The organism is Streptomyces gardneri, assembly GCF_006539185.1.
Taxonomy (GTDB): domain Bacteria; phylum Actinomycetota; class Actinomycetes; order Streptomycetales; family Streptomycetaceae; genus Streptomyces; species Streptomyces gardneri.
Window position 1 is genome coordinate 113,098 of record NZ_BJMN01000022.1, and the last position, 57,671, is coordinate 170,768.

42 protein-coding genes, 7 pseudogenes and 1 riboswitch (2 of these 50 only partly in view) are annotated in these 57,671 nt (G+C 71.0%); of the genes and pseudogenes, 20 read left to right on the forward strand and 29 right to left on the reverse strand.

The features are described 5' to 3' along the window. Positions 1-1,120, reverse strand: the 5' portion of a protein-coding gene (locus SGA01_RS17985; protein WP_141297499.1) for an AMP-binding protein. Its footprint begins 482 nt before the window's first position; the window shows 1,120 of its 1,602 coding nt (coding positions 1-1,120); it begins with the start codon at positions 1,118-1,120; the stop codon falls past the left edge of the window. Then, positions 1,117-2,802 (reverse strand): AMP-binding protein, encoded by a 1,686-nt coding sequence (locus SGA01_RS17990; protein WP_141297500.1) that lies wholly within the window; start codon positions 2,800-2,802, stop codon positions 1,117-1,119. The genes SGA01_RS17985 and SGA01_RS17990 overlap by 4 nt, the downstream gene beginning before the upstream one ends. Before the next feature lie 116 nt (positions 2,803-2,918). Here SGA01_RS17990 and SGA01_RS17995 point away from each other — a divergent pair, with 116 nt between their 5' ends. Next, positions 2,919-3,752, forward strand: a complete 834-nt coding sequence (locus SGA01_RS17995; protein ID WP_141297501.1) for a helix-turn-helix transcriptional regulator — start codon at positions 2,919-2,921, stop codon at positions 3,750-3,752. Between the two features lie 15 nt (positions 3,753-3,767). Here SGA01_RS17995 and SGA01_RS18000 read toward each other — a convergent pair whose 3' ends face one another. Both SGA01_RS18000 and SGA01_RS18005 read right to left on the reverse strand, forming a co-directional pair. Further along, the gene (locus SGA01_RS18000) at positions 3,768-4,241 is read right to left on the reverse strand and encodes an SUKH-3 domain-containing protein (protein ID WP_229917872.1); all 474 of its coding nucleotides are present in this window, start codon (positions 4,239-4,241) and stop codon (positions 3,768-3,770) included. Beyond that, entirely contained in the window at positions 4,238-5,410 is a 1,173-nt protein-coding gene (locus SGA01_RS18005; protein WP_141297502.1) for a winged helix DNA-binding domain-containing protein, read from the reverse strand. The genes SGA01_RS18000 and SGA01_RS18005 overlap by 4 nt, the downstream gene beginning before the upstream one ends. Before the next feature lie 124 nt (positions 5,411-5,534). On the opposite strand from SGA01_RS18005, the gene SGA01_RS18010 reads away from it, so the two are divergent. After that, positions 5,535-6,692: a magnesium and cobalt transport protein CorA gene (locus SGA01_RS18010; RefSeq protein ID WP_371866050.1), complete on the forward strand. Its 1,158-nt coding sequence runs from the start codon at positions 5,535-5,537 to the stop codon at positions 6,690-6,692. Between the two features lie 494 nt (positions 6,693-7,186). Here SGA01_RS18010 and SGA01_RS18015 read toward each other — a convergent pair whose 3' ends face one another. The 6 genes from SGA01_RS18015 to SGA01_RS18040 form a co-directional block, all read right to left on the reverse strand. After that, positions 7,187-8,584, reverse strand: coding sequence for an aminotransferase class III-fold pyridoxal phosphate-dependent enzyme (locus SGA01_RS18015; protein ID WP_141297504.1), 1,398 nt, complete (start codon positions 8,582-8,584; stop codon positions 7,187-7,189). A gap of 231 nt (positions 8,585-8,815) precedes the next feature. After that, positions 8,816-9,721 carry a carbon-nitrogen hydrolase family protein gene (locus tag SGA01_RS18020; RefSeq protein ID WP_141297505.1) on the reverse strand — a complete coding sequence of 302 codons (906 nt, stop codon included), beginning with the start codon at positions 9,719-9,721 and terminating at the stop codon, positions 8,816-8,818. Then, positions 9,718-10,512: an ABC transporter ATP-binding protein gene (locus SGA01_RS18025; RefSeq protein WP_229917873.1), complete on the reverse strand. Its 795-nt coding sequence runs from the start codon at positions 10,510-10,512 to the stop codon at positions 9,718-9,720. Before SGA01_RS18025 ends, SGA01_RS18020 begins: the two co-directional genes overlap by 4 nt. Further along, complete coding sequence (locus tag SGA01_RS18030) at positions 10,509-12,485, reverse strand: dipeptide/oligopeptide/nickel ABC transporter permease/ATP-binding protein (protein ID WP_141297507.1); 1,977 nt, start codon at positions 12,483-12,485, stop codon at positions 10,509-10,511. The genes SGA01_RS18025 and SGA01_RS18030 overlap by 4 nt, the downstream gene beginning before the upstream one ends. Continuing rightward, positions 12,482-13,498: an ABC transporter permease gene (locus SGA01_RS18035; RefSeq protein ID WP_024758431.1), complete on the reverse strand. Its 1,017-nt coding sequence runs from the start codon at positions 13,496-13,498 to the stop codon at positions 12,482-12,484. Before SGA01_RS18035 ends, SGA01_RS18030 begins: the two co-directional genes overlap by 4 nt. Beyond that, positions 13,498-15,081, reverse strand: coding sequence for an ABC transporter substrate-binding protein (locus tag SGA01_RS18040; protein ID WP_024758432.1), 1,584 nt, complete (start codon positions 15,079-15,081; stop codon positions 13,498-13,500). The genes SGA01_RS18035 and SGA01_RS18040 overlap by 1 nt, the downstream gene beginning before the upstream one ends. Before the next feature lie 113 nt (positions 15,082-15,194). On the opposite strand from SGA01_RS18040, the gene SGA01_RS18045 reads away from it, so the two are divergent. Beyond that, the gene (locus tag SGA01_RS18045; RefSeq protein ID WP_229917876.1) at positions 15,195-16,106 is read left to right on the forward strand and encodes a LysR family transcriptional regulator; all 912 of its coding nucleotides are present in this window, start codon (positions 15,195-15,197) and stop codon (positions 16,104-16,106) included. 799 nt (positions 16,107-16,905) lie between these two features. Then, positions 16,906-18,750, forward strand: a complete 1,845-nt coding sequence (locus SGA01_RS18055; protein ID WP_141297508.1) for a serine hydrolase domain-containing protein — start codon at positions 16,906-16,908, stop codon at positions 18,748-18,750. A 71-nt stretch (positions 18,751-18,821) separates the two neighbouring features. Here the strand turns inward: SGA01_RS18055 and SGA01_RS18060 are convergent. The 3 genes and pseudogenes from SGA01_RS18060 to SGA01_RS18070 form a co-directional block, all read right to left on the reverse strand. Beyond that, positions 18,822-19,231 (reverse strand): annotated as a pseudogene (locus SGA01_RS18060) (hypothetical protein); the annotation flags it as partial. A gap of 23 nt (positions 19,232-19,254) precedes the next feature. After that, positions 19,255-19,482: pseudogene (locus SGA01_RS18065) on the reverse strand (hypothetical protein); the annotation flags it as partial. A gap of 341 nt (positions 19,483-19,823) precedes the next feature. Beyond that, entirely contained in the window at positions 19,824-20,399 is a 576-nt protein-coding gene (locus SGA01_RS18070; protein ID WP_174867362.1) for a helix-turn-helix domain-containing protein, read from the reverse strand. Positions 20,400-20,521: 122 nt separating this feature from the next. Here SGA01_RS18070 and SGA01_RS18075 point away from each other — a divergent pair, with 122 nt between their 5' ends. From SGA01_RS18075 to SGA01_RS18085, 3 genes and pseudogenes are all read left to right on the forward strand, one after another. Next, positions 20,522-21,358 (forward strand): DMT family transporter, encoded by an 837-nt coding sequence (locus SGA01_RS18075; RefSeq protein ID WP_141297509.1) that lies wholly within the window; start codon positions 20,522-20,524, stop codon positions 21,356-21,358. A gap of 28 nt (positions 21,359-21,386) precedes the next feature. Continuing rightward, a pseudogene (locus SGA01_RS18080) lies at positions 21,387-22,035 on the forward strand (FMN-binding negative transcriptional regulator). A 39-nt stretch (positions 22,036-22,074) separates the two neighbouring features. Further along, on the forward strand, positions 22,075-22,782 hold the full coding sequence (locus tag SGA01_RS18085) for a B3/B4 domain-containing protein (RefSeq protein WP_141297510.1): 708 nt from the start codon (positions 22,075-22,077) through the stop codon (positions 22,780-22,782). Between the two features lie 63 nt (positions 22,783-22,845). Here the strand turns inward: SGA01_RS18085 and SGA01_RS18090 are convergent. Beyond that, positions 22,846-23,397: pseudogene (locus SGA01_RS18090) on the reverse strand (Tn3 family transposase); the annotation flags it as partial. Between the two features lie 4 nt (positions 23,398-23,401). Between SGA01_RS18090 and SGA01_RS18095 the strand changes: the two are divergent. Further along, a pseudogene (locus SGA01_RS18095) lies at positions 23,402-24,268 on the forward strand (IS701 family transposase); the annotation flags it as partial. Between the two features lie 620 nt (positions 24,269-24,888). Here SGA01_RS18095 and SGA01_RS18105 read toward each other — a convergent pair. The 3 genes from SGA01_RS18105 to SGA01_RS18115 are packed head-to-tail and all read right to left on the reverse strand — an operon-like array spanning position 24,889 to position 27,616. Beyond that, entirely contained in the window at positions 24,889-25,347 is a 459-nt protein-coding gene (locus SGA01_RS18105) for an ATP-binding protein (RefSeq protein WP_024758438.1), read from the reverse strand. 26 nt (positions 25,348-25,373) lie between these two features. Continuing rightward, entirely contained in the window at positions 25,374-26,744 is a 1,371-nt protein-coding gene (locus tag SGA01_RS18110) for an APC family permease (RefSeq protein ID WP_141297511.1), read from the reverse strand. After that, on the reverse strand, positions 26,741-27,616 hold the full coding sequence (locus SGA01_RS18115) for a carbon-nitrogen hydrolase family protein (RefSeq protein WP_141297512.1): 876 nt from the start codon (positions 27,614-27,616) through the stop codon (positions 26,741-26,743). Before SGA01_RS18115 ends, SGA01_RS18110 begins: the two co-directional genes overlap by 4 nt. Positions 27,617-28,375: 759 nt before the next feature. On the opposite strand from SGA01_RS18115, the gene SGA01_RS18120 reads away from it, so the two are divergent. Then, positions 28,376-29,200, forward strand: a complete 825-nt coding sequence (locus SGA01_RS18120) for a tetratricopeptide repeat protein (protein ID WP_229917878.1) — start codon at positions 28,376-28,378, stop codon at positions 29,198-29,200. Between the two features lie 546 nt (positions 29,201-29,746). On the opposite strand, the gene SGA01_RS18130 is transcribed toward SGA01_RS18120, so the two are convergent. Together SGA01_RS18130 and SGA01_RS42120 are read right to left on the reverse strand one after the other, a co-directional pair. Next, positions 29,747-31,435: a hypothetical protein gene (locus tag SGA01_RS18130; RefSeq protein WP_141297514.1), complete on the reverse strand. Its 1,689-nt coding sequence runs from the start codon at positions 31,433-31,435 to the stop codon at positions 29,747-29,749. 546 nt (positions 31,436-31,981) lie between these two features. Next, positions 31,982-32,053 (reverse strand): annotated as a pseudogene (locus tag SGA01_RS42120) (flavoprotein); the annotation flags it as partial. Between the two features lie 554 nt (positions 32,054-32,607). On the opposite strand from SGA01_RS42120, the pseudogene SGA01_RS18140 reads away from it, so the two are divergent. After that, positions 32,608-32,793, forward strand: a pseudogene (locus tag SGA01_RS18140) (CorA family divalent cation transporter); the annotation flags it as partial. Positions 32,794-32,799: 6 nt separating this feature from the next. Here SGA01_RS18140 and SGA01_RS18145 read toward each other — a convergent pair. Further along, entirely contained in the window at positions 32,800-33,477 is a 678-nt protein-coding gene (locus SGA01_RS18145) for a hypothetical protein (RefSeq protein ID WP_141297516.1), read from the reverse strand. Between the two features lie 63 nt (positions 33,478-33,540). On the opposite strand from SGA01_RS18145, the gene SGA01_RS18150 reads away from it, so the two are divergent. Both SGA01_RS18150 and SGA01_RS18155 read left to right on the forward strand, forming a co-directional pair. Continuing rightward, positions 33,541-34,305 carry a polysaccharide pyruvyl transferase family protein gene (locus tag SGA01_RS18150; protein WP_141297517.1) on the forward strand — a complete coding sequence of 255 codons (765 nt, stop codon included), beginning with the start codon at positions 33,541-33,543 and terminating at the stop codon, positions 34,303-34,305. Continuing rightward, positions 34,302-35,102 (forward strand): aspartyl/asparaginyl beta-hydroxylase domain-containing protein, encoded by an 801-nt coding sequence (locus SGA01_RS18155; RefSeq protein ID WP_141297518.1) that lies wholly within the window; start codon positions 34,302-34,304, stop codon positions 35,100-35,102. Before SGA01_RS18150 ends, SGA01_RS18155 begins: the two co-directional genes overlap by 4 nt. Before the next feature lie 5 nt (positions 35,103-35,107). Here the strand turns inward: SGA01_RS18155 and SGA01_RS41090 are convergent, their stop codons facing one another. Next, positions 35,108-37,288 (reverse strand): sulfotransferase family protein, encoded by a 2,181-nt coding sequence (locus tag SGA01_RS41090; RefSeq protein WP_167534125.1) that lies wholly within the window; start codon positions 37,286-37,288, stop codon positions 35,108-35,110. Positions 37,289-37,398: 110 nt separating this feature from the next. Then, a complete protein-coding gene (locus SGA01_RS18165) occupies positions 37,399-38,760 on the reverse strand; it encodes a 2OG-Fe(II) oxygenase (protein ID WP_141297519.1) in 1,362 nt (453 codons plus the stop codon). Positions 38,761-38,824: 64 nt separating this feature from the next. On the opposite strand from SGA01_RS18165, the gene SGA01_RS18170 reads away from it, so the two are divergent. Continuing rightward, positions 38,825-39,766: a glycosyltransferase family protein gene (locus SGA01_RS18170; protein ID WP_141297520.1), complete on the forward strand. Its 942-nt coding sequence runs from the start codon at positions 38,825-38,827 to the stop codon at positions 39,764-39,766. Here SGA01_RS18170 and SGA01_RS18175 read toward each other — a convergent pair. Next, positions 39,702-40,520, reverse strand: a complete 819-nt coding sequence (locus SGA01_RS18175; protein ID WP_167534126.1) for a DUF1826 domain-containing protein — start codon at positions 40,518-40,520, stop codon at positions 39,702-39,704. The genes SGA01_RS18170 and SGA01_RS18175 overlap by 65 nt on opposite strands. Before the next feature lie 111 nt (positions 40,521-40,631). Then, positions 40,632-40,835, forward strand: a riboswitch (cobalamin riboswitch). 67 nt (positions 40,836-40,902) lie between these two features. On the opposite strand from SGA01_RS18175, the gene SGA01_RS18180 reads away from it, so the two are divergent. The 3 genes from SGA01_RS18180 to SGA01_RS18190 are packed head-to-tail and all read left to right on the forward strand — an operon-like array spanning position 40,903 to position 43,915. Then, positions 40,903-41,946, forward strand: coding sequence for an ABC transporter substrate-binding protein (locus tag SGA01_RS18180; RefSeq protein WP_141297521.1), 1,044 nt, complete (start codon positions 40,903-40,905; stop codon positions 41,944-41,946). Next, positions 41,943-43,040, forward strand: coding sequence for a FecCD family ABC transporter permease (locus SGA01_RS18185; RefSeq protein ID WP_141297522.1), 1,098 nt, complete (start codon positions 41,943-41,945; stop codon positions 43,038-43,040). The genes SGA01_RS18180 and SGA01_RS18185 overlap by 4 nt, the downstream gene beginning before the upstream one ends. Next, the gene (locus tag SGA01_RS18190; protein WP_141297523.1) at positions 43,037-43,915 is read left to right on the forward strand and encodes an ABC transporter ATP-binding protein; all 879 of its coding nucleotides are present in this window, start codon (positions 43,037-43,039) and stop codon (positions 43,913-43,915) included. The genes SGA01_RS18185 and SGA01_RS18190 overlap by 4 nt, the downstream gene beginning before the upstream one ends. A gap of 3 nt (positions 43,916-43,918) precedes the next feature. Here SGA01_RS18190 and SGA01_RS18195 read toward each other — a convergent pair whose 3' ends face one another. Continuing rightward, complete coding sequence (locus SGA01_RS18195) at positions 43,919-44,920, reverse strand: LacI family DNA-binding transcriptional regulator (protein ID WP_141297524.1); 1,002 nt, start codon at positions 44,918-44,920, stop codon at positions 43,919-43,921. A 155-nt stretch (positions 44,921-45,075) separates the two neighbouring features. On the opposite strand from SGA01_RS18195, the gene SGA01_RS18200 reads away from it, so the two are divergent. From SGA01_RS18200 to meaB, 4 genes are all read left to right on the forward strand, one after another. Further along, on the forward strand, positions 45,076-46,029 hold the full coding sequence (locus SGA01_RS18200; RefSeq protein WP_141297525.1) for a nitrilase-related carbon-nitrogen hydrolase: 954 nt from the start codon (positions 45,076-45,078) through the stop codon (positions 46,027-46,029). A 117-nt stretch (positions 46,030-46,146) separates the two neighbouring features. After that, positions 46,147-47,967 carry a methylmalonyl-CoA mutase subunit beta gene (locus SGA01_RS18205; protein WP_141297526.1) on the forward strand — a complete coding sequence of 607 codons (1,821 nt, stop codon included), beginning with the start codon at positions 46,147-46,149 and terminating at the stop codon, positions 47,965-47,967. An 8-nt stretch (positions 47,968-47,975) separates the two neighbouring features. Beyond that, positions 47,976-50,150, forward strand: coding sequence for a methylmalonyl-CoA mutase (scpA, locus tag SGA01_RS18210; protein WP_141297551.1), 2,175 nt, complete (start codon positions 47,976-47,978; stop codon positions 50,148-50,150). A 4-nt stretch (positions 50,151-50,154) separates the two neighbouring features. After that, positions 50,155-51,141, forward strand: coding sequence for a methylmalonyl Co-A mutase-associated GTPase MeaB (meaB, locus tag SGA01_RS18215; protein ID WP_141297527.1), 987 nt, complete (start codon positions 50,155-50,157; stop codon positions 51,139-51,141). A gap of 54 nt (positions 51,142-51,195) precedes the next feature. Here meaB and SGA01_RS18220 read toward each other — a convergent pair whose 3' ends face one another. From SGA01_RS18220 to SGA01_RS18240, 5 genes are all read right to left on the reverse strand, one after another. Then, the gene (locus tag SGA01_RS18220) at positions 51,196-51,987 is read right to left on the reverse strand and encodes a bestrophin-like domain (RefSeq protein WP_141297528.1); all 792 of its coding nucleotides are present in this window, start codon (positions 51,985-51,987) and stop codon (positions 51,196-51,198) included. 202 nt (positions 51,988-52,189) lie between these two features. Continuing rightward, a complete protein-coding gene (locus SGA01_RS18225; protein WP_141297529.1) occupies positions 52,190-53,437 on the reverse strand; it encodes an NAD(P)/FAD-dependent oxidoreductase in 1,248 nt (415 codons plus the stop codon). 137 nt (positions 53,438-53,574) lie between these two features. Further along, entirely contained in the window at positions 53,575-55,830 is a 2,256-nt protein-coding gene (locus tag SGA01_RS18230) for an RICIN domain-containing protein (protein ID WP_141297530.1), read from the reverse strand. A 159-nt stretch (positions 55,831-55,989) separates the two neighbouring features. Continuing rightward, positions 55,990-56,571 carry a TetR/AcrR family transcriptional regulator gene (locus SGA01_RS18235; protein ID WP_141297531.1) on the reverse strand — a complete coding sequence of 194 codons (582 nt, stop codon included), beginning with the start codon at positions 56,569-56,571 and terminating at the stop codon, positions 55,990-55,992. Between the two features lie 91 nt (positions 56,572-56,662). Continuing rightward, positions 56,663-57,671, reverse strand: the 3' portion of a protein-coding gene (locus tag SGA01_RS18240; RefSeq protein WP_141297532.1) for a serine/threonine-protein kinase. The gene runs 563 nt beyond the window's last position; only the last 1,009 of its 1,572 coding nucleotides appear in the window; its start codon lies beyond the right edge, outside the window — the gene reads right to left on this strand; it ends in the stop codon at positions 56,663-56,665.

The following is a 57,671-nucleotide window of genomic DNA, read 5'->3' on the forward strand; positions in this document are numbered from 1 at the left end:
CCACGGTCAGTCCGGTCGCCGGGTCGACGATCCTGACCTCGACGTGCGGCAGGACCCGGCCGACGGTGCCGGTGCGGCGCTCCAGATCGTCGTCGCGCCGGGTCTGGGTGGAGACGGGCGAGGTCTCGGTCATGCCGTAACAGATCGACACCTCCGCCATGTTCATCTCGGCGACGACCCGCTTCATCACCTCCACCGGGCACGGCGAACCGGCCATGATCCCGGTGCGGAGGGAGGAGAGGTCGTACGTCGCGAAGTCGGGGAGGCCCAGCTCGGCGATGAACATCGTCGGCACCCCGTACAGCGAGGTGCAGCGCTCCTCCTGCACGGCCCTGAGGGTGGCCGCGGGCTCGAAGGACGGCGCGGGGATCACCATGCAGGCGCCGTGTGAAGTGGCGGCCAGATTGGCCATCACCATGCCGAAACAGTGATAAAAGGGGACAGGGATGCAGATCCGGTCCTGCTCGGTGTAGGCGATCATCTCCCCGACGAAATAACCGTTGTTGAGGATGTTGTGGTGGGAGAGGGTGGCGCCCTTCGGGAAGCCCGTGGTCCCCGAGGTGTACTGGATGTTGACGGGCTCGTCGCAGGAGAGCGGTTCGGGGCGCAGCTCTCCCGCCGTACGGGCGAGGAAGACGTCCCAGCCCGGATCACCGAAGTGCACGACCTCCCTCAACTCCGCGCAATCCGCCCGTACTTCCTCGACCATCGCCCGGTAGTCGCTGGTCTTGTGGCTGAGCGAGGCGAAGAGCAGGGAGATGCCCGCCTGGTTGAGCACGTACGCCAACTCGTGTGAGCGGTAAGCGGGGTTGATGGTGACCATGACCGCGCCGATACGGGCGGTGGCGTACTGGACGAGGACCCACTCGGCGCAGTTCACCGCCCAGATCCCCACGCGGTCGCCCTTCCGGACGCCGCTGCCGAGGAGGGCTCCGGCCAACCGGTCGACGTCGGCGCCGAATTGGGCGTAGGTCCAGCGTCGGCCGCTGGGGACGTCGACGAGCGCCTCCCGGTCGGGCCAGGTGGCGACGGCCCGGTCGAGGTTGGCGCCGACGGTGTCGCCGAGGAGGGCGGTGCCGGACACCCCGTGGGCGTAGGAGAGTTCTGCCGTCGACGTCATCCGAGGTCCCCTTCCGCGTACTCCTTGGCGCCGCCCTCGGCGGTCAGCCGGCGCAGTTCGACCCGCCGGATCTTGCCGGAGACGGTCTTGGGCAGCTCGGCGAACTCGATGCGCCGGATCCGCTTGTACGGGGCGAGGACCGCGCGCGAGTGGGCGAAGAGGGCCCGCGCCGTCTCCTCGTCCGGCTCCCAGCCGGCCGCGAGGACGACGTACGCCTTGGGCACCGCGAGCCGCAGCGGGTCGGGGGCGGGGACGACGGCCGCCTCGGCGACGGCCTCGTGCTCCAGGAGCGCGCTCTCCAGCTCGAAGGGGCTGATCTTGTAGTCGGAGGCCTTGAAGACGTCGTCCGCGCGCCCGATGTACGTGATGTACCCGTCCGCGTCGCGCGAGCCGATGTCGCCGGTGCGGTAGTAGCCGCCCGCCATCGCCTCGGCCGTACGCTCCGGATCGCCGTGGTAGCCGGTCATCAGCCCCACCGGGTTGACGGACAGGTCGAGACAGATCTCGCCCTCCTCCACGTCCGCCCGGCCGGTCACCGGGTCGACGAGGGTGACGCGGAAGCCGGGGCTCGGGCGGCCCATGGAGCCCTCCTTGAGCCGCTGGCCGGGGCTGTTGGAGACCTGGACGGCGGTCTCCGTCTGGCCGAAGCCGTCCCGGATGGTGACGCCCCAGGCGCGCCGCACCGACTCGATGACCTCGGGGTTGAGGGGCTCGCCGGCGGCGACGACCTCGCGCGGCGGGGTCTTCAGCTGCGCGAGGTCGGCCTGGATCAGCATCCGCCAGACGGTCGGCGGGGCGCAGAAGCTGGTGACTCCGTGCCGGTCCATCTCGCTCATCAGCCGGGCCGGGTCGAAGCGCGTGTAGTTGTGGATGAAGACGGTCGCCTCCGCGTTCCACGGCGCGAAGAGGTTGGACCAGGCGTGCTTGGCCCAGCCGGGCGAGGAGATGTTGAGGTGCACGTCCCCGGGCTTGAGGCCGATCCAGTACATCGTCGAGAGGTGGCCGACCGGGTACGAGATGTGGGTCTGCTCGACGAGCTTCGGCCGGGCCGTCGTACCGGAGGTGAAGTACAGCATCAGCGTGTCCTCGGCGAGGGTCACGCCGTCGGGCTCGAAGTCGGCGGACTCCTGGTCGGCGTGCTCGTAACCGAGCCAGGTCACCCCGTCGCCGCCGATCGCGATGCGGGTGTAGTCGCCGGGTACGCCGTCGAACTTGGCGGTGTCCTCGGCGCGGACGATGACGTGGCGGGCGCGGCCACGCTCGACGCGGTCGCGGAGGTCGGCGGGGCCGAGGAGGGGGGTGGCGGGGATGACGACGGCGCGCAGCTTCATCGCGGCGAGCATGGTCTCCCACAGCTCGGCCTGGTTGCCGAGCATGACGATGATCCGGTCTCCCGCACGGACGCCCTGGGCGCGCAGCCAGTTCGCGACGCGGTTCGAGCGGGCGGACATCTCGGCGAAGCTCAGCTTCGTCTCGGAGCCGTCCTCCTCGACGATGTGCAGGGCGGTTCTGTCGTTGCCGGCGGCGATGACGTCGAACCATTCGAGCGCCCAGTTGAAACGGTCGGGCCGGGGCCAGGCGAAGCCCTCGTACGCCGTCTCGTAGTCCTCGCGATGGTGGAGCAGGAAGTCCCGGGCGGCCCGGAACCTCTCCGTCGCGCTGGTCGCGCTCGCTTCCGTCATGTGTCCTCCTCGTTGCGGGACCGGTCCCGGACATCGTGTAATCGGTGGCCCAGGTCTCACTACCCCCGTTCGGGGGTGAACCAGCCGACCTACCGACGGACATCGGGGAGAGAACGGTGCGCGAGCACGTCGAATCGGTGGAGCTGCGCGGCGCGCTGCTGCGGCTGCGCCGCGCCACCGGTCTCCCGGTGGTGTTCGGGGGGCTGCTCCAGGACGGCCGCGCGCTGCGGATCGCCGAGCTGAGCGGGGCGGTTACCCCGGCGCTGCGCGGGCTCGCGATCTCGGCCGGCTCGGGGCTCGGGGGCAAGTGCCTGGCCCTGTCGCGGCCGTGCGCGGTGACCGACTATCCGTCGGCCCGGCACATCACGCACGAGTACGACGTGCCGGTCTCCGCGGAGGGGCTGCGGTCGGTGATCGCCGTGCCGGTCGTGGTCCGCCGGAAGGTGCGCGGGGTGCTGTACGGGGCGCTGCGCGACGCGCTGCCGATCGGTGAGCGGGTCTTCGACGCGGCGGTGGCGGCGGCGCGGGACGTGGAGCAGGCGCTCGCGGTCCGGGACGAGGTCCAGCGGCTGCTGGCCCCGCCGCCCTCGGCGCCGTCCTGGGAGGAGGTGCGGCAGGCGTACGGGGAGCTGCGCGCGCTGGCTCCCCGGGTGGCCGACGCGGAGCTGCGGGAGCGGCTGCTCGCGGTGTGCGGTCGCCTGGAGTCGGCCTCCGGCGCGGTGACGGCGCCGGCTTCGGGGCAGCCCGTGCCGGCGGTGTCGCTGACCCCGCGCGAGACGGACGTCCTGGCGGCGGTGGCCTCGGGGGCGACGAACGCGGTGGCGGCGGAACGTCTGGGGCTGCGGCCGGAGACGGTGAAGGGCTACCTGCGCTCGGCGATGCGGAAGCTCGGGGCGCACACCCGCCTGGAGGCGGTGGTGGCGGCGCGCCGGGCGGGGGCGCTGCCGTGAGCCACGGGGGCCGGATCAGCGGAAGTGGTCCCGGGCCTCCTGCTGCGGCCCGCGCAGCAGGCAGCTGACGGCCTCGTACGCGCTCTCCCCCAGGAAGTAGGGGCCGGTGTGGTGCAGGAGGAAGAAGCGCCCGGTCTCGTCGACGAGGAGCATGGCCCCGTCGAAGGTCTCGTACCCGACGGGGAAGAGCCTCTGCCCGAGGTTCCCGGCGAGTTCGGCGACGTCCTCGGCACTTTCCTCGTAGATCCAGTGCGGGGTGAGGCCGATGGCGTCCGGGGGCGTACCGGGGATCTCCAGGCGCAGCCCGCCGAACTCCCGGACGAAGTCCAGGGCGGCGGGGAACGGCTCGACCGGATGGCCCTCCTCGGCGAACCGGTCGGTCACGCACCGCAGGAGCACGGGCAGCCGGTCGCCGATGTCCCGGCCCGGGGCCCAGCCGGCCCCGGCGAGGACGGCCTCGACCTCCCGCGCGCTCATACGGGACGTCACGCCGCCTGCTCGCTCGGGTCCTTGTGGACGATGTCGTACGAGGTGCCGGGCGGCGTCATGATCCGCAGGGTCCGCTCGGCCTCGGCGGCGAGCTCGGCGCGCTCGGCGCGGGTCACGGGCGCGAAGGGCTCGATGGTGAGGGTGGTGCGATCCTTGGCCTCGTCGAGGTGCCAGAGCCCGGCGAGGAGGCCGTCGAGCAGGAAGACGGAGAAGGCGCGGTTGCCCTGCCAGGTGCGGGAGCGGATCTCGGGGGTGACGACCCGGGTGCGGTCGGCGTGCGACAGGAGCAGGTTGTCGAACTCGGGCAGGAAGCGGGGCGGGGCGGGGGTGTCCTCGTCCGGGCGGGGGGCGTCGGGGAGGTCGAAGAGCTCGGTGCCGCGCTCGTTGTGGAAGACGAGGAGCTGGGGCCGGAGACGCTCGAAGGCCTCGGCGAGGCGGGTCAGACCGCACCAGGTCTGCATGTCCTTGACGGATGCGGGCCCGAAGGCGCGGAGATAACGCAGCACGGTCCGGTCACTCTCCGCACTCTCCTCCCCCTCCCCGCTCTTCTCCCCACTCCTCTCCGCACTCTCGACGCCGTCCCCGAACCACGCGTCGGTGGTGGTGAGGGCGACCTGCCCGCCGCGGCCCCACAGGCCGCGCGGAGTGACCTGGACGAGGGGGAGGAGGCAGCGGGCGGCGAGGGAGAGGGACTGCGGGTCGGCGTGGGGCCACTCCTTGAGGAGCTCCTCGCGGAGCTGCTTGGGGGTGCGGGGCCGTTCCTCGACGAGCTCGCGGGACAGCACGGCGAGCCGCTCCAGGTCGACACCGTCGAGGCCCTTGCGGGCGACGAAGATGGCGAGCTCCCGGTCGATGGCCCCGGGCTGCACGAGCCTGCGCAGGGCGACGGCGTCCTGGGCCGTGTGGGTGTGGACGGTGGAGCGCATGGTGACGATGCGGGCGACGGCGCGGGACTCCATGAGGTCGGACAGCTGCTCGGGCCGGAAGCCTTCGAGGCGGGCGGCGAGCGCGTAGTACGGGGGCTTGGTGTTCTGCGCCTGGAGGCCGAGGAGATGGGCCACGGCCTCCTCGACACCGAGCGGGGCGCGGCGAAGGAGGAGCTGACGGTCGAGGGTGGCGCGGTTCAGGGCGCGGCGGCTGAGGACCGGGTGCTTCGTCGTGGAGGCCATACGAGGACGCTACTGGCCCTTGCGGACAGATTCGGTCCGCAAAGACGGGAAGCCGACAGAAAAGCGCCACGAGCCCCGTCACCAACCGCCGGATACCATACTCAAAGCCCCATACTCAAAGCCCATGCTCACGCCCCACACTCCACTCCCGCCCCCACCCGAGAGGCGAAGGCCGGTGCCCGATCGTCGTCCCCGCGCGGCCTGGCGCCGCCATCCGGAACCGCAGCCCGAGCGCGCGTCGACGCCGGACCCCACCGACCGGCCGAGCGTGGTGCAGGCGAGCCTCTACCGCGACGGCCGACAGGTCTCCTCCCCTGCCACGCTCGCGGACACGTTCCGCCAGCTGCGCGAGCACCCCGACGGCATGGCGTGGATCGGTCTGCAACGCCCGACGGAGGCGGAACTCCACTCCCTGGCTGCGGAGTTCGACCTGCACGAACTGGCGGTGGAGGACGCGCTGGAGGCCCACCAGCGGCCCAAGCTTGAGCGGTACGGCGACACCCTCTTCGTGGTCCTGCGGGCCGCCCGCTACCTCGACGCCCAGGAGGAGGTCGAGTTCGGCGAGCTCCACATCTTCGTGGGCCCGGACTTCCTCATCACGGTCCGCCACGGCGCGGCCCCGGACCTCTCCACGGTCCGCCACCGCATGGAGGAGGACCCGGACCTCCTCGCCCTCGGCCCGGAAGCGGTCCTGTACGCGATCCTCGACGCGGTGGTCGACGGCTACGCCCCGGTGGTGGCGGGCGTCCAGAACGACATCGACGAGATCGAGACGGAGGTCTTCGGCGGCGACCCGGCGGTCTCCCGCCGGATCTACGAACTCTCCCGGGAAATGGTCGAGTTCCAACGCGCCACCCGCCCCCTGGTGGGCATGCTCCACGGCCTGATGGCGGGCTTCGCCAAGTACGGCACGGACGAGGAACTCCAGCGCTACCTCCGCGACGTCGCCGACCACGTCACCCACACCAGCGAACGCGTGGACGGCTTCCGCCAGGCCCTCGCGGACATCCTCACGGTCAACGCGACCCTGGTCACCCAACAACAGAACGCCGAGATGCGCGCGCTGGCGGAAGCCGGCTTCGAACAGAACGAGGAGATCAAGAAGATCTCCGCCTGGGCGGCCATTTTGTTTGCACCCACACTCGTCGGAACCATTTACGGGATGAACTTCGACAGCATGCCGGAGCTGCACTGGACGGGCGGATACCCGTTCGCGATCGGCTTGATGGGGGTTGTATGCACTGGTTTGTACGTGATTTTCAAGCGTCGAGACTGGCTCTAGGGGTCGCCCGACTCCACTCACGCAGCACGACCGGTTTGCTTCTGCACCTCTCGCAGGAACCACCCATTTCGGGCGCTGGGGAGTCCCTGGGGAGAAGTGATGCGGGTGATCTCGCCTACCTGCCTCCAGCAACGCCCTGACCAGGACTTTTACCCTCCTGCAGGCCGTTGGGGAGAATCCGGGGAGAATCGACTGCCGACACAGCTCCTGCGTCTGTGACTTCCCCCCATCCTCATCCAGGCTCGGCATCTCGCCGGTCGCCCTTGCCGCCCCCCTAGCAGATCACGGACAGTGACCTTGGCCTCTGAGCGGAGCCATACGCCTGCCCTCTCTGCGCGGCCTCCTGATGGCGGCGACAAGCCGTGTTCTGGTCAGCTCGGCGTCTGCGCCCTGCGGAAACGGATCTGCACCGCCCGACGATGCCGATCCTCTACCGGAAAAGGGGAGGCGTCTGGCTTGAAGCTGTTCCACACGAGCGGCGTGAGTGCTGATGGTCAGCGGGCGTGGAGGAAATAGCGGTCCGCATCAGTGAGGGCCTGCCCCAGCAGATCGACGATGTGGTCGAGTTCGTCGCGGGTGGCGATGAGGGGTGGTGCGATCTGCACGACCGGGTCGCCGCGGCCGTCCGCGCGGGCCAGGAGTCCGAGGCCGCGCATGCGTGCGGGAAGGAACTGCTTGACGAGTTCGTCCTGGCGCTCAGGGGTGAAGCGTCGGCCGTCCGCTCCGGCGACGAGTTCGAGGGCCCAGAAGAAGCCGTCGCCGCGTACATCGCCCACGATGCTGAGATCGGTCAGTTCAGCGAGCCGCTTGTGGAGGTGGCCGGTCAGGCCGCGGACGTTGTCCAGGACGCCGTCTCGTTCGAAGATGTCGAGGTTGGTCAGGGCGGTGGCGGCGGCGACCGGATGCCCGGCGAAGGTCAGCCCGTGCAGAAGGGTCACGCCGTCGTTGAAGAAGGGCGCGGAGACCTTGTCGGACACCAGGACGGCGCCGAGCGCGGCGTAGGACGAGGCGAGGCCCTTGGCTGTGGTGATCATGTCGGGGATCGCGCCGTACTTGCTCACGGCGAAGTATTCGCCGATGCGGCCGAAACCGGTGATGACCTCGTCGGCGACCAGGAGGAATCCGTATCGGTCTGCCATCGCCCGTAGCCCCGCCCAGTAGCCTGCCGGAGGCGTGAAGCAGCCTCCGGAGTTCTGCACGGGCTCGGCGATGAGCATGGCCACGTTCTCCGGGCCGGCCTCCAGTACCGCCGCTTCGGTCTCGGTCAGGATCCGCCGGGTGAAGGCATTCTCGTCTGTGTCGGTGGTGCGGTAGTGGTTGGTGTTGGGTGCGTGGATGACCTCGAAGGCCGGCGCGCCGAACGGCTCCTTGAGTGCCGGGATCCCCGTGAGCGCGAGGGCGCCCATGGTCACGCCGTGGTAGGCGGTGCGGCGGGCGATGGCCTTGGTGCGCTGAGACTGGCCTTGGGCGACGTGGTACATGCGGGCGAGCTTCCACGCGGACTCAACGGACTCCGAGCCGCCGGAGGTGAAGAACACGCGGTTGATGCCGTCAGGTGCCAGAGCGGCAAGCCGCTCGGCCAGCTCGATGGCGGCGGGGTGTGCGGTGTTCCACAGAGTGCTGAACGGCAGGCGGTTGAGCTGCTGTTCGGCCGTCTTGGCGAACTCGGGGCCGTAGGAGTAGCCGAGCTGTGCGCAGAACAGGGCGGACAGGCCGTCGATATAGCGGGTTCCGGTCGCGTCGTAGACGTAGACGCCGTCGGCCCGGTCGGGCAGGAACATTCCCTGACCGTTGCGCAGGCTCGCGTGTTGGCCGAAGTGCAGGAGCAGGTGTTTGCCGGCTGCTTCGCGCAGCCGGTCGGCCTGGTGTGTAGTGGCGAGGTGGTCGGGCATGGTGTTCTCCGGGGAGGTCGGCGGGCACATGAGGGGCAGACGGCAGGCCCGGCGGAGCGACTGGGCGGACCCAGGCGCAATGGGCGGCAGCTTTTTGTGAGCAGCTGCCGACCGCTGGAGCGGTATCTGAACGGCGGCTTTGAGAGGGCTCGGCGGCGACTCGGCGCCCGCTGCGGAGCCAGGGCGTCAGGCGCCTGGCTGTCGGTCGCGACCGCGGGACCTCTGGGTGTCTCAGGCTCCTGTCGATCCGGCCCGGGCGGGATGCAGCGGGCCGAGACCGGTCATGATCTGACCCTTGTCGTAGCCCTCGGTGGCGGGCGGGAAGGGGGGCGGGGCGTCGCGCAGTTGCTTCCACAGCGGGTTCAGGCCGAGGGTGCCGCGTTCACGGGTGGTGGCCACGAGGTCGAGGTCGAGGTGGAAGGTGAGGAACTCCTCGCCTGCTCCGCCCTGGGCCAGTACGCGACCTTCGGGGTCGGTGGCGATGCTGCGGCCGGTGCCGAAGAGGCCGCCGATGTTCGGGTTGAGGACGTACACCTGGTTGGTGATGGCGTTGGCGCGGGCGAGGACCAGTTCCTGTTCGCGGTCGGAGGTGCGGGTGTAGGTGGGCTGGATGATGACCTCGGCGCCCATCCAGGCGAGGGTGCGGGAGATCTCCGGTACCCAGCCGTCGTAGCAGATCGCCAGGCCGAAGCGGCCTACCTGGGGGATGTCGAAGGTGACGTAGGTGTCGCCGGGCACGGAGGTCTCGTACGGCATCCAGGGGAAGATCTTGCGGTACGAGGCCACCACTTCGCCCTGCGGGGAGATGGCGACGGCCGTGTTGTGGACGCCCTTGGCCGATCGCTCCGGGATGCTGCCGGGGACGATCCACAGCCCGGTGTCGGCCGCGAGCCGGCATACCGCGTCGGTGGTGGGGCCCGGGATCGGTTCGGCGAGGCGGTCGAGGTAGCCGACCGGGTGGCGGGCGTCGAAGCTGCCGAAGGCACTCAGGTACAGCTCGGGGAAGACCACCAGGTCGATGGACGGGGAGAGGGCTTTGAGGGAGCGCACCTCGCGGCTGAACTTCGCGAATGTGGCCTGGGGGTCGCCGGTTACGGGTGCGACCTGGGCGAGGGCGACGCCGAGGATTCGGCTCACTGGAGAGCTCCTTGTGCGGTGGCGGCTGCGGGTGTGCTCGGCGGGGTGTCGTCCGGTGGGCGGAGCCCGGGGACGGCGTCGAGCAGCCTGCGGGTGTAGGGGTGCTGGGGGGAGTCCAGGACCTGGGCGGTGGGCCCGGTCTCGACGAGTTCGCCGTGCAGCATGACGCTGACCCGGTCCGCGATGTGCCGGACCACGCCCAGGTCGTGGGTGATGAGGAGGAAAGCGAGGTCGCTGTGCTCGCGCAGGTCGAGCAGCAGGTTGAGGATCTGGGCCTGGACGGAGACGTCGAGGGCGGAGGTGGGTTCGTCCAGCACCAGCAGCGAGGGCCCGACGGCGAGGGCGCGGGCGATGGCGACGCGCTGGCACTGGCCGCCGGAGAGCTGGTGGGGATAGCGGGTGAGGACAGTGGCGGGCAGGCCGACGCGCTCGAGTTCCGCAGTGACGTCGGTGACAGGCCGGCCGGCTTCGCGCAGTGGCTCGGCGATGAGTTGCCGGACGGTCATCCGGGGGTTGAGGGCGGCGTAGGGGTTCTGGAAGACGATCTGTACCTGGTGGCGCAGCCGCCGCAACTCCTTGCGGCGCAGCCCGGCGAGCGGGCGGCCCGCGATGTGCACGGTGCCGGAGGTGGGCGGGATCAGGCCCAGCACGCAGCGCGCGAGGGTGGTCTTGCCCGAGCCCGACTCACCTACCAGCGCGTGTACTTCTCCTGCGGTGATGTTGAGGTCGACGCCGGCGACAGCGGTGTGCGAGCCGAAGGTCTTGACGAGCTGCTGTACGTCGAGGATCACGCGGGGACTCCCTTCGGCTGGGTAAGGTGGCAGGCGCTTGCCCGCGCTCCGGCGGCGTTGAGAGGCGGCGGGGTGGCGCATACCTCCGTGGTGTGGGCACAGCGGTCGGCGAAGGGGCAGCCGGTGAGGAGGTCGGGGCGGTCAGGCACGCTGCCGGGGATGGAGGGCAGCGCTTTGCCGGGGGCGGCCCGGTCGGGGAGGGCGGCGAGCAGGGCGCGGGTGTAGGGGTGATCCGGGGTGTCCAGTACGTCAGCCACCGGGCCTGATTCGACGACCTGACCGGCGTAGAGCACGTACATCCGGCTGCACAGTTCGCGGACCTCGCCCAGGTTGTGGGTGATGTACAGGACTCCGAAGCCGTGCTCGGCCTGCAGGCGGCGCAGCAGGGAGCGGAACTCCTTGGCCACGGTGACGTCCAGGGCGGTGGTCGGTTCGTCGGCGATGAGCAGATCGGGCCGGCACAGCAAAGCGGCGGCGATCATGACGCGCTGCAGCATGCCGCCGGAGAGCTGGTGGGGGTAGGAGCGTGTGACGCGCTCGGCGTCCAGGCCCACTTCCGTCAGTGCGGTGCTCACCTGCTGGGCCGCTTCGCTCCGGGTGCCGCCCTGGTGGAGGCGTACCAGGCGGTCGAGTTGGCGGCCGAGCGGGGTGACGGGGTCGAATGAGGCGGCGGGGTTCTGGAAGACCATGGCCACCTTCCGGCCGCGGATCGTGTGGAAGCCGGCGGCCCGCAGGTCCTGGCCCTGGAGCCGGATGCCGCCGGAGGTTTCGGCTCCGGCGGGGAGCATGCCGAGGACACTGAGGGCGGTCAGGGACTTGCCGCAGCCGCTCTCGCCGACCACCCCCACGACCTCGCCCGCGCGCACGCGGAGGGAGACGTCGCGTACGACGGCAGCGTCGCCGATGGTGACGCGCAGCCGGGAGATCTCCAGCAAGGGTGCCGCCTGACCGTCTGCGCGCTGCTTGCCCGGGCCGGGCGCGGTCTCGTCCTCAGTGGCGGGCAGGGGGCTCGCCGCGTCGGTGTCCTTCCCCTCCGGCCGGCGCCGCAACAGAGCGGCGGCCTGCCCGGCCAGTGTGCGCAGGCCACGGTGCGCGGCGGCGGAGCGGGCTTCCGTGCGTGGGTCGAACACGTCACGCAGAGCGTCGCCGAAGAGGTTGAAGGCCAACACGGTGAGGAGGATCGCCAGGCCCGGGAAGAGCGCCGCCCACCAGTGGGTCTGGAGGTCGCCGCGGGCCTCGGCGACCATCAGGCCCCAGTCCGCCTGCGGCGGGCGGGTGCCCAGGCCGAGGAAGGCCAGTGATCCGGCGGCCAGGATCACGGTGCCGATGTCGACGGTGGCCTGCACCAGAATCGGTGAGACGGCGTTGCGCAGAATGTGCCGGACCATGACGACTCGGTCCTTGAGCCCCAGGGCGCGCGCTCCCTCGACGAAGGGCCGCTCACGCATGGATGCGGTGATGCCCTGGACCAGCCGGGTGTACCAGGGCCACCAGGCGATGGCCAGCGCGAGGGCGGCGTGCTCCAGGCCGGGGCCGAGGGTGGCCACGATGGCCATGGCGAGCAGCAGGGGCGGGAAGGCCAGGAACATGTCGCACAGCCGCATGATCGCCTCGCCCACGCGCCCGCCGCGGAAGCCTGCGATCAGCCCCAGCGGTACGCCCACCAGCACGGCGAGCCCGACCACGAGGAGCGGTACGGTCAGCGCCGGCCGGGCACCGTAGATGATGCGGCTGAGCACGTCGCGGCCGAGGTTGTCGGTGCCGAGCAGGTGGCCGGCGCCGGGTGGCAGGTGGCGGGCGGCGACCTCGGCGGCTCCGGCGCCCTGATCAGGGTGCGGGGCGAGCCAGGGGCTGAGCAGGGCGGCGGCGACCAGGGCCGCGAGCAGCACCAGGCCGAGGACGGCGAGCGGGTCGCGGAGCAGGGCGGTGAAGCGGGCGATGCGCGGCGGGATGGTCTGCGGGCTGTGGCTCATGCCGGCCTCACTCGCGGGTCGAGGCGCGCGTGGACGAGGTCCACCGCGAGGTTGACGAGGACGTAGGCGACGGCGCCGATAAGGGTGACGCCCATGACCGCCGGGTAGTCCAGGCTCAGCAGGCCGGAGGAGGCGTACTGGCCGAGGCCCGGCCAGTCGAAGACCACTTCGACGAAGAAGGCGCCGGTCAGGGCGTAGGCGGCGGTCAGGCCGAGCACCGTGACGGTGGGTGGGAGGGCGTTGCGCAGGGCGACGCGCCAGACGAGGGTGCGTTCGGGGACGCCGTAGGCGCGGCCGACGCGGATGTGGTCTTGCTGGAGCGCCTCCAGCATGCTGGTGCGGGTCATGCGGGCCACGACGCCGAGCGGGTAGGCGGCCAGTGTGAGGGCCGGCAGGATCAGGTGCGCCGAGGCGCTCGCCAGCGCCGCCCCGTTGCCGGTGAGCAGCGCGTCCACCGTGTTCAGTCCGGTGATCGAGTGGATCGGCGCGGTGAACTCCAGATCGCTGTCGATGCGTCCGGTGGGCGGCAGCAGTCCCAGGCGGCCGAAGACCAGCAGCTGGAGCAGCAGCCCGAGCCAGAAGGCGGGCACCGATACGCCCGCGATGGACAGCAGCCGCACCGCCTGGTCGATCAGCCTGCCGGGCCGCACCGCGGCTATGCAGCCGAGCGTGACGCCCAGCACCAGCGCGACCGCCATGGCGGCGCCGACTAGTTCGAGGGTGGCGGGCAGCCGGTCGCCGAGCTCGCCGAGGACCGGCTGCTTGGTGGCGATGGAGGTGCCCCAGTCCCCGGTCAGCACATTGCGCAGATACGACAGGTACTGCACCGGCAGCGGCTGGTCGAGGCCGAGGGCGTGTGTCACCCGTTCTACTTCCTCGGGCGTCGCCTTGGCGCCGACGTAGGTGAGGGCGGGGTTGGAGGGGATCACCCGGGCTATGACGAAGGTGATCGCGCTGACCCCGAGCAGGACGAGCAGGGAGCCTCGCAGTCGGCGCAGTAGGAAGCGCGGCATCAGCTGGCTCCGCGGTGCAGCTGGTGGAAGGGGATGGAGAAGGAGTAGTTCGGGTTGCAGGCGAAGCCCTTGACCTCGCTGTTCATCACGACGGGGGTGCGCATGTCGTAGAGGAACGCGCCGGGGGCCTGCTCCAGCAGCCGGCGCTGCGCCTGGCCGTACAGAGCGGCGGCCTTGTCCTGGTCGGTGGCGGTGTGGGTGCCGGCCTCGTCGACGAGCTTGTCGTACGTGGCGTCCTTCCAGTAGCTGAGGTTGAAGAAGGGCTTGTCGCTGCTGCGGAAGAGCGAGACCAGGTTGTCCGAGCCGGCGTCGGAATAGGTCGGCCAGTACATCAGCAGGAAGATGTCCTGCGCCTTGGCCGGGTCCGCCTTGGCCTTCTCCCACTGCTGGTTGAACAGGATCGGCTGCAGTTCGACCGACACGCCGACCTTGGCGAAGGAGTCCTTGATCAGCGGGGCGTACTTAGCCTGCTGTGCGTTCTCCGCCGCGTAGCTGAGGGTCAGCTTCAGGCCCTTGCCGCCCTCGTATCCGGCCTCTGTGAGCAGCCGACGGGCGGCCTCCAGGTCGTACGGCGTCTGCGGCAGCTGCTCGTCGTAGGGGAAGGCGCCGGCCGGTACGGCACCGCGAGCCCGGGCGCCGAAGCCTTCGGCGCCCACCTTGACGATGTCGTCGTACGGGATCGCCTGCGCCAGCGCCTGGCGTACCTTCACGTTCTTCAGCGGGCCCTTGGTGGTGTTGAAGAAGGCCGTGTGGCTCTGGAAGGTAGGACACTCGGTGACGGTGTAGCGCTTGTCCTTCTTCAACCGGGCGACGTTCTCCAGTGGCAGCGCGGCGGCGTAGTCGACCTGGCCGGACTGGAGCATCTGCTCCTGCGCGGTCGGCTCGGCGGTGATCCTGGCGACGACCGTGCGGTAGCGCTCGCCCTTCCAGCCGCCCCAGTACTTGTCGTACGCCTTCAGTACGACCCTCTTCTTGGCCTGGTACTCCGAGACCCGGTACGGGCCGGTGCCTGCGTCAACGCCCTTGGCAAAGTAGTCCTCGCCCCTGGCCAGGGCCTTGGGGCTGACGATCCATGCCCCGTACATGGACGAGGCGATCATGTCGACCGGGGCGGCGCTCTTCAGCTTGAGCACGACCGTGTGCTCGTCCGGTGTCTCGATGGTGTCCAGTGTCGACCAGATGAAGGCTGCGCCGCCGTCCTTGGCGGAGGCTTCCAGGGACGCCTTGACCGCCGCGGCGTTCATCGGCTCGCCGTCGTGGAAGGTGACCCCCTTGCGCAGATGGAAGGTCCACGTCCTGGCGTCGGCGGAGGACGCCCAGCGCTCGGCGAGGGCGGGGCGGAAGCGCTCCTTCGAGCCGGGCGGGTTCATCCACAGCAGCGGCTCGTAGACGTTGCTGAGGTAGTAGACCTCGGTGGAGAAGGACTTCACCGGATTCCAGGTCGTCACCTCGGCGGTGGTCGCCACATTGAGGATCTGCCCGGTGCCGCTGTCGGTGCCGCTGTCGCTACCGCTGCAGGCGGACGCGAGCAGACCGCAGGCCACCAGAGCGGCGGCGGCGGGTGTTCTTCGGGACGTGGCCATGAGTTCGCTCCTCGGGAAGGCGCATTCGCCGGCTGTTCACAGTGAGGCAACAATGGGCCGGGTGAGCTATAACCTCAAATACTTGATGGGATTGACTTTCATGCCTTTGAGGCATGGATTGGAGGTTCGCTGTGGAGCTGAGGGTGCTGCGCTACTTCCTGGCGGTCATCGAGAGCGGCTCGGTGACCAGGGCGGCAGCCGAAGTCCATATCGCCCAGCCCTCGCTCTCCCGCCAACTGCGTGGACTTGAGGCGTCCCTGGGAGTGACACTGTTCGACCGCACGGGCAATCGGATGGAACTCACGGCGGCCGGCCGCCGATTCCTGCCCCTCGCCCGGGACCTGGTGACCCGCGCCGACACCGCCCTCGCCGCGGCCAGCTCGCTGGCGTCCGGGCGGGCGATGCGGCTCACCGTGGCGGCCCCCGCCACCACCATCACCGATGTGATCGCCCCGTTCCTGGCCACCTGGGGTCCAGAGGATCCCCTGGTCACGGTGCAGGCGGAGAACCCGGTACGCGCCTACCAGGCCCTCACCCGGGGCGCCGACGTGGCGATCTCCTCAGCCCCGCCGCGCCACCGCTACGCTGGGCTGGCCGTAGCCCGGCTGCCGCTGTGGGCCTACGTGCCGCCCTCACACCCCTGGGCAGGCCGGGACCGGATCACCATCCAGGAGCTGACCGGTGAACCGCTGATCGTCCTCACCCTCGCGCACGGCACCCGCCGCATCCTGGACCAGGCGGTACAGGACGCGGGCAGTTCCCTCGACATCGTCCTGGAGTGCGACACCCCGCAGGTCGCCCAGGCGATGACCGCCTCCGGTCACGGCATCGCCGTCGTCTCCGACGACCCCCGCTTCGGCCTGCACCCACTGCTGATCATCGACCGGCACGGGGAGCCCCTGCAGATCCGGCTGCACGCGGCCTGGGACGCCGGCCACTACGCGCTGCGCACCATCGAGTCCTTCGCCACCGGCCTGGCCCGCTTCTGCGTCGAGCAGTACGGGCCGCAGGCAGCGGGGAGCTGAACCTGCCGGCATTGGGCCGGTCTGGCACGAAAGCCATTCAGGAGTCGTGGCCGGCTCGGGACGGTGTCTGGTCCAACCGGTCCCGCGACAGAGGGAGACGGCCGGACCGGAACACGGCGCGCTGCTCGCAGACCCATCGCTCGCCCTGATCCACGGATTCCGGCACGCGCTCGTTCATGGTGTCGAGCAGGTGGGTGCACCATCGCCGGTCGTCGGCGCTCCACCCCGTCCAGCGGTGCCGGGCCCATACGGAGCCGGCTGCCATCGATGACGGCGTCGGTTCGGCATCGGGAATCCTCCGCCTGCTTGCTGTGCCAGGCGGCCCAGCCGAGGACGGCACCAACCACCGGAACATCCCCGCGACCCTCGCACGGTGAGCCTGCTCAGGAGGTCGACTTCCCGGTCCTCGTACTCCAGCGCACGACGCACCCGCCTCTCGGTCATGCGGTTGCGCCACCGACGGTCGGCGCCTTCCGGCACACCGAGCTTGTCGAAGACATGCCCGGCGAGCCGCCCAGCCGCTTGCCGACCCCGCAGGCCGGCGTGGTCTCGCCCGGACAGCTGGACCCGGCGATTCGAGCAGCATCCGACCTGGGTGGCAGGTCAGCTGTGGCGTTCTCGGCAAGTTCACGCAGACCTGGCTTCTCGTCTACCGCCCCGGCGATGCGGCGCACTCCGCCGGAGAACCTGCCCCGATGCTTTTGAGACACCGTGGCCAGTCCTGACAGGCATTGGACAGCTCTCGCTGCGCACACCCACCATGCCGCAACAACAGACCCCGCCCGGAAGAGGGACATCCATGACCTCCAGTCCGCCCACCCGCCGCCCACGCGCCATGCGATGTCTTGCGACGGCCACGGCACTGCTCACCGTGCTGCTCGCCGGCGTGTTCACCGCCCCATCCCCCGCGCTCGCCGAAAGCGCGGCCCCCGTGCCGGGCGACCCGCTCACCGGCAACGGCGCCGTGCCCCGCACGGTCCTCACCGCGTCCCAGCTCTCCAGCGCCACCCCCACCGACACCGTCGTAGACAGCGCCTTCGCTCTGCCCGCCGAGGCGGCCCCGCCCGCACACACCTTCGAGGGCACTCTGACCCTCAACGGCACCGCCACGGCCGGCGGCTACCGCAAGCTGAAGGACCCCAACCGCTACTCCCGCACCGAGGCCACCAAGCACCTCCCCCCGTTCAGCGCCACCCTCGTACAGAACGGCAGCCACCTCATCCCCACCGTGCGCGGGCTGCGCTACACGGGGAACGCCTCCTGGAACCTCGCCGTGGGAGCAGGCCGGGCCTGGCAGGAAGACGGCGACGGCGGCCGCACGCGCGCCGCGCTGCCCTTCGCGCTGGTCGAACGGAACGCCAACTGCGTGCATAACGGGGTGCTCTCCTTCCTCTTCGACGCATCCTCCATCTCCCAGGTCCGCTACCAGATCACCGCGGAAACCTGCGCCTACCACCAGTTCGACATGTGGGGCCAGGTGGCCGCCACCTACCAGCCGGGCACCGTCGCCGGTGGCGAAGCCGCACGCGCCGCCTACGCGGCCGAGGTCGCAGGCCGACTGCCCACCAAACCCATCGCGCAGCTCGCCACCGACCACCCCGGCGCCGGTGTGGACACCTCGAAGTTCGGCGCGGGGATCACCCCCACCGCGCTCAGCACCTACGGCTTCTACTACGACGGCGTGAACTACGTCGGCGGCTGCCAGACCAGGCGGGGCCAGTACCCGTTCTGCGGGCAGATGCTGCTGCCCTCCTACTCCACCGCCAAGTCCGCCTTCGCCGGCACCGCCCTGCTCCGGCTCGCCCAGCGCTACGGCACCGGTGTCGCGGACCAGCGACTGACCGACCTGATAGCGGAAACCGCCGGGAAGAGCGCCTGGTCGGGGGTCACCGTCGGCCATGCCCTGGACATGACCACCGGCAACTACACCTCGGCGCTCTACGAGACCGACGAGTCGGGCAGCACCATGACCGACTTCTTCCTCGCCGAGCCCTACGTCACCAAGATGGACAAGGCGCTGTCCTTCTCACGCAAGGCCACCCCGGGCAGCAAGTGGGTCTACCACTCCTCCGACACCTTCCTGGCGGCCCGCGCCATGAACAACTACCTCCAGAACAAGGCAGGTTCCGGCGCGGACCTGTTCCACATGCTCCGCGACGAGGTCCTCACCCCGATCGGCATCAGCCCGGACGCCCGCGTCTCCTCCCGTACGGACAACAGCGCGGCCGGCGTCCCCTTCGGCGGGTACGGGATGTTCTGGACCAAGGACGACGTCGCCAAGTTCGCCAAGTTCCTGAACAACGATGCCGGCGCGGTGGCCGGCACCCAGGTGCTGCACCCGGGCCTGCTGGCCGACTCCATGCAGCAGAACCCGTCAGAACGCGGCGCCACGACGACCGGCAGCACACCGATGCGCTACCAGAACGGTTTCTGGGGCCGGGAGTTCACGGCCGCAGACAACCCCGCCTACACCCAGCCGTTCCACGTACCGTTCATGTCCGGATACGGAGGCATCACCGTCGCGATGATGCCCAACGGCTCCACGTACTACTACTTCAGCGACAACAACGAATTCTCCTGGATCGCGGCAGTATCCGAGTCCAACAAGCTCGCCCCCATGGCCTCACTGCAGAGTCCTTCCTGATCGACGACGCCACCTTCCGCGTGAACTGACTGAACACCTCCGGTCAAGGGGCGGACGCCGAGCTCAGACAGCTTGATCGATACGCGGTCGCCGCACAGTTTCGACCAGTCGTCGCGGTCGAAGGCCGCGTTCCAGTGGAGCTGCGGAGCGGAGCGCCATCGCGGCCACGAGAGCGCCAATGGCGCACTTGTGGCCGTGCAGGCCGCCGGCATCACTCATCAGCTGCACCGCAGTAAAGCTGTCCACCTGGGTGACGTCGTGGACCTGAACCGGAATAGCACCCAGCGCAGCCGGGCGGTCTCTGTCTTCCCGACGACAGAGACCGCCCGGCTGGTCTCTGTCGTCCCGACGACGGCCTCCACCACCGTCAGGGCCGACACGAGGACGGGCACGCCTACGCACCGGGCGGCCTTGATCCGGATGACCATCTGTCGGTCGCTGCGCAGGAGCAGCGACGACAGCGCCTGAGAGCCAGAACCAGGGACCTGGCCGCGGGTCCCTTCCTGCGGCACTGTCGCCGGGTGCGTACGGCGCCGGTGCGTCACCGAACAGGTCGCGGCGCACGGCCTGAACTTCGTTCTCGCTCAGCGGTTCGAGCTCGGCTTCGCAGGAAGCCACGATCTCGGCGAGGCCGTCCATCGCCGGCTGGGTCCGGACTGCTGCGGTCGCGTAGGCGGACACGCCGCGCTTGCCGGTGCGGGTGCGCAGAACACCGAGGAGTTCCGAGAGCATCGAGACGGAGATGTTCGCCAACACCTTCTCGGCAGACAAGCCTTCGTGGCGCCTGGCCGGGAAGACCCGCATACGGGTCCGAGAGCGGGGTGGACTGCGGCTCACGCCCGCCGAGGCCGGAGTCCTCGTCTTCTTCCGGGCGCCGCACCCATGGCAGTTCCCGCTCCAGCCAGTCTCAGCAGTCCGGTGATGTCGAGCAATCACCATCGGATCTGATTGGATCCGGGCCACCGCGAGCCCCCGGATTGCACGGTTCATTGGACGCCTCGGCCACCTGTCGTCAAACGATCCTTTACCGACAGGCAGGCGGTCTGGCTGTCTGTCCCGGAGCCCTTGAGGTACTACGCGGGGCCCGGGGGTAGGTGGACGGTCATGATCAGGTGACAGGTCTGGGTGCCCATGCCGCGGTAGGTGTGGGTGGTGTCGGCGTCGAAGGTGGCGGTCTGTCCGGCGGCGACGGGGTATTCGGCGCCGTCGACGACGAGGACCATCTCGCCGGCGGTGACGCTGACGGTCTCGGTCACGCCGGCCTGGTGGGGGTGGCTGGGGTATTCCTCGCCGGGTTCCAGGGTCCAGCGCCAGACTTCGGTGGCCGCCGGTCCGCTGGTGGTCAGCATGAGCCGGGCCTCGCCGCCGTGCTCGCCCTTCCACAGGGGCATGACGGTGTCGGCGTCCACTACTCGCACACGCTGTTCGGGGCGGCCTTCCATCAGGGCGGAGACGGAGGCGCCGAGGGTGTCGGCGAGGCGAACCAGGGTGGCGAAGTTCGGGTTGCCCTGCGCTTTCTCCAGGGCGACGAGGGCTCCCTTGCTGACCTTGGCGCGGCGGCCGAGTTCGTCCAGGGATAGTCCGGCGCGGGTGCGGGCCGCGCGGACGTTGTGTGCGAGCGTTCGCAGCGCTGCTTCGGTGTCGGTCATCGCTATCACCCCTCCAAGCAGGTGGGTCACTGCACTGGTCTGCGCGGTCGTTCGGTTGACGACTTACGGTCGGTGCGTTGTACGGTGTAGTCGTTCCATTGATAGTAAGGGATGTACTACCTGTGATCGCTCTGCTGCTGGCCCTGGGCAGCTCTCTGGCTTATGGATGCGCCGACTTCCTCGGCGGTCTCGGCGCCCGCAAGGCCCACGTCCTGCGCACCGTGATGATCGCGGCCCCGGCCTCGCTCGCCGTCGAGCTGCTGCTGTGGCCCTTCCTCGGCGCCTCCTTCGCCCCCGCCACCCTCGCCTGGGGTACGGCCTCCGGCGTCGCCTCGGCCGCCGCGTTCGCCCTGCTCTACAAGACCCTGGCGATCGGCCCGATGAACGTGTTGTCCCCGATCACCGCGCTCATTTCGGCGATGCTGCCGGTCGGCGTCGGGCTGGCGCAGGGCGAGCACCTGGGCCTGGCCGGGCTGATCGGCCTGCCGCTGGCACTGGCGGCGGTCGTCCTGGTCAGCGCCGGGCACGGCGCTAAGTCGGCCCGCCCCTCGCGGACCGCGCTGCTGCTGGCCTTCGGCGCCGGCGCCGCCATCGCCCTGCAACTGGTCTTCCTGCACCAGGCGCCCTCCGACAGCGGAGTGGGCCCGCTGATCGTCGGCCGTGCCGTCTCCTCCGCCGCCACCCTGGCCGCGGCCGGAGTGATGTTCCGACACTTGGGCACGGAGAAGCCCGCGTACCGGATCTCGGCGGCGGCCGGTGTGCTGGACTCGGTGGCCAACCTGCTGTTCCTGCTCGCCGCCCGCAGCGGCGACCTCGCCGTCGTCGCCGTGATCACCGCCCTGTACCCGGCCAGCACCGTCCTGCTCGCCCGCAGCGTCCTGGCCGAACGCATCCACCGCGGCCAGCTGATCGGCCTGGGCGCCGCCGCCGTCGCCGTCAGCCTTCTCGCCCTCACCTGAACCACCACCCGTACGGAAGGAGCCCGGGATGTTCATCCAGCCCTGGGACGCAGCCCTTGACGACGCCGAATGGCAGACCTGGATCGCGGCCGGCCACGACTTCGGCATCCTCAGCGTCAACGGCCTGCCTGGCCAGGCCCCGGTCGTCGTGCCCACCCACTTCACCGTCGACGGCGCCGCCCTGCTGATGCATCTCGCCCGGCCCAACCCCGTCTGGAAGACGATCGAGGCCGACTCGAACGTCACCTTCACTGTCACCAGCGACTACGCCTTCATCCCCGGACCCTGGCGTGCCAAGCCCGGCACCGAGCCCACCGACGGTGTCCCCACCAGCTACTACGCCGCCGTGCAGTTCACCTGTCAGGCCACCATCGTCGACGAACCGCAGGCCAAAGCCGAGCTGCTGCGCCGACAGATGGCCCACTTCCAGCCCAACGGCGACCACGCCCCCATCGACCCCGACCAGCCCCCCCTACGGGCGGATGCTGCCCGGTATCCGCGGCCTGCGCCTGGACGTCTCTGAGGTCCGCGCGAAGTTCAAGTACGACGACCACAAACCCGCCGAGCAGCGCACCGACACCGCCCGCCGGCTCACCGAACGGGGCACCGCCCTGGACGCGCCCACCGCCACCCAGCAGCTCCGCCGCCTGGACCGCGTCGGCACCTGGAAGGCCTGACCGCCCCCGGCCCGCTCACCGAACGGAATTGCTCCCACGATGACCGCCTTCCGCATCAGCCCCGACGTCTCCGACGCCTTCCCCGACACCCTCATCGCCGTTGTCACCGCCACCGGCCTGAACGGCCGCGAGCCCTGGCCCCATACCACCGAGGCTCTGGAGGATCTGGAGGCCCAACTCGCCGACGGCACCTGGACCCCCGCCGACGAGAGCGACCCGCGCATCGAGGCGTGGCACACCGCCTACCGCTCCTTCGGTACCAATCCCCGCCGCATCCGCCCCAGCGTCGACGCCCTCGGCCGCCGCCTGGCGAAGAAGGGCACCCTGCCCCGGATCAACCCGGCCGTCGACTCCTACAACGCTGTCTCCGTCCGCCACGGCCTGCCCGCCGGAGCCTTCGACCTTGACCACGTCACCGGCGACGCCGAAATCCGCTACGCCGACGGCACCGAGGCCTTCACCCCGCTCGGCGAACCCGACACCGTCGAGCACCCCAAGCCCGGCGAGATCATCTACACCGACACCACCGATGTCCTCACCCGCCACTGGAACCACCGGGATGCCCACCGCACCCGCGTCACCGAAAACTCCACCCACGTCGCCTTTGTCCTGGAAACCCTCCACGCCACCCGCGACGGCCACCTCCTGACCACTGCCGCCGACGAATTGCAGGCCCTGCTCACCGAACACTCCGCCCAGAGCACCGTCCACTACCTCAGCCCCGCACACCCGCAGGCCACCCTTTGACACCACGCCCCTGGCATCCCAGTGGCAGCCCAGGCTAAACAGACCTCGTTCGGGCCTCGGCGCTCACTCCTGGCCACCACCGTCATCGTCCTCGTCCAGCTCCAGCGCGTCCGGATCTCGCAGCGGACGCAGGGCGCCGGCGGCCGGGGTCGAGGCAGTGAAGCTGTAGCAGCCGAGCAGGTTCAGGTTGCGGTGCTTGAGCGGGGACAGACGGGCGATGTCCTCGTCCCGCAGCTCGTGTCCCTCGGCGCGGAGCTGGGCGACGGCGGCGTCGATGTACTTCGTCGTCCAGAGCACGATGGCGTTGAGGACCAGGCCGAGTGCGCCGAGCTGGTCCTCCATACCGTCGCGGTATGCCTGGTGGATGGTGCCGCGCTTGCCGTGGCACACGTCCCGGGCGAGCTTGTGGCGGGACTCCTGCACGGTGAGCTGCCGGTTCATCTGACGCCGGTAGGTGTCGTCCACCGGGTCGACCACCCGCAGCAGGTGCTCGGTCTTGGCGATCCGCCCGTACTCCGCGAACGCCGCCCCGAGCGGCGTCGGGCGGCCGTCGCGGCCGAACATGCGCAGCAGGTCGTAGGCGCGGACCTGGTTGGTGACCAGGGAACCGGCGACCTCCCTGAAGAAGGGTGTGAGGTCGACCGGGGTTCAGCGGCAGTACTCGGGAACGGCGGGGCGGACGGAGAACTCCCAGGTCGGAGTCTTCCTTGCCGATGCGGCTCCGTTGGGACGGACACTGATCGACCGCCGCCTTTGCCTGCCGGCGTCCTGGACGGACGATCGTGAACGGTGTCGGCGGGCCGGCATCGAGGACACGGTCGTCTTCGAGACGAAGGTCGCGATGGCCAGGGCGATGGTCCGCCGGGCGATCGCGGAGAAGATCCCGTTCGGGTGGGTGACCGCGGACGCCGGCTACGGCTACTCGAAAAGCTGGCGGACCGAGCTGGAGCGGGCCGATGTCTTCCATGTCATGGCCACCACCCGGCACGACACCGTCGTCACCCGCTGGGCCATGGACCACCCGGTGCATGACCTGTTCCACGACCTGCCCCGGCAGAAGTGGAAGCGCCGCTCGTGCGGCAACGGCTCTCACGGGCCACGGGTCTTCGACTGGGCGAGGGTCGAGGTCCGCCCCTGGCACCGGGAAGACCGGCGGCACTGGGTGATCGCCCGCCGCAGCGTCCGCCGGCCTGAGGAGATCTCCTACTACATCGCCTACTGCCCCGCCGAGACCACCCTCGACCAGCTGATCCGCGTCGCCGGCAGCCGGTGGGCGGTCGAGGAATGCTTCCAGACCGCGAAACAGGAATGCGGCCTGGACGACTACCAGGTCCGCCGCTACCCCGGCTGGCACCGCCACATGACCCTGGCCATGGCCGCCCACGCCTGCCTCACCGTCCTGCGGGCCCGCGAGCTCGACACCGGGAAAGCAGAAACGGATCCTCCGGCCTCGTCCCCCTCAGCCTCCCCGAACTCCGACGCCTGATCCACCGCCGCCCAGCGTCCGTCAACCACGTCCTGCACTGGTCCCACTGGCGACGCAGACGCCAACACCAAGCCCGCGTCAGCCACTACAAACAACGCGGCCACACACCGCCGGAAACTGCCCAACCATCAGACCAAAGACCGTTGCAGTACTAGAGCAGCGGCGTAACGTCGCCCGCTCCCAGGGCGTCGAGGAGCGGATGACCACCGCGGTGCACGACGTGCGCGAGCCGCTGGCGCTGCCGGACGCCTCGATGACGTGGTCTTCGCGCACATGCTGCTGTGCACGGTGCTGTCAACGGCGGAGACCCACGCTTCGGTCGGCGAGGTCCACCGTGTCCCGCCCCCGCGCCGCCGGCGGATATCACCGACGACGGCACCGGTCTGCTGTGCGTCACCCTTTTGCTGAGGCTGCGCGCCCGCATTGCCGACACAGCGGCGGGCACGGTCGTCCACGTCATCGCCACCGACCCCGCCGCCCCGCTCGATCTGCCCGCCTGGTGCCACATGACCGCGTCTCTGACTCAGCGCCCCGTGACAGTCCGATGGCTCCGCAGTTGACGCCGAGCGGATGGGCGAAGAATCGTCGGCCGAGATGGTGTCGCGTGAGGTCGAGAGGGGTCATCGACGAGGGCCTGCTGGAAGGGTGAGGATAGCGATGACGATCTTTCCGTACTCGGTCTCCTCGACCGACCAGGCGCTGGCGAGGCTGTCCACGATGAACAGGCCGCGCCCGCTGGCAGCCACCGTCCCTTCGTCAACAGATGAGTTCGAAGGTCGCGCAGGGACGGCAGTGATGTCGGCCCCGCGGTCGACGACGCCCAACGCCGCACCGAACTCGTAGACCTCAACCCTTATGAGGACCGCACCGCTGCTGTGCTGGATGGCGTTGGCGATGAGCTCGCTGGCCACCAGCATGGCATCGAAGAGCTGATCCTCCGCCTTGCCGTCCAGGACGTCGACCAGGACGGTACGGGCGGCGCGCTGCGGGGTATCGAGTCCGTCGAGCACCACATCACGGTGGATCAACAGGTCTCCGAGGCTCTGGTCATGGACCAGTTCAGCAGTTGTCGTGGACATCCTCGTCTCCTCACATCGGGAGGGAGCTACGCGGTGGCTCTGTCCGTGACCGCGGTGTCGTCGTCGAAGGTCATCTCCGGTGCGGGTCGGCGGAAGCCCTTGGTCAGGACGGCCAGGTAGACGACGCCGATCGCCAGCCAGACGCCGCCGATCTGGAGTGCGACGTCATCGAGCCTCGTGAGCAGGTAGAGAGAGACGCCAACGCCGATGGCCGGCATCACCAGGAAGGAGAAGAGGTTGGGGGTGCGGCCGTCTCTGCGCTCTCGGACCAGGTGGGCGATCACGCAGACGTTCACCAGGGCGAAGCCGAGGAAGGCGCCGAAGTTGATGAACGAGGTGGCTGTGGTCAGGTCGAGTTTCATGGCGATGACACCGGCGGCCGCGGTCAGCAGCAGGTTCAGGACGGGCGTGCCGGTCTTCCCCGACAGCTTGCCGAAGACGGCCTTGGGCAGTGCGCCGTCGCGTCCCATGACGTACATGAGGCGTGCGGCGGAGGCTTGCAGGGCGATACAGGAGGCGATGGATCCGGCGATGGTGACGAAGTTGATCATCTCGGCGTACGTCTCGCCACCGACCAGGACCTTCAAGTGGTAGGCGGCCGCGTCGACGTCGACGAACGTCGCGCCGGGGTGAACCAGTTGCATCACGAAGGACAGCACGATGAAGATCGCTCCGGCGGCGATGACGCAGCCGATGATGCCGCGGCCGATCGTCCTCGCCCCGCCCCTGGCCTCCTCGCCCAGTGTGGAGACGGCGTCGAAGCCGAGGAAGGAGTACGCGGCGATGGCAGCGGCCGCAGTGACCGCGCCGATCGAAGTGCCGGAGTTCCACAGAGCGTCCGTGACGGGGGCGGACGAGCCGTGCTTGCCGAGGAAGACGACACACAGGGTGGCGAAGAGGACCAGCGACCCCAGAGCAATGAACATCAGGACCTTGTTGACGCGGTCCGCGAGCTTCATGCCGAAGACGTTGATGGCGGTGGTGATGCCCACCGAGACGATCAGCCAGACCCACTTGGGTATGGCAGGGAACTGGGCGTTGAAGTAGATCGCGGTGATCAGCCAGCCGACCATCGGGATGAAGAAGTAGTCGAGCAGCATCGCCCAGCCGGACAGGAAACCGATGCGGCTGTCGAGCATCTTGCGGGCGTAGGTGTAGACCGATCCCGCGCCGGGCACAGCGCGTGCCATCTTCGCGTAACTCAGCCCGGTGAGCAGCATCGCGAGGGTGGCGACGGCGAAGGCGGTGGGGGCCACGCCGCCGCTGGTGGCGGCGACCACGCCGAACATGGTGACGACGATGCCAGGGGAGATGTAGGCCAGGCCGAACAGGACGACGGAGAAGAGGCTCAGGTCGCCCTTCAGTCTCATGTTGTTCCCCGTGGTCTCGCTGTTCATCGTGGCTCCTCGGTGGTGGGGGCGGGGTTCCAGGTGGCGGGGTCGATGCGGCCCCCGTACAGCGGGAGGTCGAGGGCTGGGTCGCCGGGGCGGAATTGGTCCCAGATCCGGTTGAGACCGGCGGTGCCGTAGCGGCGGACGTTGCTGACCTCGTCGAGATCGATCACGTCGGTGAGGGTGGAGTCGCTGGCATCGACGGTTTCGGCGCGCACCGTGCCCTGGGGGTCGATGACGAGGCTGCGGCCGATCCCGGAGGGGGCAGCGGAATTGACGCTGGCGACGAAGACCTGATTGGCGATGGCATTGGCGCGGTTGAGGACGACTTCCTGTGCGCGATCGCTCGTCGGCGTGCGGACCACGTTGACGATCAGCTCGGCGCCCATCCAGGCCAGATGGCGGGAGATCTCCGGGAACCAGGTGTCGTAGCAGATGGACAGTCCGATGCGGCCGACCCCGGCGAGGTCGACGACCTCGAACCGGTTGCCGGGTGTGGTCGTCTCGTACGGGCGCCACGGACAGATCTTGCGGTACGCGGCAAGGCGCTCACCCCGTGGCGAATAGACCGGTGTCGTGTTGTGGACGCGGTCGCCGTCTCCTCGCTCGTAGACGCTGCCGGGTACCAGCCAGATGCCCAGATCCCCCGCGAGCTCGGCGAAGACCGCGTCGCGTTTGCCGTCGAGCGGCTCGGCCGCCTGCCCCGGGTCGGCCGGGACGCCGGGGGCGCTCTCGCCGAGGTGCAGTTCGGGGTAGACGACGAGGGCACCGGTTGCGCGTAGTTTCACGCGCCGCTCCACGTCGGCGGTAAAGCCCGCGAGGTCGTCGGCCAGGCGGCCGGGCGCCTGGGCGAGGATCAGGGGCAGGGGGCGGGCCATGCGAGAACACCAGCCAATCGAAGGATGCATTTTACCCGGAGAAGTCGACGGAGATTCGGGCTCCGATAACCAAAAGTTCCGGTGAAATAAGAATGCGCCCCATCAGCCATAGCCTCAAATACTTGGAAGGGCTGATTACCATGCCCTTGAGGCATGAAGGTGCCATGCTTCCCGCGCCTCCCGAGGGACTACCCCCACGGAGATCCGAGTGCTGCGCTCATTCCTGAGCATTGTGGAGACCGTTCCGCCACCAAGGCTGCCGAGGCGGTCCGCGTCGCCCTGCCCTCGCTGTCGCGCCAACTGCACAGTTGGTGAAGGGCCTCAAAGCTGACGATCTTCGACCACGGCGGCTGGCCAGCACTTCCTTCCCCTGGCCCGCGCCCCGGCCGCCCGTGCGGACACCACCGAGGCCGCAGTCGATGCACTGACCGCCGGCCGTGCCACGCGGATCACCGCGGTGGCGCCGCCCATCACCATCACCGGCATGATCACGCCGTTCCTGGCCACCTGGGGTCCGGGCGCACCCGCCTCACCATACCGAAGAGTAACGGCTAGATCGCATAGTGTAATCGGTAACGATCTCAGCGCACACCTTGCGTCACGGCTCGTAACCTCTAGCCTCCGTGCATGGCATTTCTCTCAAGTCGCCGCAGACGGGCACGCATTTCCCTGGAACTCGACGACGCTGCCCTCGGCCGGCTGCTGAAGTCCCTTCAGTCGACGCCGAATACGGGCGCGATCGGGACGACAGACCTGTACATGGCCCAGATATCCCGTCTCCTGAACCAGAGCCGGGCCGACTGGGACCGCCGCACCCATCAGGTCTCCGTGCTGGCGTACCGCCTGTCCGAATCGCACGGGCCCCGCGCCTGGGCCACTCGTGAGCCGCGAAACGCGAGCGCGCTCGTCCTCGCCGCATGGGCGCAGCTCGAACGCGGACGTTCCCGGGGGTACTTGGAGGACGCGGTCGGCATCGCCGACAGCTGTCGGCGCGCCGCCGAACTGGCGCCGGAGGACCCCACTCCCTGGGTGGTCATGCTGGGGCTCTCACGGCTGGAGCGCCGCAGTCAGCCGGAGGTGTTCGGCCTGTGGAACGAGGTACTGGCCCGCGACCGCTGGAACCGCGAGGCGTATCTGAGCATGCTGCGCTATCTGGGGCCGGAGGAGATGGGATCGCGCAGCCAGGTACTGGACTTCGTCGACGCGATCCGCGCCCGCATACCCACAAACGCGCCCTGCGCGGCCACCGAGCTCACCGCCCAGGTTCTGCAGTACCACTCCGTCCTCGCCCTGGGCGGAGTCGAGGCGCTGATGGCACGCAACCACTGGTCCCACACATCGGCCACCCAGGCCCTCGACCGTGCGGCACACACTTGGGCACAGCCCGGGTTCTTCCACCACGCGGCGGCCCTCGCCGACCTGAACCTGCTGGCCTACGCGCTGATGGCCGCCGAGCGGCGCGCCGAGGCCCGTCCGGTCTTCGAGGCGATCAACGGTACGGTCGCGGCCTGGCCCTGGAGCGTCGGAGGCGACCCGGTGTCCGAGTTCGAGAAGGCGAGGAGCAGGAGCGGGACCCGCGTGTGAGTTGCGGGGACCCCCACCCCTCGGCTTGAAGGACCGGGCAGCTCTTGACGGCAAAGCAACATGGGAGGGGGAAGTCAACCGCAGATGGTGTTCCCGGCCTCGGGGGTCCTTCAGGCCACGGGTGACGTCGAACATGAGGTCACGTGCCGCGCTGGCCGTCCTACGTCCTTAGATCTCGCCGGGGTGCCGCCAGGAGTTCAGTAGCGGGATCCTCCGTTGCTGGGAGACACCCGGCACCGCTCTCCCCTGCATCGGCCGCTACCGCGGCCTTGCCATGCTGTGGCACGACCAGACCAGGTCGGCAGCTGCAACGTGGTCATCCGCATCCCCGAGCCCGCGTACCAGCGTCTCAACGCCTGCCGAACTGCTCGGCAGCCAGTGCCACAGCCAGGTGCCCACCGCGATCCAGCTGAGGGCTGCGCCCTGTAGTCGCCAATCACTCATGCCGACCCAAACCGCGCCGTCCGTCCGTCGAACGCGCGTCACATGCCCTCAGCAACTCACGTTGGACGACCTCGCGGAACCACCCTCAGGGACAACACACAACTAGCGAGGATCGGGAAAGCCGTCGAGGCCCAATGGACAGGGGCTGAGCGGCATGCCGTCGTCGGGTGAGTCGGTCAGGAACATTCGGTAGTGCTCGCCCCGGGCCGGGCGCAGCACGAGGGTCGCCTCCGACACGCGACCGCTGCGGAGGGACTCGACGACAGCGGGCCCGTCGTCGACTGTGACTTCCGTGTGAAAGATGCAGACGGAGCCGAGGTTGAGGAGGTGACCTGCGATCGTGACCCCGTACTCGGAGCTTGTGACACGTAGCGACTGCGGCCTGCCGCTGAGCAGCTCCCGTGTGTTCGCGTCGTCGATCCAGGTAAGTGTACTCGTCAGCTCGCGACTGAAGGGTGATGCTACGCAGCGGCCTTCTATCAGGAGACGAGCCATCCGCAGAGCGATCCGGTCGGTCATCGACATGTCGGCGGGGATGGGGAAGTCCTGTTCGCAGTGTCGCTGGACCACTTCGAGGTCCTCCAGGAACAGCTGTAGCTGTGCCCAGCGGCGGAGATCATCTGCAGTGCCACTCTCCGGAAGGCACCACCCCGCACCCGCGAGCTGGCCGTCAATCATCACTCGGAAGCCTCCACCGAGCAAAAGGCGCCGACGCAGCCGCAGCACCTTGAGCGCCTCCGCGGGACCGAGCCCAGCAAGATCGAACTGATACGCGAGCTTCGCAGGAGCCGATTCATCGAATGGGCGCAGCACCCGAAGCAGGGCACCAGGTAGATCCACCTCGATCGAGGTCTCCAAGGAGCCGGCACCTCGCGCCTTCAACCGGCCTGCGTACGACGCCTGCACGCTGCCGTCCTCACCGAGGAAGGCTACGGAGACTGCAGTATCAGCCCCTGACACACGTGAGATCGGCTTCCACGACACCGTGGTGTTGGTGAATGTCTGCGCGATCCAGTCCGGTCCGCTGACCGTCAGGCGCTCAACCACGTCGGGCGGGAGCTCGACCGGCTCGGCGACTCCGAACCCCAGGGACCGTGTAACGGCGGCCGCCAGATCGGCGTCCATGGCCGTTCCGGCGATGGACATGGTGATGGGGCTTACTTCTTGTGCCCGGGGATGCTTCGCACGCAGAGTTTGGATGACATTGTCGCCTTCCCGGGCGAAGTCCACCGTCCAGTTTGGGTCGAGGTCGTCGACCACGCGCCCCAGCGCCTGCACTCGAGTACTCAAGTCGGCCGTGCCGCACGCCAGGATGTCCTGCTCCCGGTTCATGATCTTCGCGTACTCCAGCAGACCCCCATCGCCAGTGGTGCGGCTGAGACTGCGCTCGATATCAATGTGCGCGGCAAGGCGATCGTCCAGTACGGTCCGGTCCATCACGGTGACCTTCACGTCCCGACCTTCGGCCAGGCCCAAGACGAACGCCCGCTCGCCCGGGGTAAGAGTGCAAGGGACCACGAGGACCCACTCATAGGGGTCGTGTTCCATGGCCCGCTTGAACGACTTCTTGATACTCGGTCTGCGCCCACGTCCCTGCAGCCCGTCGGGGAAGTACTTGAGCTGGTAGATCCGCAGGCGGCCGCCTTGCACCACGTCAATGTCTCGGCCACCATCACCGCCGCGCCCGTTGACGGCTCGAACCTCTGCCGTCTCGCTGTAGAGCCGGTGGACCAATACCTCAACGACTCGGTCAAAATGCGGCTGGCCGATCCCATCCCACTCGAACGCCACGGCACCCCCTACTTCGCACGGACCCCTTCAAACAGCATGGCACTTGCCACTGACAGCGCTGTGCAGAACGAGCCCGGGCAGGCCATCGAGCACCAGACCCGCGCCCGACGGCCCCAGCTGGTCTAGGTGGGGCCGCATCTGGACGGACAGCCCCGACCCCGCCTAACCGCGGCTCAACCCCGTTCCCCGGATGCAGGAACTGCCGCCCATCGACCTCTAGGTCGGATTTACAACGACGCCCCGAACTCACCATCGGTCACAGAAGCGCAAACAGCCCCCGACGCAGCGTTCGCCCCACACCCACCGAACATCACGGAAGGTCCCGACCGAGACGCAAAGGTGCGGGATCACCCAACCATTCGGCAGCCGGCTCCAGCGCCCGATCGCGGGGGGGCATCCGCACACAGACAGCGCCCGCCCAGGAGCCTCAAACCGCACGTGACGTTCCATCAGACAATGCGCCGTCCGTGCGTCAAACGTGCGTCACGTGCGCGTGGCTACAACCACAACACCCCAGTCCCGTTCCTGGGCGGCCGTATCGAGCTAACCGACATCGCCGGCGATCCCGGCCGCACACACGACGACATACACGAACGGCTTGCGCTGCGGCTCATTCACGCGGGTACTCCCAGTCGACGGCTGAGGTGGTGGAGCTCTGGCAGCGTACGACGGCGGCCCCGGGGAACAGCAGCCTCACAGGACTCCTCCGGCCCCGCCTTGCCGACCGGAAACTGCCAGGACAGTCTCGCTGCCCGGGCTGTGATCCGCCCCGACGCATTGGACGCCGCCGCGACCTCGCATCCTGCGCAGGGACCCCATTCGCCAGATCCAGTCGCGCATTGGTCCGCGTCGTCGGTTGCTTTCACTGTGAACGAGCAGCCGCACCCGATCGCGATCTACCGCCGACCGAACAGCGGCCACCTGCCCCACTGCCACTACGTCGCGTAGCCTGACACGGCACGCGGATCACGGTCCCGACCAGCGGTGATCCCCCTTCAGAGGCAGCCTCCGCTGGGGAGAATCTGGGGAGAATGAAGCCCCGTTGGGGAGCGTCTGGGGAGAATCGGCCGCGTTAATCGGCGTCATCATGAAAGCCCCCGAAACGGGCAAAGCCCCAGGTCAGCACACCTCCCGCAAGGATCTGCGCAGGTCAGCGCACCGAGGGCGACAACTTCAAGAAGATCTCCGCCTGGGCCGCCATCCTCTTCGCGCCCACCCTCGTCGGCACCATCTACGGCATGAACTTCGACACCATGCCGGAGCTGCACTGGGCGGGCGGGTACCCGTTCGCGATCCTGCTGATGGCCGTGGTCTGTACGAGCCTGTACGTCATCTTCAAGAAGCGGGACTGGCTCTGAGGGTGCTCAGGCGGGCTCGCCCGGCACCGTGACCAGGGCGTCCAGTTCCCGGCGCAGGGCCGCGTCGATGCCTCCCCTGCTCCAGTACCACCTGCACAGCCGCGGTACCTCCGGCGTGTCCGCGTCGTACCAGGTGAAGGCGGTGCGGTGGGCGGTGTGGGCGTGGGCGCCGAGGACGTTGAACTCCGAGAAGCCCCGGGGCGGTCGCCCGGCCACGTACCGGGCCAGGGGGATTCCGTGGCGTTCCAGGGACAGGGCGCGTACCTCCGCGTACAGCGCGCGCGGGTAGGTGAAGGGCGGTTGCTGCATGAAGTCGTAGGCGACCGGACGGCCCAGGAACTCCTCCGTCGGGGCGAGCCAGGGCCGGTGCCGGCCGAGCAGGCCGACCGCCTTGCGGACGATCCACGGCCGGCCGGCGTCCAGCAGGTCGGCGGGCGAGACGGGGCGGTCGAAGACGACGTCCGAGTCGACGTGGCAGATGAGGTCGGCGTCCGTGAACTCGTCCGCGTACAACTTGGTCACCTGCTGTCCCAGGTAGTCGTCGCGGTAGTCCGGGCACACCGTCAGCCGTACGTCGCCGCCGATCGCCCGGCGCACCGCGGCGGATCCGGTGCTCGGCGACACCACGACCACGTCCGCGAAGCCGTGGCACCACCTCTCGACGGCCGCCAGCGCGTAGCGCAACCAGGCGACATCCCGGTGGTAGGTACGGATGAGAAGGGCCGTCCGCTCGCTACAGTGACCGATGTGTCCGAGTCCGTCCCCGCGTTCTGGTGCCGGGTGCCCAGTCAGGGCAATGTCGGTGACCGGCTCACTCCCTGGCTGATCCGCCGGATCTCCGGCGCGCCGGCCCGGTGGGTCGCTCCGCACGCCCCGGGCCGCAAGCATTTCGTCACGGGCAGCGTGGTCGCGCTCGCGGGTCCGGGCTCCGTGGTGTGGGGAGCGGGTGTGATGGAGGCCGGCGAGACCCTCGATCCGCGGGCCGAACTGCTCGCCGTCCGGGGGCCGCTCACCCGGGAGGCGGCCATGCGCTCGGGTGTCGGCTGTCCCCCGGTCTACGGCGACCCCGGGCTGCTGGTGCCGAGGTTCCTTCCGGTGCGCCCGGTCCGGGCGGGCGGCCGACCCGCGGTCGTCCCCCACTTCGCGGACAAGGCCCGGGCGCGGCGCGGTGTTCCGGCGGGCTGGCGGATCGTCGACGTACAGGGCGGCGTCGAGGACGTCGTCGAGCAGCTGACGGGTGCCTGTCTGGTCGCCTCGTCGAGCCTGCACGGCATCGTCCTCAGCCACGCGTACGGGATCCCCGCCGTCTGGATCCGGTTCCGGCCCCTGCCCGGCGGCGACGACAGCAAGTTCCACGACTACTTCCTCTCCGTCGGTGTGCCGGTGCCTCCGCCGGTGCCCGTCGGCGCCGACGGTGCCGGTCTTGACCCGGTCGCCCTGGCCGATTTCGCGACGCTCCCGGCGGACCTCCCCGACCTGGACCTCCTCCTGGAGAGGTGTCCCTTCCGATGACCCACCACGATCCGCTGTCGCTGCTGCGCGGCATCCGGGACGCCAACTACCACCGCCCCGGCATCCGGTGCCTGCGGCTGTTCTCCGCCGACGCCCGGATCCTGCGGGAGCTCGCGGCGGAGGCGGAGGGGCTGCGCGCCCGGAACGCCCCCTCGCTGGCGGGCGACCCGGGCCACGTCACGGCCTGGACCGGTCCTCGCGGCCGCGTGGAGCAGTTCAGTCTGCTCAACGCGTCGGGTCGCTGCGACGACTTCTCCCAGGACCACGACCTGTCCTGCTTCGGCAAGCGGTTCCACCACCGCTCGCGCTACCCCGCCCTGTCCGCGCTGGCGGAGGCGCTGCCGCACCTGGTCAACTTCCGGATCAACGTCCTCGGCCCCGGTGCCGCGCTCGCCCCGCACGAGGAGCACAGCGTCGTACGGTCGCACACCGGCGCCGTGGGGGTGCGGGCCCGCTTCCACCTGCCGCTCGTCACCGGCCCCGAGGCCACCCTGCTGCTCGACGGCGACCTCCACCGTCTGGCGGCCGGGACCGTCTACCTGGTCAATCACGGGTGCGTCCACGCGGCCGAGAACGCCGGGGCCGCCGACCGGATCCACCTCGTGTGGGACATGCTGCTGACCGCCCCCGCCACCGAGGTGATGTTCGGGACGGGACCGGCACCCGAGGGCTTCACCCGTACGCGCGTACGCACCGTGCGCCCCGAGGGCCGGCGGACGGTCGCCCGGTGGGAGCGGATCGCGCCCCGGGTCTCGGAGTCCGAGGCCCGGCACGTCGGCTTCCTCGATCCGCAGTAGCCGTCTCAGTACAGGGTCCGGGTGAACTCGGCCGGAACGTAGTGGAACAGCAGGGACGTGTGGGTGCTCCCGTCGGGCAGCGGCGGACGCCAGTGCGGTACGCGGGTGCCCCGGAACAGCACGGCCTCACCGGGACGCTGGACCAGCGACAGCGACCCGCGGGCCGTGTCGAGGAGCAGCGGCCAGCCGCCCGCGATGCCCGGTCCCGACTCCCCGAGGAGCAGGGACACCGTGTACTCGCACTGTTCGCGGTCGACGTGCCGGTCGAGGACGGCGCCCGCGCGGTACGCGGAGACGTACGCGTACGAGGGCCGTACCGGCCGCCCGGCGAGGCGGCCCACCAGGGTGCCGAACTGGTGGTGGAAGAAGCGGGACAACGACTCGTTGTACCAGCCGTAGCGGCCTTCGACCTGTGCGTCCCCGAGCGGCCAGCAGCCGGTCGCGATGAGCCGCTCGTAGTAGTCGAGGAGCGCCTCGCGGTGCCCGGGGCGCACCAGTCGGCCCATCCCGCAGACGTCCGAGCGCGCGAACTCCTCGGCGGCGTCCGCGACGGCGGCATCGGCCAGGGCCGTACGGCGCGCGCGCAGCTCCGCCGTCCCGAGCGCGCCGGCCCCGGTGAGCGCGGCGCGCAGCCCGGGCGGGAAGCCGGGTGGCAGGGGGCGTCCCGGGGCGAGCTCGCGGAGCGCCCAGAAGTCCTCGAAGCGCACCCAGTAGGGGACGAGCGCCCCGGTCTCGGCGTCGTCGGTCCACAGGAGGGGGTGGCCGCTCAGGAAGCGGTCCCGGAAGCGGGCCCTGCGTGCCATGCCGAGGGGGATGGTGACCCCGGTCTGGAGCACCGCGGTCGGATCGAGCACCGCCTCGTCGCCGCGGCCTGCGACCTCCTCGGCGTCTGGTCCGATGGGGTCCGGTCCGATGGGGTCCGGTCCGATGGGGTCCGGTTCGGTGGGGTCCGGTTCGGTGGCGTCCGGTTCGGTGGGTTCCGTCTCGTGGAGCCAGCAGGCGAAGGTCGGGCGACGGCGAGGTGCCTCCGGAGCGGGCGGGGCCGCCCGGGAAGCCGGGGTGGACTGGGGCATCGTGGTCCGTCCGTTCGTGAGGCGCCGCAGGGTGGGCCGCACGGCGTCGAGCGCCGCCGGGTCGAAGCCGGGGGTGTCGCGCCACTTGCCGGGGCGCGGCGGGCCGATCGTCGTGGCCGACAGGGGCAGGTCCCTGCCCCGCGGCGCGGCGGGCAGGTCCAGTTCGGCCTCCAGCCGCCGCAGCGTCCGCGCCGGTGCGGCGCACAGCTTGGCGTAGTCGACGTCCACCCAGGGGACGGCCGGCCGCAGGTCACGGGCGTCGAGGATCCCCTCCACGGCGGCGGCCCACTGCCGGGCCGCGATCCGCGCGAGGTCCTCGCCCGCCCAGCCGCGCCAGCCCGGTGGCAGCAGCAGGTGCCAGGCCCGCCGTGGCCAGCCGGGCAGGTCCGGGATGTTGACGAAGCCCGGATGGGTCCAGGCCCGCACCATGCTGGCCACCGTGTCGCGGGCGTCGCGGTGCAGACGGACGACCGTGGCGTCGGGGAACAGCCGCAGCAGGAAGGGGAGTCGCAGGCTGTTCTCCGGGGTCTTCTCCAGCAGCCTGGGGGGCCGGCCCCGGGGAGCACCCGTCCCGGGCGGGCGCCGCGCGTGCGCATCGCGGAGATCGGCGAGGAAGCCCGCCCGTACCGCATGCCCCCAGGTGTCGGCGTCCTCGGCGTCCAGCGCGTGCGAGGCGTAACCGCGGGCCGCCGGGTGGAGTGCGGGCACGCCCTCGATCACCCCCTCGCTCTCCCCGCCGGCCGTCCACAGGGCGGGGCTTCGGGCCAGCGCGTCGAACAGCGCGGTGCTGCCGGAGCGCGGCGGGGAGACGATGATCACGGGCGCGGGGAGCGGGGCGTCGGGGACGGCGCTCACCGGTCCGGTGAGCGCCGTCCCGAGCCGGGTCAGGGCGGGGTCCCGGGCCGCGGAGAACCCGGCGGCCGCCTCGGCCGAGGCGAAGAGGTAGCGGGCGCGTACCCCGTGGGCGTCGGCCCGCACGGCGCGGGCCAGCAGCTCCGGCGCGTCGGGGAAGGGGCCGTGGTGGGTCTCCCGCGCGGCCCGCCGCACGCGGCCGGACGGGAGCGCCACGTGGCCCTCCACGGACCACGCGACGCACTCCCGCGCAACCGCCACGCACGGCTCCTGCGCCGGCTCCTTGGGCGGCTCCTTCTCCGGCTGCTCCGCCTCCCGCGGCTCCTCTCGTCCGGGCCGCCCGCCGGACTCCCGCCCGCCCGGTCGGCCGGTCACTTCCGGTGGATCCAGCCGGTCACGCTGAACCGGCTGTCGGCGAAGGCCTTGCCCGGTACGCGGACGGGCAGCACCTCGTGGTCGTGGCGGCTCGGGAAGAACACCGCGAGGTTGGGGCGCGGCACGATCGTCTGGCTGCGGTCCGTGGGAACGACCCGGCCGTCCTCGACGACCGTCTCGAAGACGCGCAGCTCCCCGCCGGAGAACCGGCGCGGCTCGGCCGAGAAGAAGTAGACGAAGGTGAGCTCGCGGGTGTCCCCGCCGTCGCTGTCGCGGTGCATGCCGAAGTAGTCCCGGTCGCCGTTGGCCGTGACCTGGAGCTCGATGCGGCCCATCGGGAACGCCGGGTGGCCCAGGCGGGCGCGCACCGTGTCGAGCTGCTCCTTGATGCGGTCCGTGAACAGGGCCTCGAAGCGGCCGAGGTCGTGGAGGACCGAGCTGCTGCGGACCCGCTCGTCCACCACCGCCGCCCCCGACCCGTGCGGCTGGATCGTGGCCGGCGTGAACGCGGTCTCGCTGTCGAGGACGTACCGGAGGAGGTCGTCCTGCTCCGCGTCGGTGAGCAGTTCCCGTACGCCCTGGGCGACCTCGGCGAGCACGTCCCTCTCGAACCGGCCCGTCCCCGTGGGCACCCCGGCCGGCTTGCTGTAGTGGCCGCCGCGGACCAGCCGGGCGATCTCGGACGGGACGGTGACGCGGTCCGCCGTCCATTCCGCACGCGACCCCAGGTAGACCGTCCCGTGGAAGGCCGCGTTGCGCTCGTACACCTCGTCGTCGACCGCGCCCGCGAGCAGGTCGACCGAGTCGGCCCCGGCCAGGCCCAGGTTCTTGAGGAGCTCGCGGGCCGGGGCGCGATAGGTGAGGTACCGCGCCGCCTCGGTGAGGAAGACGTCCTCCGTGCGCTCGAAGCCGACGCGGCGCATGACCAGGTCGGCGAGCCTCGACTCCTCGGCGACGAGGTAGTGCACCTCGGCGCCCGGGTCGACGGCCAGCGTCTCCAGGGCCTCCTTGTACAGGGCGGCGCACAGGCCGGTGTTGGTGAGGTCCTCGTCGGCGACGTGCACCGGGCTCAGCCCCCAGCATCCGTCGGAGACCAGGTGCGTCTGCAGGACGCCGGTGATGTTGCGCGCGCCCAGGCCCCACGGCGGCCACGGCCGGTCGCGGACCGCGGCGAAGATCTGCGAGTCGCCGTCGCGGAACTGCGGCAGGACCACCTCGTCCATCAGGTGCGGTGCGCCCGACCGCCGGAAGAAGGCGTGCAGGGCGGCTTTCGCGGTGTCACCGAGTTCGTCGAAGATCTCGATGCGCGTGGCGCCGTTGCGCTCCGTGAAGAAGTCGCGTCTGATGGGCTCGGTCATGGCCTCTCCTGTCATGGCCTCTCCTGTCATGTCGCTGTGTCGATCCCCGTGGGGAGGACGACGAGTGGACCTCGCGGCGGGCGCGCCGTTCCTGCGGGTGACCGGGCCGGGCGGCGAGCCGCTGCCGTGGGTGGTGGTCCGGGCTCCCGTCGTCACCCGGGCCCAGCACGTACGTCTGCACGACCTCGCGGACGAGGGCTGTCGCTTCGTCGGCGCCACCAGTCACCTGGGTTTCCCGGGGGCCGGGTTCCGTGACGAGCGCGACTACGGGCTGCTCTGCGAGGGGTGGCTGCACTGCTTCCGGGACCCGGACCGCTTCCTGCCGCCGAACGGGCCGCGGGTGCTGGTGAGCGAGTCCGACTTCACCGACCCGCTCCGTGTCGACCCGCGCCGGATCCACCGGCGCCCGGTGGCACACGCCCTGCCGGCGGAACTGGTCGCGGACGTGGTCCATGTGTCCGGTGCGGAGCCCTGGCGGCAGGAGGCCAAGAACTGGCCGCTCGCCGCCCGTTGCCTGCGCCGGCTGGCCGCGGAGACGGGACTGCGCGTCCTGGTCGTCGACGCCCCGCCCGGCGCCGGGTCGCTGCCGGGTGTCAGGTCGTCGGGTCCGCTGGAGTGGCCGTCCCTGCTCGCCGTGATCGCCGCCGCGCGCTGCCTGTTCGTGCCGGCCGTCCTCGACGCGTCGCCGAGGGTGCTCGCCGAGGCGCTCTGCCTCGATGTGCCCGTCGTCGTCAACCGGTCGATCCTCGGCGGCTGGCAGTACGTCAACGCCTTCACCGGCGCGTTCTTCGACGGCGTGGACGACGTGGTGCCGGCCGTCCTGGGGACGATCGGCGCCGCGGGCGGGCCGCGGTCCTGGTTCACGGCGCATCACGGGCCGGCCCGGGCGGGCGCGCGCGTGCTCCGGCTGCTGCGTTCCCTCGATCCCTCGCTGCCCGCCCTCAGCCATGTGCTGCTGGCCCCCGACCCGGGCCCGCCGAAGCGGTCTGCGCCGGGGACACGTTGAGGACGAGCCTCGGAGGGCCCTGCATGGGCGAGCGGTGGATCCACGCGTCCGCCACGGGATGCGGCGACCAGTGGCGCCGTACGTCGATGTGCTTGAAGTAGACGGTCGCGTCCGGCGGCACCCGGTGGACGGGGGCGTGGGGGCGCAGGAACGACGGGGTCTCGTCCATGGCGACCAGCGGGTCGGCCGCCGCACAGGCCGGTCCGTCGCCGCGGGTCCCGGCCCCCGCCTGCCGTGACACTCGTTCCCGGCGGGACAGGTAGGCGTAGAAGTCCTTCATGCTCCGTACGTCGTCGCCGGACACGTACTCCGTCGTCGGACCGTTGTAGACCCGCACGGCACCGGTCGTGGGGGCCTGCGGCGGGACCGTGTCGACGTGGAAACCGCAGCGCCGGGTGGGAGCCTCGGTGAACACCCGTACCATCACGCGCCCGACGTCCGCCGAGGCCATCACCTGCTCCACGATCCCCGTCATGTCCTCCAGGAGCGGACGCGCGACCGCCCTGTCCGTGTCGGCCAGGGCGGTGCGCGACCAGTCGGCGAACTCATCGCGGGAGACCGCGCTCAGTGTCGTACGGGTGATGACGAGCCGCCGCGAGACCACCAGCTCGGCCAACTCGTCGAGCCAGCCGGGGCGTTCGCCCGGGGCCACGATGACGGCGGTCAGCCCGGGGTCGGTCAGCCGCGCGATGTCCCGCGCCGTGTCCCCGCGGAGGACACCGCCGGGGAAGCTCTCCTCGTCGATGGGGACCACGGACGGCACCGTAGCCGTCGGCCACCACCGCCCCCGGCCCGACAGGCGGGACCGGGGCCGCGAGAACCCGTTCGGCGCAGACTCCGGTCCCGGTTCCGCGTGCAGGCCCTGTGGTAACTTGCCCGGGCCAGTCGCACCTGTGTACGTATCAGCACGATATGTGCACGGGTCAGGGAATCCGGTGGGAATCCGGAGCTGACGCGCAGCGGTGAGGGTGACGGGCGGAGCATCGGCCACTGGGTCCCGAGGGGTCCGGGAAGGCGTTCCGTCCGGACGACCCCGAGTCCGAAGACCTGCTGGCGGCCCCGGCGTCGCGCGCTGCCGTCCGGGGAGCACCGTACCGACAGGCTCCGCGCATGAGCCGTGACGCAGAGGATTCCCCGTGCCCCTCGCACACCCCGTCCGTTCCGCCGTGCTGCTCGTGGCCGGCGCCCTCCTCGCGGCCGGTTGCGGCTCCGGCGGTACGGCACCCGCCGAACCGGCGGCGAAGGGCACGACCGCCGGCTATCCCGTACGCCTCGACAACTGCGGTCAGCGGGTCGAGATCGACCGTGCTCCGCGCCGTGCCGTCGCCCTCGACCAGGGTTCGGCCGAGATCATGCTGTCGCTCGGTCTGGCCGACCGCATGGTGGGGACCGCCACGTGGACGGACCCGGTTCTCAAGGGGCTGGAGAAGGCGAACGCCGCGGTCCCCCGACTCGCGGACCGTTACCCGTCGTTCGAGAAGGTGCTCGACACCGAACCCGACTTCGTCAGCGCCTCCTTCCTCTACACCCTGGGCAAGGGCGGCGTGGCGCCCCGCGAGCAGTTCGCGAAGCTCGGCGTCCCCACCTACCTCTCCCCCAGCGACTGCGTCGGCAAGGACAACAGCGGCGACGGTGACGGTGTCCGCGACCGGCCGCTGACCATGGACACCGTGTACGGCGAGATCCGCGACCTGGCCCGGGTGTTCGGCGTGCCGGAGCGCGGCGAGAAGCTCGTCGGAGAGCTCCGCGCCCGGGTGGAGAAGGCCAAGGCCGGTGCCGACTTCGGCGACGCGTCCGTCCTGTACTGGTTCTCCGACTCGCAGGGGCCGTACATGGCCGGGTGCTGCGGCGCCCCGGGGATCGTCAGCGGGACCCTCGGCGTGAAGAACGTCTTCGACGACACGAAGGAGGAGTGGCCGCAGATCAATTGGGAGACCGTCGCCGACCGCGATCCCGACGTGCTGGTGATCGCCGATCTGACCCGCAAGGCGCAGTCGGCCGAGAGCGCCGCGAAGAAGATCGAGTTCCTGGAGTCCCACCCCGTCACCCGGAACATGACGGCGGTGAAGGGCAAGCGGTACGTGATCCTCAGCGGCCAGGCCATGAACCCCACCCTCCGCACCGTCGACGGCATCGAGAAGGTCGCCGCGGCCCTGCGGACGTACGGGCTCACGAAGTGAACCCGTCGGGTACGGAGACGGCGGGCAGGGCGAGCCGGAGTCGTCGTCCCGATCGGGCCGCGCCCCTCTCCTCCCTCCCCTCCCGCGCGCTCCCGCCCGTCGCCGCGGCCGCCGGGATCGTCCTCCTGTGCGTCTCCGTCGCCCTCGCCCTGACCATCGGCCCGGCCGACATCCGTGTCGCCGACGCCTGGTCCGTGGTCGCCTCCCACCTCGGCGGGAAGCCGTCCGGGCTGAGTGCGATCCGCGACGGCATCGTCTGGGACCTGCGACTGCCCCGCACCCTCCTCGCGGCCGTGTGCGGCGCCGGACTCGCCGTCTGCGGCGCGGTGATGCAGTCCCTCCTGCGCAATCCGCTCGCCGACCCGTTCGTCCTCGGCGTCTCCTCCGGCGCCTCGACCGGCGCCGTCGCGGTCGTCGTGCTCGGCGTCGGCGGCGGCGTGGTGTCCGTCACCGGCGGAGCGTTCCTCGGCTCGCTCTGTTCCTTCGCCCTGGTCCTGCTGCTCAGTCACACGCTGGGCGGGTCGACGGACCGCGTCGTCCTGGCGGGGGTCGCCGCGATGCAGCTCTTCTCCGCCCTCACCTCGTTCGTGGTGATGACCGCCGCCGACGCCGAGACCACCCGGGGCATCCTCTTCTGGCTGCTCGGCTCGCTCACCGGCGCCGGCTGGACCGATGTCGGCGTGTGCGCCGCCGTCCTGGCCGGGGCGCTGCTGGTCTGCGGCGCACACGCCCGTACCCTCGACGCCTTCGCCTTCGGCGAGGAGGCTGCGGCGACGCTCGGCGTCTCCGTGGCCCGGACCCGTCTCGTACTCCTCACGGTCACCGCGCTGCTCACCGCCGTCCTGGTCTCCTCCGCTGGCGCGATCGGCTTCGTCGGTCTGGTCCTGCCGCACGCGGTACGGGCCCTCGCGGGCCCCGGTCACGCCCGGCTGCTGCCGCTGACCGCGCTGGCCGGGGCGGTGTTCCTGGTGTGGGCCGACACCCTCGCCCGTACCGTCCTCGACCCGCAGGAGGTGCCGGTCGGCGTGGTGACCTCGATCATCGGCGTCCCCGCGTTCGTCCTCGTCCTGTACCGCACCAGGAGCGCTCGATGACCGACATCTCCCGGTGCGCCGACGGCGGTACGGGGCTCCGCGCCGCACACGTCTCCCGCACCGCCGGCGGCGCCCTCGTCCTGGACGGCGTGACCATCGCGCCGCGCCCCGGCACGCTCACCGGGCTGCTGGGCCCGAACGGTTCGGGGAAGTCCACCCTCCTGCGGGTCCTGGCCGGCGTCCTCGCGCCCGACGCCGGGGTCGTGACCCTGGACGGCGACCGGCTGGACACCGTCCCGCGCCGCACGCTCGCCCGGCGCGTCGCTGTCGTCGAGCAGTACGCCGACACCCAGGTCGACCTCACCGTGGCCGATGCCGTACGCCTCGGCCGCATCCCGCACCGCCGGGCCTGGTCGCCCGCGACGGCCGCCGACGAGGCCGCCGTACGATCCGCCCTCGCCCGCACCGGGCTGACCGACCGGGCACGGCGGAGCTGGCGCACCCTCTCCGGCGGCGAACGCCAGCGCGTCCAGATCGCCCGCGCCCTCGCCCAGGAGCCGCGCGAGCTGCTCCTTGACGAACCGACCAACCACCTCGACATCCAGCACCAGTTGGACCTGCTGAGCCTGGTCGCCGGGCTCCGCCTCACCTGCGTCGTCGCACTGCACGACCTCAACCTCGCGGCGATGTACTGCGATCACGTGGTGGTCCTGCGCGAGGGCGGGGTGGTGGCCGCCGGTCCGGTCGAGGAGGTCCTCACCGCAGGACTCATCGCGGACGTGTACGGCGTCCGGGCCTCCGTGACCCGCCCCGACCCGGACGGCCGCCCCCACATCCGCTTCCTCGGCACGGCGCCGCCGGGGAGTGAGCAGCCTGGGGCGGTCGGTGCCGGTCGGTGCCGGTCGCGTCAGCTGGTGCCAGGCGGTGTCAGTTAGGTGTCAGTCGGTGCCGAGCGTGGAGGCGCGGGTTTCGAGGGTCCAGCCGTGGCGGCGGACCGTCTCCGGTCCGGTGCGCCCGGCGAGGATGTCACAGAGGAGCTCGACGCAGACCCGGCCGTAGTCGGCGGGGCGAAAGTCGACGGCCGTGATGGCCGGCGAGCTGCCGCGCGTCGCGGCGCCGTCGACGCAGGAGGCCACGAGAAGGTCCCTGCCGGGGGTCCTTCCCAGGGCGGTGGCGGCGCGCAGGACGCCGGGGGCCGCGCCGTCGGGGGCGCAGACGACGGCGTCGATGTCCGGGTCCGCGGCCAGGAGGGCGGCGGTGGCCTCTTCCGCCTCGCGTGCGGTGGCGGCGAAGGAGACGGTGTGCCGCGCCACCGGGAGTGCGTGGTCGCGGCCCCAGTTCTCGGCGGTGGTGTGCAGGGCGGCGGCCCAGGCCGAGGTGTCGGCGGGGGCGAGCAGGGCCGGGCGGCGGGCGCCGCGGTCGTGGACGTGGTCGAGGAGCGCCGTGAGGGAGGCCGCGTTGTCGCAGACGACCGCGCCGACGGGGTCCGGAGCGGGGCCGAGGTAGCGCTCGCCGGTGACGACGGGGACGCCCGCGTCGAGCAGGGCGGGCACGGCGGCGTCGCCGGTCTCGGGGTCGATGACGAGCATGCCGTCGACGCGTGAGGCGAGCGGGCCGTGGGTGCCGCCGGCGGGGGCGAGGAGGACGACGTCGAGTCCCTCCTCCTGGGCGCGGGCCACCGCTCCGAAGGCGAGCTTCATGTAGTAGTCGAGCCGTGTCGCGGTCTGCGGCAGGTGCAGCCCGATCGCCCCCGTGCGGGCGCTGCGCAGCCGGCGGGCGGCGCTGTTGGGCCGGTAGCCGAGGCGGGCGGCGACCTCGCGGACGTGGTCGCGGGTGGCCGGGGCGACCCGTCCGGAGCCCTGGAGGGCGTCGGAGACGGTGCTCTTGGAGACTCCGGCCGCCTGGGCGACGTCGAGAAGGGTCACAGTGCGGGCGTTCACGGGTCCGCAGTGTATGCGCTGGCACCGGATCGCGCCGGAACGTTCCGGCAAAGTCCGTCTCCGGCTTGCCGGAACGTTCCGGCAAGGCTTAGATTCCTCTCACCCAACCCCGCTGACTGAATTTTCAGTCCACCGACCAGAGGACCCTGATCCCGATGACCACCTCCCCCTACGCCCTGCTCACCTCCTTCGGCTCCCCGCTCGGTTCGCCCGGCCGCACCCGCCCCGCCGAGCGGGAACCGCTGCGCGTCGGGCTCGTCCAGATGCGGTGGTACGCCGACGAGCGCGAGCACGACGCCCGGCTGCGCGAGGGGGTGGAGCTGGCCGCCGCGCAGGGGGCGAAGGTCGTGTGCCTGCCCGAGCTGACCCGCAGCCCGTACTTCTGCAACACCGACGACCCCATGGCCGACGGCGCCGCCCGCTACCTGGAGGACGTCGAGACCGGACCCACCGTCGGCCTGGCGGCCGAACTGGCCACCCGGCTCGGCGTCACCGTCCACGCCTCCCTCTACGAGCGCGCCGAGGACGAGGGGCTCGGCTACAACACGGCCGTCTGCGTGAACCCGGCGGGCGAACTCATCGGCCGCACCCGCAAGAACCACATCCCGGCCTTCCCGGGCTACCGCGAGGACCTGTGCTTCCGCCCCGGCGACAGCGGCTTCCCCGTGGTCGCCCACGAAGGCGCCCGCTTCGGCTTCCCGACCTGCTGGGACGAGTGGTTCCCCGAGCTGGCCCGCGCCTACTCGCTGGCCGGCGCCGAGATCCTGGTGCACCCCACCGCCATCGGCTCCGAGGTGGACCTGCCGGACTTCGACACCCGGCCCATGTGGGAGAAGGCGATCAGCGCCAACGGCCTCGCCAACGCCCTCTTCATGATCGTGCCGAACCGCGTCGGCACCGAGGGCCGGTCCACCTTCTACGGCTCCTCGTTCATCTCCGACCCCTACGGCCGGATCATGCTGAGGGCCCCGCGGAACACCCCCGCCGTCCTCGTGGCCGACCTCGACCTCGACCAGCGCCGGGACTGGCTCGACTTCGGCCTGATGGGCACCCGCCGCCCCGAGCTGTACGGCGCCCTCACCGAACGGCACCCGCGCCAGGCCCGGTGACACCGGCGCCCAGGCCGTAGGCGGCGGGCGCGGCCCGGGCAAGGCCGTCCCGGAGAGGTCAAGGTCACAGTCGATCACTCTGCTGTCACTCAAGGGCCTTCACCTAGCATCCGAGGCATGACTGTGCTGCCTGACGATGGCCTTTCCCTGGCCGCCGAGTTCCCCGCAGCGACCCACGACCAGTGGCGTCGCCTCGTCGCGGGCGTGCTGAGCAGGTCGGGCAAGGACGTACCGGACACCGAGGCCGAGGACGCGCTGTCCACCGCCCTCGAGGACGGCCTGCGCGCCCGCCCCCTGTACACGGCCGCCGACGCCGTCCCCGATCCCGGCCTCCCCGGCTTCGCCCCGTTCGTTCGCGGCGGCCGGGCGGAGGGCAACACCGCGAGCGGCTGGGACGTGCGCCAGCGGCACGTGGCGTCCGATCCCGAGGCGGTCCTCACCGACCTGGAGAACGGCGTCACCTCCTTGTGGCTGGCCGTCGGGCCGACCGGCGTCCCGGTGGCGGAGCTCGACCGGCTCCTCCAGGGCGTCTACCTCGACCTGGCCCCGGTCGCCCTCGACGCCGGCCCGGAGACCTCGGCCGCCGCGGACGAGCTGTTCGCGATCTTCGAGCGCCGTGGCGTGGCTCCCGAGGCCGCCGCCGGCAACCTCGGCGCCGACCCGCTCGGCACCGAGGCCCGGACCGGACAGGCCTACGACGGTGACGACTTCCCCGGCACCGTCGCTCTGGCGCGGCGCTGCGCGGAGACGTACCCGCAGGTGCGGGCCGTGACCGTGGACGCCCTGCCGTACCACGAGGCCGGCGGCTCCACCGCACAGGAGCTCGGCTGCGCGCTCGCCGGCGGTGTCGCCTATCTGCGGGCGCTCACCGAGGGCGGCCTGACCGTGGAACAGGCCCTCGGGCAGCTGGAGTTCCGCTACGCGGCCACCGCCGACCAGTTCCTGACCATCGCCAAGCTCCGCGCCGCCCGCCGGCTGTGGGCGCGGGTGGCGGAGGCCTGCGGCGCGCCGTCGGCCGGCGCGCAGCGCCAGCACGCGGTGACGTCCTCGGTCATGATGACGAGCCGCGACCCGTGGGTGAACATGCTGCGGACGACGATCGCCACGATGGCGGCCGGCGTCGGCGGCGCCGACTCGGTCAGCGTGCTCCCCTTCGACCACACCCTGGGCCTGCCGGACTCCTTCTCCCGTCGGATCGCCCGGAACACCTCGACGATCCTCATCGAGGAGTCGCACCTGTCCCGGGTGATCGACCCGGCCGGCGGCTCCTGGTACGTGGAGTCGCTGACCGACGAACTCGCGCAGGCGGCCTGGGAGTTCTTCCAGGAGATCGAGCGGGCGGGAGGCCTGGCGGCCGCCCTGCGCTCGGGCCTGGTCGGCCGGGAGCTCGCCGCCAACTGGGCGGAGCGCAGCAAGCGGCTCGCCAAGCGCCGCGAACCGGTCACCGGTGTCAGCGAGTTCCCGCACCTGGCGGAGAAGCCCGTGGTGCGCGAGCCGGCGCCGGTCGCCCCGGGCGGCGGTCTTCCGCGTGTCCGACGCGACGAGGCGTACGAGGCGCTGCGCGCCCGTTCCGACGCCCACCTCGCCGCGACGGGCGCCCGACCGCGCGTCTACCTGGCGGCCCTCGGGCCCGCCGCCGCGCACACCGCACGCCTCACCTTCACCGCCAACCTCCTCCAGGCGGGCGGCATCGAGCCCGTCACCGAGGGGTCGTTCGAGGAGAGCGGGGCCACCGAGGCCTGCCTCTGCTCCAGCGACGCCCTCTACGAGGAGCAGGCCGAGTCCGCCGCCGCGGCCCTCCGGGAGGCCGGGGCCGGGCACGTGGCGCTGGCCGGCCGGCCGGGCTCGTACGCCGGTGTCGACACGTACGTCTTCGCGGGGTGCGACGCGGTCGCCGTGCTCACCGCCGCCCTCGACCGCATGGGAGTGTCCTCCTGATGGGAATCATGGGAGTCCCGGACTTCACCGGGATCGAACTGGGGTCGCCGTCCGCCGCCGGCAGCACCGAGGAGTGGCGCGCCGCCGCCAAGCAGGCCTCCGACGGAGACGGCTCGCTCTGGGAGACCCCGGAGGGCATCGCGGTCCAGCCGCTGTACACCGGGCACGACCTGGAGGACGTCGACTTCCTCGGCACGTACCCGGGCACGGCGCCGTACCTGCGCGGCCCGTACCCGACGATGTACGTCAACCAGCCGTGGACCATCCGCCAGTACGCGGGCTTCTCGACCGCCGAGGAGTCCAACGCCTTCTACCGGCGGAACCTGGCGGCCGGCCAGAAGGGCCTGTCGGTCGCCTTCGACCTGCCGACGCACCGCGGTTACGACAGCGACCACCCGCGCGTCACCGGCGACGTCGGCATGGCGGGCGTGGCCATCGACTCGATCTACGACATGCGGCAGCTCTTCGACGGCATCCCGCTGGACAAGATGTCGGTGTCGATGACGATGAACGGCGCGGTGCTTCCCGTCCTCGCCCTGTACATCGTCGCGGCCGAGGAACAGGGGGTGCCGGCTTCGATGCTCACAGGGACCATCCAGAACGACATCCTCAAGGAGTTCATGGTCCGCAACACGTACATCTATCCGCCGAAGCCGTCGATGCGGATCATCTCCGACATCTTCGCCTTCACCTCGCAGAACATGCCGCGCTACAACTCCATCTCGATCTCCGGCTACCACATCCAGGAGGCGGGCGCGACGGCCGACCTGGAGCTGGCGTACACGCTGGCGGACGGGGTCGAGTACATCCGGGCGGGCCGCGAGGCCGGGCTCGACGTGGACGCGTTCGCACCGCGCCTGTCGTTCTTCTGGGCGATCGGCATGAACTTCTTCATGGAGGTGGCCAAGCTGCGCGCGGCCCGCCTCCTGTGGGCCAAGCTGGTCAAGGAGTTCGACCCCAAGAACGCCAAGTCACTCTCGCTGCGCACCCATTCGCAGACCTCCGGCTGGTCGCTGACCGCGCAGGACGTCTTCAACAACGTCACCCGCACCTGCGTGGAGGCGATGGCCGCCACCCAGGGCCACACGCAGTCGCTGCACACCAACGCCCTCGACGAGGCGCTCGCGCTGCCGACCGACTTCTCGGCCCGCATCGCGCGCAACACCCAGCTGCTGATCCAGCAGGAGTCGGGGACGACCCGGGTCATCGACCCGTGGGGCGGCAGCGCCTACGTGGAGCGACTGACGTACGACCTGGCCCGCCGTGCCTGGAAGCACATCCAGGAGGTCGAGGCGGCCGGCGGCATGGCGAAGGCCATCGACGCGGGCATCCCGAAGCTGCGCATCGAGGAGGCCGCCGCCCGTACGCAGGCGCGGATCGACTCGGGACGACAGCCGGTCATCGGCGTGAACAAGTACCGGGTCGACGGGGACGAGCAGATCGACGTCCTGAAGGTCGACAACTCCTCCGTCCGGGCCCAGCAGATCGAGAAGCTGCGGCGGCTGCGCGCGGAGCGGGACGAGCGTGCCTGCCAGGACGCGCTCGACGACCTCACCCGGGCCGCCGGGGGCTCCGGGAACCTCCTGGAGCTGGCCGTCCGCGCGGCGCGCGCCAAGGCCACCGTCGGAGAGATCTCCGACGCCCTGGAGAAGGTGTACGGGCGGCACTCGGGCCAGATCCGTACGATCTCCGGCGTGTACCGCAACGAGGCAGGAGAGTCCCCGACCGTGGACCGCACCCGCGCGCTCGTCGACGCCTTCGAGGAGGCCGAGGGCCGGCGCCCCCGCATCCTGGTCGCCAAGATGGGCCAGGACGGTCATGACCGAGGCCAGAAGGTGATCTCCACCGCCTTCGCCGACCTGGGCTTCGACGTCGACGTCGGCCCGCTCTTCCAGACCCCGGCCGAGGTGGCCCGGCAGGCCGTCGAGGCGGACGTCCACATCGTGGGCGTCTCGTCGCTGGCGGCCGGTCACCTCACGCTCGTCCCGGCACTTCGGGAGGAGCTCGCCGCCGAGGGCCGGGAGGACATCATGATCGTGGTCGGCGGGGTCATCCCGCCCCAGGACGTCCCCACGCTCCTCGACATGGGGGCCGCCGCCGTCTTCCCGCCCGGCACGGTGATCCCGGACGCGGCCGCGGACCTGGTGCGCCGGCTCGCCGCCGACCTGGGACACGATCTCTGATCCCATGGCCATCGACATCGACACGTACGTGAAGGGCGTACGCGAGGGGAAGCGCGCCCTCGTGGCGCGCGCCATCACCCTCGTGGAGTCCACCCGGCCCGCTCACCGGGTGCTCGCCCAGGAGTTGCTCACCCGGCTGCTGCCGCACAGCGGCCGGGCGCGGCGGATCGGCATCAGCGGTGTGCCCGGGGTGGGGAAGTCGACGTTCATCGACGCCTTCGGCACGATGCTCACGGGCCTCGGGCACCGGGTCGCCGTCCTCGCCGTCGATCCGTCCTCCACGCGGACCGGCGGTTCGATCCTGGGCGACAAGACGCGGATGGAGCGGCTCGCGGTGGATCCCGCGGCCTTCATCCGCCCCTCCCCCAGCGCGGGCACCCTCGGCGGCGTCGCCAAGGCGACGCGGGAGTCGATCGTGGTCATGGAGGCCGCCGGCTACGACGTGATCCTGGTGGAGACGGTCGGCGTGGGCCAGTCGGAGACGGCCGTGGCGAACATGGTCGACTCCTTCCTCCTGCTCTCGCTGGCGCGCACCGGCGACCAGTTGCAGGGCATCAAGAAGGGCGTCCTGGAGCTGGCGGACGTCGTGGCGGTGAACAAGGCGGACGGTCCGCACGCGACCGACGCCCGCGCCGCGGCCAGGGAACTGGCGAGCGCGCTCCGGCTGATGCACGGCCGGGAGGCGGTGTGGACCCCGCCGGTCCTCAGCTGCAGCGCACGGGAGTCGAGCGGCCTGGACGAGGTGTGGGAGCGGCTGGAGAACCACCGCTCGATCCTCGACGCCGCGGGCCGGCTCGACGCCCGGCGCAGGGACCAGCAGGTCGACTGGGCCTGGACGATGGTCAAGGACGAGCTCCTTGGCCGGTTGAACTCCCATCCGGCGGTACGGGCGCTCGCCCCGGACGTCGAGCAGCTGGTGAGGAACGGCGAGCTGACCGCGACGCTCGCGGCGGAGCGCATCCTCGGCGCGTTCGGGGAGCGGACGGACTGAGGCCTCGGGCGGCGGAGGGCCGGGACGGGACGTCCCGGTGCTCCGCCGGCGGGGTCACTCCGTCCAGTACTGCGCGAGGGCTCCCTCCCGGTACGGCGCGGGGCTCACGCTGAGCTCTCCGGCGAACGGCCGGTCGAGGACGAAGACCAGGAGCAGGCTGAAGCCGATGAGAGCGGCGACCGAGGCGACGAAGAGGATCTGGATCCGCAGCTTGCGCATGCCGTAGAGGAAGGTGAGCGGGATCAGGACCAGCGCTCCTCCGAAGGCCAACGCCTGGAGCAGCGGCGGCAGTTCCTGCTCGGCCATGGTGAGCCGGGCCCGGCGCTGGGAGGCGACGTCGTTCAGGTGGGAGACGGCCTCCTCGTAGAAGACCTCCTCGCGGGCGGTCTTCGGCTCGTACGCCTGGAGGACCTCGAAGACGGTCTGGAACCGGCTCGCCGTGGCCCCGTGGCTCGGCCTTCCCTCGCGCATCAGCGGCCACTGGTCCTCCACGACCCCGTGGACGTAGGCGCTCAGGGCGGTGTCGAGGCGGGCGCGGACGTCGGGCGGGAACGCGGCGGCGTCACGGGCGATGAGGGCCATGTCGGTCGCCTCGGTCGCGACGATGGTCTGCGTGCTCTCCAGTTGCGTCCAGAGGGTGACGATGACGAAGGCGAGGATGATCCCGTAGATCGCGCCGAACATCCCCAGCGTCACCCCGACCATGTCGTTGTGCTCGCCCTCCGCGAGGGACGGGTACCGGCGGCGGAGGAGCACGCTGCCGGCGACGGCCAGGACGACGGTCCCGCCGACGGTGACCACGGCCAGGGTGGTGGTGCTGAAGTGGTTGAGCAGCCAGAGCGACATGTGCGGGGAGTGTAGGGACACGGCGTGTGCGCCGGAGCCGCCCCCGGGCGGCACGTGCGCCGGGCGCGCGCCCGTCCCGCCGTGTGCACGCCCGTGATCACCGGGCGCGCTCTCGGCTTTCGACGTGCGCCGGTGCCCGGCGAACCACACGGACGAGTGACGGGACGGCCTCCGGGTCGATGTCCCCGGGGTCCGCTCGGGGTCACGCCCCGCGATGCCTGAGGTTGACGACCCAGGCCTTGGCCATGACCACGGGGTTCAGGAACCGGAGCGGGCCGATCAGGCGGGACGCGAACAGGTGCATGTGCCGGGCCAGCGACTCGTCGCGCGCCGCAGCCGAGAAGATCAGCCGTTCCACGGGGTTGAACGGCCGGGCCTTGGCGAAGTCGATCGCCAGCTTCTGGTGGCCGGTCAGCCGGCGCCGGTGTCCGCGGGCGTACGCCGCGAGCGACCGGTCGAGATCGCCTGTGCCGGTCGCGGCCGGCGCGATCGCCTCGGCCAGCCACTTCGCGGACTCCAGGGCCCACCCGCAGCCCACTCCCCACAGGGGGTCGCTCGTCAGGGCGGCGTCGCCGATGAGCGCGACGCCCGGTGCGGTGGGCCGGCGACTGCGGAGGGGGTGGTCGACCATGCCGATGATCTTCGTGACACGCTCGGCGGAGTCGATCGGAGGCGCCTCGGGCAGATCGCGGACGAAGGAGAGGAAGCTGCCCTCCAGGTCCGCCCGGAAGGCCGGCAGCCACTTCTTGTCCGGGACCACGGCCACGACCGTCACCCCGTCGTCGTTCGGGAACGCGTACGCCATGTCGGGTTCGAGGAACCAGGTGTGCGCGATCCCGTCGCGCAGCGGCAGGTCCCGGAAGTGCGCGAGATACCCGAACCGCGTGTTCTCGTACTCCTGGGACGGCACGTCGGCGAACTTCGCCACGGCCGAGTCCTTGCCGTCGGCGCCGACGACGAGACGGGCGCGGATCTCGCGCTCGCCCTGCGGTGTCGACGCGCGCACCCCGACCGTGCGCCCGGCCTCGCGGATCAGGCCGGTCACCTGATGACCGAGGAGCAGGTCCACGCCGGGGGTCTCGGCGGCGCGGGACCTGATCAACGGGTCGAGGGTGCTGCGCCGGACGTTGTAGCCGTACGGCAGCGCCGGGCCCGCCGGCGCCGCCTTCGGGTGGATCCAGCCCCAACGGGTGTGCCAGCGGGCCTCGTTGCGCACGGCCCCCGCCTTCTCCAGCTCGGGGACGAGACCGAGCTCCTCCAGCACCGGATAGGCGTTGGCGGTGAGGGAGTGGGTGCACAGCACCTTGTACGCCGCGGGGTCCGAGCGGCGCTCCAGCAGGGCGACGCGGACACCGCGCCGGGCGAGCAGGGTCGCCGCGGCGCTGCCGGCGAGGCTGGCTCCGCTGATGACGACGTCGTAGTCGTACACCGCGCTCTCGGGCTTGGTCATGCGCCGATCGCTCCCTTCGGGTGCCGTGAGTGGAGTGGCACAGCGCTCATACTGTCAGGCACATGACCAATTGAGCCCCGGGAAGCTCCTTGGAAACAATCATGGAAGCCCTGGAAACCCAGGGCGCCCGGCAGGCCTCAGTTGATGGTCCATTGCTGCAATGCCGAGCCGGTGCCGGGCTGTTGGGTGACCGCCGCGCCGTTGGTCGTGGCCGCCGCGGTGAGCAGGAGTCCGCTCTTCACGGAGGCGACGGTGTACGCGCCGCTCGCCAGCCGTGTCACGGTCCAGCGCTGGTTGGCGCCGCCGGTGCAGTTCCACTGGATCACCTTGGCCCCGGCGGTCGTCGAGCCCCCGTCGACGTCGGCGCAGAGCCCCGACTCGGCGTTGGCGAGCTCGTAGGAGCCGTCGCCGCCGCGGGTGAAGAGCCAGGACTGGTTGGCACCGCCGTTCGGGGTCCAGATGACGAGCTGGGTGCCGGCGGTCGTGCTGTGGCCGGGGTTGTCCAGGGCCTTTCCGCTCGCGGTGAGCGTGTGGTTGCCGTCGGCGATCACGACGGGGGCCTGCCCGACGGCGGTGAGGGTCAGGGTCTGCTCGTCCGCCGTCCGCGTCCCGCCCACGGCGTTGCCCGTGGTGTTGGTCCAGGTGCGGGTGGGGGTCGTCTCGGCCAGGCGGTTCGCGGTGCCCGACAGGCCGATCACGAGTCCGCTGTAGCGGTTGACCAGGCGGTACGTTCCGTTCGGCGAGCCGTCCGCGGCGGAGGTGCCGGGGATCACGAACCACTGTTGCCCCACGGCCGGGCCGCCCGCCGGGGCCGGGGTGACCGTCGGCCTGGTGCCCCAGGCGCGACTGCCCGTGGTGGCGGAGTCGACGCCGAGGAGCTGCCCGGTGGCGGCGTTGGCGATCCGGTGCGAGCCGTCTCCGTTGGCGGTGAAGATCCACGATTCCAGGTCGGCTCCGGTGGCCGCCGGTACGGACGTGGTGGCCGAACCGCCGGCGACCTGGGCGAGGACGCGACCGCCCGCGGCGGCGATCCGGTAGGCCTTGCCCGTGTCGACGGGCGCGGCGGGTGCGGAGGAGTCGACGGCGAGGTTGACGTACTCGCTGGACGATCCGCCCGAGCAGCCGAAGGAGCAGTAGGAGCGGAAGTTCCTGCCGACGATCCCGGATCCGGTCTTGTTCACGCCGTCGAGGAACCAGCGGTACCACGACGCGTTCCGGTAGCTGCCCGTGTCGCCGAGACGGAACCACTTCTGGGTGGTGAGGTCGTCGGTGGCGTAGATCTCCTGGGGGGCGTTGCCGCTCTGGTCGACGGCCTGCGGCTCGCCGATGTACAGACCCAGGTGGGCGTTGTAGGTGATGTCCATGACGAACAGGGGTGAGGTGGGGGGCATCCTGCCCGCCGCGACCTGCTGGCTCACGGTGCCGGAGTTCGCCGGGTCGTACTCGCCCCCGACCGGGGTGTGGCCGCTCGTGTCGGAAGCCGTCACCGGCGTCATGTTGCTCTCGCGGCCGCCGACTCCCGGCTCGGTCCAGGCTCCGTCGTACCACTTCTTCCAGGAACCGGGCGCCATCTTCCCGGAGATGGGGGCGCGCGCCACGTGAGCGTGGAAGGCCTTCCAGCCGCCGCCCTTCTCCACGATCCGCGAGCCGTAGAAGGCGTAGAAGTACCCCGACGCGGTGTCGACGAACAGACGCTGGTCGCCGTCGCCGTAGTGGTACGTCTGCTGCGGGAAGGCCGCCGTGTCGCCCCGCCGGGTGCTGAAGGGGGAGGTGATGACGTGGTCCTTGACGGTCCACGTCCTGCCCTGGTCGGTGGAGACCGCGTAGTCGATGCCGTCGAAGTGGACGCCGTCACCGAAGGGCTGCGGTGTGAACTCGTTGTGGACGAGGCCGTACCAGTCACCGGTGTCCGGGTCGACCCACACCCCGGCCAGGTCGCAGAAGTTCCGCTGGGAGTAGGACGATCCGGCCGGCGGGTAGGTGGACTCCAGGCCGGTCGGGCTGTTGTTGCACCGCCACGTCGTGTCGTTGTTCCGGTCGTTGGCGTTCGCCGGGTTCACGGCGTCGCTGATGGCACTCGACCGGACGGCGGTGTCGAAGTTCGTCCCGGTGAAGAAGTTCCACCTGCGCTGCTGCGTCGATCCGTAGAGCGCGTGGGCCTGTTGGAAGTAGAAGGTGCCGTCCTTGTCGATGTAGGTGGAGGCCGGGGTGTCGTCGGGCTGGGACCACGATCCCTTCGCGCCGACGGTGACGCTGTACGTGGCGGCGGTCGCGGACGCCTGCTCCGGTGCGGCGGCCGGTGCGGGCGCTGTCGCTTCGGCGCCGCTCGCGGCCATCGCGAGGGCGACGGCGGCGACGACCGTACCGATCATGCTTCTTCGAGGAGTTGACATGGGGGGACTCCTGACTGGTCTCCGTGCGCGGCCCTTCCGGGCGGCTGGATACACAGAAGCGCGCCGCACGGGCCGTGCACATGGACACGCGACCGCGGCGCTTGGACTTTGTGTCCGGCGCGACGGAGTCGGGTCAGGAGGGAGGGCGGAAGGCCGGGGCTACGCCTGCCGCAGCCGGGCCAGCTCCACCTCGACGGCGTCCGCCATCAGCGTCCGCGCGTGGTCGATCGTCAGGCCGCCGCTCAGCCAGCGCATGCTCAGGCCCTCCAGCAGGGCCGTGAGCCGTTCGGCGGACGCGGCGAGCCCGACCGCCGGCGCCAGGGGCTCCACCTGGCCGAGGAGTCCGGCCACCTCCTGCACCCACGCCAGGGTCGCCCGCGCGAGGTCCTCGCGCAGGACCGGGTCGAAGACGGCGCTGGCCCGGAGCTCGCCCCAGGCCGTGCTGTTCTCCCGTACCTCCGGGGTGTCCTGGAGCTCCAGGATCAGCACCTGGTCGAGCTCCTCGCGGGGGGTCAGCGGCTCCGCCGCCTCGTCCTGCGCCGCGGTGTACCGCTCGGCACGGCTGTTGATGAACTCCAGCGTGTGGCGCAGGATTCCGGTGCGGTCCTTGAAGTGGTAGTAGATCAGACCGGTGGAGACCCCGGCCTCTTCGGCGAGTTCCTCCACGCGGAGCCCGCGGACCCCGCGCCGGGCGATGACCCGGGCGGCCGCTTCCAGGATCTGAGTACTACGAGATGCCATGTCACGAACCCTATCCGGACCGCCGGGCGGCACCCACGCCCGGCCCGGCCGCCGGCGGTCACGACCGCCACCGCCGCCGCCACCGCCCAGGTCAGCCGTTCCGCCGGTACTGGCTCAGCACGACCGTGACGGGCCCGGTGCCGGAGCCACCCTCGACGAGTCGCGCCACGACGAGCCGCTCGCCGTCGGCGCTGCGCACGCAGAACGGCCGCTCGTCGGCGAGCTCGTCGAACGGCAGGCTCGTCACCGGCTCCGCGTCGACCCCGCGCTCGCAGTCGGCCGGGCCGAGCGCGTACCCCGAGGCGACGAAGGCGTCGGCGTCCTCCGGGAGCACGAACCCGCTCTTGTCCCGGGCGAGATACCAGACGGCGGTCTCGGCGGGCGCGACCTTCCCGGTGCCGAGGTCGAACTCGTAGCCGTCGTCCGGAGCGGTCAGTTCCACGTCCGCGTAGCCCGGCGTGTACTCGGCGGCCCGCCCGCCTCGGTCCGGATCGGTCGTCAGCCAGTACGCGACGCCGGCCGCCGCCACAAGACCGGCGACGATGGCGGCGCCGCCGGCCACCGGAGCCGTACGACCACGACGCCGGCCCCGCCGCGCGGCCGATCCGCCCTTCCGTGCGGGTTCCACATCCCGCTCCGCGGCCGATCCGCCCGGCACACCGCCGCCCAGCGCACCCCCGCCCAGCGAACCGCCGTCCGTCGCGACCCGTTCCGTGGGCACGTGGACGGCGGGCGCCGCCGCCCGCGTGGGGCTGTCGTGCGGCGCGTACCCGCCACCGAGCACGGGCGGCCGGTGCCCGCCGGAGGGCCGGAGCCCGCCGAGGTCCTGGCCGGGGCCGACGGCGGCGATCAGCTCCGCCGGGGTGGGGCGGCGCTCCGGGGACTTGGCCAGGCAGTACCCGATGAGCTCGCGCAGCTCCGCCGGTACGCGCGAGAGGTCGGCGGGCTCGTGGACCACGCGGTAGAGGGCCGCAGACTCGGGCCCCGCCCCGAACGGCAGGACGCCGCCGGCCACGTACGCGGCCGTGGCGCCGAGCGCGAAGACGTCCGTCGCGGGCGTCACAGCGTGTCCGAGGGCCTGCTCGGGAGCCATGAACGCG

Excerpts from the sequence above, each read along its gene's own strand:
- SGA01_RS17990 (WP_141297500.1), bottom strand. The coding sequence starts at position 2,802 with ATGACGGAAGCGAGCGCGACCAGCGCGACGGAGAGGTTCCGGGCCGCC.
- SGA01_RS18005 (WP_141297502.1), bottom strand. The coding sequence starts at position 5,410 with ATGGCCTCCACGACGAAGCACCCGGTCCTCAGCCGCCGCGCCCTGAAC.
- SGA01_RS18010 (WP_371866050.1), top strand. The coding sequence starts at position 5,535 with ATGCTCACGCCCCACACTCCACTCCCGCCCCCACCCGAGAGGCGAAGG.
- SGA01_RS18015 (WP_141297504.1), bottom strand. The coding sequence starts at position 8,584 with ATGCCCGACCACCTCGCCACTACACACCAGGCCGACCGGCTGCGCGAA.
- SGA01_RS18030 (WP_141297507.1), bottom strand. The coding sequence starts at position 12,485 with ATGAGCCACAGCCCGCAGACCATCCCGCCGCGCATCGCCCGCTTCACC.
- SGA01_RS18035 (WP_024758431.1), bottom strand. The coding sequence starts at position 13,498 with ATGCCGCGCTTCCTACTGCGCCGACTGCGAGGCTCCCTGCTCGTCCTG.
- SGA01_RS18040 (WP_024758432.1), bottom strand. The coding sequence starts at position 15,081 with ATGGCCACGTCCCGAAGAACACCCGCCGCCGCCGCTCTGGTGGCCTGC.
- SGA01_RS18045 (WP_229917876.1), top strand. The coding sequence starts at position 15,195 with ATGGATTGGAGGTTCGCTGTGGAGCTGAGGGTGCTGCGCTACTTCCTG.
- SGA01_RS18055 (WP_141297508.1), top strand. The coding sequence starts at position 16,906 with ATGACCTCCAGTCCGCCCACCCGCCGCCCACGCGCCATGCGATGTCTT.
- SGA01_RS18070 (WP_174867362.1), bottom strand. The coding sequence starts at position 20,399 with ATGACCGACACCGAAGCAGCGCTGCGAACGCTCGCACACAACGTCCGC.
- SGA01_RS18085 (WP_141297510.1), top strand. The coding sequence starts at position 22,075 with ATGACCGCCTTCCGCATCAGCCCCGACGTCTCCGACGCCTTCCCCGAC.
- SGA01_RS18105 (WP_024758438.1), bottom strand. The coding sequence starts at position 25,347 with ATGTCCACGACAACTGCTGAACTGGTCCATGACCAGAGCCTCGGAGAC.
- SGA01_RS18110 (WP_141297511.1), bottom strand. The coding sequence starts at position 26,744 with ATGAACAGCGAGACCACGGGGAACAACATGAGACTGAAGGGCGACCTG.
- SGA01_RS18115 (WP_141297512.1), bottom strand. The coding sequence starts at position 27,616 with ATGGCCCGCCCCCTGCCCCTGATCCTCGCCCAGGCGCCCGGCCGCCTG.
- SGA01_RS18120 (WP_229917878.1), top strand. The coding sequence starts at position 28,376 with ATGGCCCAGATATCCCGTCTCCTGAACCAGAGCCGGGCCGACTGGGAC.
- SGA01_RS18155 (WP_141297518.1), top strand. The coding sequence starts at position 34,302 with ATGACCCACCACGATCCGCTGTCGCTGCTGCGCGGCATCCGGGACGCC.
- SGA01_RS18165 (WP_141297519.1), bottom strand. The coding sequence starts at position 38,760 with ATGACCGAGCCCATCAGACGCGACTTCTTCACGGAGCGCAACGGCGCC.
- SGA01_RS18190 (WP_141297523.1), top strand. The coding sequence starts at position 43,037 with ATGACCGACATCTCCCGGTGCGCCGACGGCGGTACGGGGCTCCGCGCC.
- SGA01_RS18200 (WP_141297525.1), top strand. The coding sequence starts at position 45,076 with ATGACCACCTCCCCCTACGCCCTGCTCACCTCCTTCGGCTCCCCGCTC.
- SGA01_RS18205 (WP_141297526.1), top strand. The coding sequence starts at position 46,147 with ATGACTGTGCTGCCTGACGATGGCCTTTCCCTGGCCGCCGAGTTCCCC.
- scpA (WP_141297551.1), top strand. The coding sequence starts at position 47,976 with ATGGGAGTCCCGGACTTCACCGGGATCGAACTGGGGTCGCCGTCCGCC.
- meaB (WP_141297527.1), top strand. The coding sequence starts at position 50,155 with ATGGCCATCGACATCGACACGTACGTGAAGGGCGTACGCGAGGGGAAG.
- SGA01_RS18220 (WP_141297528.1), bottom strand. The coding sequence starts at position 51,987 with ATGTCGCTCTGGCTGCTCAACCACTTCAGCACCACCACCCTGGCCGTG.
- SGA01_RS18225 (WP_141297529.1), bottom strand. The coding sequence starts at position 53,437 with ATGACCAAGCCCGAGAGCGCGGTGTACGACTACGACGTCGTCATCAGC.
- SGA01_RS18230 (WP_141297530.1), bottom strand. The coding sequence starts at position 55,830 with ATGTCAACTCCTCGAAGAAGCATGATCGGTACGGTCGTCGCCGCCGTC.
- SGA01_RS18235 (WP_141297531.1), bottom strand. The coding sequence starts at position 56,571 with ATGGCATCTCGTAGTACTCAGATCCTGGAAGCGGCCGCCCGGGTCATC.